Origin of the sequence: Lysobacter sp. Root690, assembly GCF_001427785.1 — a bacterium.
In the GTDB taxonomy this organism is placed as follows: domain Bacteria; phylum Pseudomonadota; class Gammaproteobacteria; order Xanthomonadales; family Xanthomonadaceae; genus Lysobacter.
The window spans coordinates 573,686-626,359 of the sequence record NZ_LMHM01000011.1 but is presented as its reverse complement, the minus strand read 5'-3'; the positions used below and the strand labels follow the sequence as shown (position 1 = coordinate 626,359).

At 63.3% G+C, this 52,674-nt stretch carries 45 protein-coding genes, 6 tRNA genes and 2 pseudogenes; 30 read left to right on the top strand and 23 right to left on the bottom strand.

Translation table 11 applies throughout. The features are described 5' to 3' along the window. Positions 1-105: 105 nt before the first annotated feature. The 6 genes from ASD86_RS07860 to trxA form a co-directional block, all read right to left on the bottom strand. Positions 106-918, bottom strand: a complete 813-nt coding sequence (locus ASD86_RS07860; protein WP_235567693.1) for a queuosine precursor transporter — start codon at positions 916-918, stop codon at positions 106-108. Further along, positions 915-2,120 (bottom strand): PQQ-dependent sugar dehydrogenase, encoded by a 1,206-nt coding sequence (locus ASD86_RS07855; protein WP_056109036.1) that lies wholly within the window; start codon positions 2,118-2,120, stop codon positions 915-917. Before ASD86_RS07855 ends, ASD86_RS07860 begins: the two co-directional genes overlap by 4 nt. Next, entirely contained in the window at positions 2,117-2,797 is a 681-nt protein-coding gene (locus ASD86_RS07850; RefSeq protein WP_056109034.1) for a DUF502 domain-containing protein, read from the bottom strand. Before ASD86_RS07850 ends, ASD86_RS07855 begins: the two co-directional genes overlap by 4 nt. A gap of 435 nt (positions 2,798-3,232) precedes the next feature. Beyond that, positions 3,233-5,212 carry a bifunctional serine/threonine-protein kinase/formylglycine-generating enzyme family protein gene (locus ASD86_RS07845; protein WP_056109033.1) on the bottom strand — a complete coding sequence of 660 codons (1,980 nt, stop codon included), beginning with the start codon at positions 5,210-5,212 and terminating at the stop codon, positions 3,233-3,235. Between the two features lie 207 nt (positions 5,213-5,419). Further along, positions 5,420-5,878, bottom strand: a complete 459-nt coding sequence (locus tag ASD86_RS07840; protein WP_056109031.1) for a DUF4442 domain-containing protein — start codon at positions 5,876-5,878, stop codon at positions 5,420-5,422. A 205-nt stretch (positions 5,879-6,083) separates the two neighbouring features. Continuing rightward, positions 6,084-6,953, bottom strand: a complete 870-nt coding sequence (gene trxA / locus ASD86_RS07835) for a thioredoxin (RefSeq protein WP_056109247.1) — start codon at positions 6,951-6,953, stop codon at positions 6,084-6,086. A 266-nt stretch (positions 6,954-7,219) separates the two neighbouring features. On the opposite strand from trxA, the gene ASD86_RS07830 reads away from it, so the two are divergent. After that, entirely contained in the window at positions 7,220-7,789 is a 570-nt protein-coding gene (locus tag ASD86_RS07830; RefSeq protein WP_056109028.1) for a DUF998 domain-containing protein, read from the top strand. 140 nt (positions 7,790-7,929) lie between these two features. On the opposite strand, the gene ASD86_RS07825 is transcribed toward ASD86_RS07830, so the two are convergent. The 3 genes from ASD86_RS07825 to ASD86_RS07815 form a co-directional block, all read right to left on the bottom strand. Further along, positions 7,930-8,151 (bottom strand): hypothetical protein, encoded by a 222-nt coding sequence (locus ASD86_RS07825; RefSeq protein ID WP_056109026.1) that lies wholly within the window; start codon positions 8,149-8,151, stop codon positions 7,930-7,932. A gap of 131 nt (positions 8,152-8,282) precedes the next feature. Next, positions 8,283-8,558, bottom strand: a complete 276-nt coding sequence (locus ASD86_RS07820; protein WP_157476310.1) for a hypothetical protein — start codon at positions 8,556-8,558, stop codon at positions 8,283-8,285. A 618-nt stretch (positions 8,559-9,176) separates the two neighbouring features. Then, positions 9,177-10,493, bottom strand: coding sequence for an amidohydrolase family protein (locus ASD86_RS07815; protein WP_056109245.1), 1,317 nt, complete (start codon positions 10,491-10,493; stop codon positions 9,177-9,179). 359 nt (positions 10,494-10,852) lie between these two features. Between ASD86_RS07815 and ASD86_RS07810 the strand changes: the two genes are divergently transcribed. Beyond that, the gene (locus ASD86_RS07810) at positions 10,853-11,161 is read left to right on the top strand and encodes a hypothetical protein (protein WP_157476308.1); all 309 of its coding nucleotides are present in this window, start codon (positions 10,853-10,855) and stop codon (positions 11,159-11,161) included. A gap of 206 nt (positions 11,162-11,367) precedes the next feature. On the opposite strand, the gene ASD86_RS07805 is transcribed toward ASD86_RS07810, so the two are convergent. Continuing rightward, positions 11,368-12,066, bottom strand: coding sequence for a hypothetical protein (locus tag ASD86_RS07805; RefSeq protein WP_056109017.1), 699 nt, complete (start codon positions 12,064-12,066; stop codon positions 11,368-11,370). Between the two features lie 381 nt (positions 12,067-12,447). On the opposite strand from ASD86_RS07805, the gene ASD86_RS07800 reads away from it, so the two are divergent. After that, positions 12,448-12,648 (top strand): hypothetical protein, encoded by a 201-nt coding sequence (locus tag ASD86_RS07800; protein ID WP_056109014.1) that lies wholly within the window; start codon positions 12,448-12,450, stop codon positions 12,646-12,648. A gap of 194 nt (positions 12,649-12,842) precedes the next feature. Here the strand turns inward: ASD86_RS07800 and ASD86_RS07795 are convergent, their stop codons facing one another. Next, entirely contained in the window at positions 12,843-14,567 is a 1,725-nt protein-coding gene (locus tag ASD86_RS07795) for a diguanylate cyclase (protein ID WP_056109010.1), read from the bottom strand. Between the two features lie 243 nt (positions 14,568-14,810). On the opposite strand from ASD86_RS07795, the gene leuS reads away from it, so the two are divergent. The 6 genes and pseudogenes from leuS to rsfS all read left to right on the top strand — a co-directional run bounded on the left by leuS (position 14,811) and on the right by rsfS (position 21,519). Continuing rightward, positions 14,811-17,576 (top strand): leucine--tRNA ligase, encoded by a 2,766-nt coding sequence (gene leuS, locus ASD86_RS07790; protein WP_056109007.1) that lies wholly within the window; start codon positions 14,811-14,813, stop codon positions 17,574-17,576. A gap of 413 nt (positions 17,577-17,989) precedes the next feature. Continuing rightward, positions 17,990-18,643: a glutathione S-transferase family protein gene (locus ASD86_RS07785; RefSeq protein ID WP_056109004.1), complete on the top strand. Its 654-nt coding sequence runs from the start codon at positions 17,990-17,992 to the stop codon at positions 18,641-18,643. 114 nt (positions 18,644-18,757) lie between these two features. Beyond that, positions 18,758-19,354: pseudogene (gene lptE, locus ASD86_RS07780) on the top strand (LPS assembly lipoprotein LptE); the annotation flags it as partial. After that, complete coding sequence (gene holA, locus ASD86_RS07775; protein WP_056108998.1) at positions 19,308-20,354, top strand: DNA polymerase III subunit delta; 1,047 nt, start codon at positions 19,308-19,310, stop codon at positions 20,352-20,354. The pseudogene lptE and the gene holA, both read left to right, overlap by 47 nt. 24 nt (positions 20,355-20,378) lie before the next feature. After that, positions 20,379-21,032 carry a nicotinate-nucleotide adenylyltransferase gene (nadD, locus tag ASD86_RS07770; protein ID WP_056108993.1) on the top strand — a complete coding sequence of 218 codons (654 nt, stop codon included), beginning with the start codon at positions 20,379-20,381 and terminating at the stop codon, positions 21,030-21,032. Between the two features lie 52 nt (positions 21,033-21,084). Beyond that, entirely contained in the window at positions 21,085-21,519 is a 435-nt protein-coding gene (gene rsfS, locus ASD86_RS07765) for a ribosome silencing factor (protein ID WP_036109887.1), read from the top strand. A gap of 209 nt (positions 21,520-21,728) precedes the next feature. Here the strand turns inward: rsfS and ASD86_RS07760 are convergent, their stop codons facing one another. Beyond that, positions 21,729-22,487, bottom strand: coding sequence for a Bax inhibitor-1/YccA family protein (locus tag ASD86_RS07760; RefSeq protein WP_056109243.1), 759 nt, complete (start codon positions 22,485-22,487; stop codon positions 21,729-21,731). A 226-nt stretch (positions 22,488-22,713) separates the two neighbouring features. Here ASD86_RS07760 and ASD86_RS07755 point away from each other — a divergent pair. The 4 genes from ASD86_RS07755 (at position 22,714) to ASD86_RS07740 (ending at position 23,155) form a co-directional block, all read left to right on the top strand. Continuing rightward, a tRNA-Pro gene (locus tag ASD86_RS07755) sits at positions 22,714-22,790 on the top strand. 41 nt (positions 22,791-22,831) lie between these two features. Further along, positions 22,832-22,908, top strand: a tRNA-Arg gene (locus ASD86_RS07750). A 39-nt stretch (positions 22,909-22,947) separates the two neighbouring features. Continuing rightward, positions 22,948-23,024, top strand: a tRNA-His gene (locus ASD86_RS07745). Between the two features lie 55 nt (positions 23,025-23,079). After that, positions 23,080-23,155 (top strand) — tRNA-Lys (locus ASD86_RS07740). 68 nt (positions 23,156-23,223) lie between these two features. Here the strand turns inward: ASD86_RS07740 and ASD86_RS07735 are convergent. After that, positions 23,224-23,523 carry a hypothetical protein gene (locus ASD86_RS07735; protein ID WP_056108990.1) on the bottom strand — a complete coding sequence of 100 codons (300 nt, stop codon included), beginning with the start codon at positions 23,521-23,523 and terminating at the stop codon, positions 23,224-23,226. 140 nt (positions 23,524-23,663) lie between these two features. Here ASD86_RS07735 and ASD86_RS07730 point away from each other — a divergent pair. Then, positions 23,664-24,554 (top strand): annotated as a pseudogene (locus ASD86_RS07730) (phage portal protein); the annotation flags it as partial. A 221-nt stretch (positions 24,555-24,775) separates the two neighbouring features. On the opposite strand, the gene ASD86_RS26525 reads toward ASD86_RS07730, so the two are convergent. From ASD86_RS26525 to ASD86_RS07720, 3 genes are all read right to left on the bottom strand, one after another. Beyond that, entirely contained in the window at positions 24,776-25,117 is a 342-nt protein-coding gene (locus ASD86_RS26525; RefSeq protein WP_157476304.1) for a hypothetical protein, read from the bottom strand. Positions 25,118-25,125: 8 nt separating this feature from the next. After that, on the bottom strand, positions 25,126-29,514 hold the full coding sequence (locus ASD86_RS07725; protein WP_056108984.1) for an RHS repeat-associated core domain-containing protein: 4,389 nt from the start codon (positions 29,512-29,514) through the stop codon (positions 25,126-25,128). A gap of 62 nt (positions 29,515-29,576) precedes the next feature. Then, on the bottom strand, positions 29,577-29,939 hold a 363-nt coding region (locus ASD86_RS07720; RefSeq protein ID WP_235567692.1), incomplete at its 3' end, for a hypothetical protein. Between the two features lie 848 nt (positions 29,940-30,787). On the opposite strand from ASD86_RS07720, the gene ASD86_RS07715 reads away from it, so the two are divergent. The 3 genes from ASD86_RS07715 to ASD86_RS07705 all read left to right on the top strand — a co-directional run bounded on the left by ASD86_RS07715 (position 30,788) and on the right by ASD86_RS07705 (position 34,922). Beyond that, positions 30,788-31,084: a hypothetical protein gene (locus ASD86_RS07715; protein ID WP_157476300.1), complete on the top strand. Its 297-nt coding sequence runs from the start codon at positions 30,788-30,790 to the stop codon at positions 31,082-31,084. A 139-nt stretch (positions 31,085-31,223) separates the two neighbouring features. Further along, on the top strand, positions 31,224-33,143 hold the full coding sequence (locus ASD86_RS07710) for a DUF4209 domain-containing protein (RefSeq protein ID WP_082578147.1): 1,920 nt from the start codon (positions 31,224-31,226) through the stop codon (positions 33,141-33,143). A 318-nt stretch (positions 33,144-33,461) separates the two neighbouring features. After that, entirely contained in the window at positions 33,462-34,922 is a 1,461-nt protein-coding gene (locus tag ASD86_RS07705; RefSeq protein WP_082578146.1) for a ParB N-terminal domain-containing protein, read from the top strand. Here ASD86_RS07705 and ASD86_RS07700 read toward each other — a convergent pair. Beyond that, entirely contained in the window at positions 34,909-35,811 is a 903-nt protein-coding gene (locus ASD86_RS07700) for a DNA adenine methylase (RefSeq protein WP_056108971.1), read from the bottom strand. The genes ASD86_RS07705 and ASD86_RS07700 overlap by 14 nt on opposite strands. 80 nt (positions 35,812-35,891) lie before the next feature. Continuing rightward, complete coding sequence (locus ASD86_RS07695) at positions 35,892-36,422, bottom strand: hypothetical protein (RefSeq protein ID WP_157476298.1); 531 nt, start codon at positions 36,420-36,422, stop codon at positions 35,892-35,894. Positions 36,423-36,846: 424 nt separating this feature from the next. On the opposite strand from ASD86_RS07695, the gene ASD86_RS07690 reads away from it, so the two are divergent. The 3 genes from ASD86_RS07690 to ASD86_RS07680 all read left to right on the top strand — a co-directional run bounded on the left by ASD86_RS07690 (position 36,847) and on the right by ASD86_RS07680 (position 39,681). Then, on the top strand, positions 36,847-37,083 hold the full coding sequence (locus tag ASD86_RS07690; RefSeq protein ID WP_056108965.1) for a hypothetical protein: 237 nt from the start codon (positions 36,847-36,849) through the stop codon (positions 37,081-37,083). Positions 37,084-38,159: 1,076 nt separating this feature from the next. After that, the gene (locus tag ASD86_RS07685; RefSeq protein ID WP_056108962.1) at positions 38,160-38,678 is read left to right on the top strand and encodes a hypothetical protein; all 519 of its coding nucleotides are present in this window, start codon (positions 38,160-38,162) and stop codon (positions 38,676-38,678) included. 331 nt (positions 38,679-39,009) lie between these two features. Continuing rightward, positions 39,010-39,681, top strand: coding sequence for a hypothetical protein (locus tag ASD86_RS07680; RefSeq protein ID WP_056108959.1), 672 nt, complete (start codon positions 39,010-39,012; stop codon positions 39,679-39,681). Between the two features lie 319 nt (positions 39,682-40,000). On the opposite strand, the gene ASD86_RS07670 is transcribed toward ASD86_RS07680, so the two are convergent. Then, positions 40,001-40,267: a hypothetical protein gene (locus ASD86_RS07670; protein WP_056108956.1), complete on the bottom strand. Its 267-nt coding sequence runs from the start codon at positions 40,265-40,267 to the stop codon at positions 40,001-40,003. A 229-nt stretch (positions 40,268-40,496) separates the two neighbouring features. Here ASD86_RS07670 and ASD86_RS07665 point away from each other — a divergent pair, with 229 nt between their 5' ends. After that, on the top strand, positions 40,497-40,940 hold the full coding sequence (locus ASD86_RS07665; RefSeq protein ID WP_056108953.1) for an SRPBCC family protein: 444 nt from the start codon (positions 40,497-40,499) through the stop codon (positions 40,938-40,940). A gap of 328 nt (positions 40,941-41,268) precedes the next feature. Here the strand turns inward: ASD86_RS07665 and ASD86_RS07660 are convergent, their stop codons facing one another. Then, the gene (locus ASD86_RS07660; RefSeq protein WP_157476296.1) at positions 41,269-41,499 is read right to left on the bottom strand and encodes a hypothetical protein; all 231 of its coding nucleotides are present in this window, start codon (positions 41,497-41,499) and stop codon (positions 41,269-41,271) included. 192 nt (positions 41,500-41,691) lie between these two features. Beyond that, on the bottom strand, positions 41,692-41,889 hold the full coding sequence (locus tag ASD86_RS27730; protein WP_235567691.1) for a hypothetical protein: 198 nt from the start codon (positions 41,887-41,889) through the stop codon (positions 41,692-41,694). 123 nt (positions 41,890-42,012) lie between these two features. Here ASD86_RS27730 and ASD86_RS07655 point away from each other — a divergent pair, with 123 nt between their 5' ends. Further along, complete coding sequence (locus ASD86_RS07655; protein ID WP_056108947.1) at positions 42,013-42,426, top strand: hypothetical protein; 414 nt, start codon at positions 42,013-42,015, stop codon at positions 42,424-42,426. Here ASD86_RS07655 and ASD86_RS26520 read toward each other — a convergent pair. Further along, the gene (locus tag ASD86_RS26520; RefSeq protein WP_157476294.1) at positions 42,423-42,773 is read right to left on the bottom strand and encodes a hypothetical protein; all 351 of its coding nucleotides are present in this window, start codon (positions 42,771-42,773) and stop codon (positions 42,423-42,425) included. The genes ASD86_RS07655 and ASD86_RS26520 overlap by 4 nt on opposite strands. An 80-nt stretch (positions 42,774-42,853) precedes the next feature. Between ASD86_RS26520 and ASD86_RS07650 the strand changes: the two genes are divergently transcribed. After that, entirely contained in the window at positions 42,854-43,081 is a 228-nt protein-coding gene (locus ASD86_RS07650) for a hypothetical protein (RefSeq protein WP_157476292.1), read from the top strand. A gap of 288 nt (positions 43,082-43,369) precedes the next feature. On the opposite strand, the gene pip is transcribed toward ASD86_RS07650, so the two are convergent. Further along, positions 43,370-44,335, bottom strand: a complete 966-nt coding sequence (gene pip, locus ASD86_RS07645; protein ID WP_056108941.1) for a prolyl aminopeptidase — start codon at positions 44,333-44,335, stop codon at positions 43,370-43,372. Between the two features lie 250 nt (positions 44,336-44,585). Here pip and ASD86_RS07640 point away from each other — a divergent pair. From ASD86_RS07640 to ASD86_RS07610, 7 genes are all read left to right on the top strand, one after another. Continuing rightward, a tRNA-Leu gene (locus ASD86_RS07640) sits at positions 44,586-44,671 on the top strand. A 410-nt stretch (positions 44,672-45,081) separates the two neighbouring features. Beyond that, positions 45,082-46,383 (top strand): trigger factor, encoded by a 1,302-nt coding sequence (tig, locus tag ASD86_RS07635; protein ID WP_056108938.1) that lies wholly within the window; start codon positions 45,082-45,084, stop codon positions 46,381-46,383. A 199-nt stretch (positions 46,384-46,582) separates the two neighbouring features. Next, complete coding sequence (gene clpP / locus ASD86_RS07630) at positions 46,583-47,209, top strand: ATP-dependent Clp endopeptidase proteolytic subunit ClpP (protein WP_056108935.1); 627 nt, start codon at positions 46,583-46,585, stop codon at positions 47,207-47,209. 202 nt (positions 47,210-47,411) lie between these two features. Next, the gene (gene clpX, locus ASD86_RS07625; RefSeq protein ID WP_056108932.1) at positions 47,412-48,701 is read left to right on the top strand and encodes an ATP-dependent Clp protease ATP-binding subunit ClpX; all 1,290 of its coding nucleotides are present in this window, start codon (positions 47,412-47,414) and stop codon (positions 48,699-48,701) included. Between the two features lie 618 nt (positions 48,702-49,319). Beyond that, a complete protein-coding gene (lon, locus tag ASD86_RS07620; protein ID WP_056108930.1) occupies positions 49,320-51,752 on the top strand; it encodes an endopeptidase La in 2,433 nt (810 codons plus the stop codon). A gap of 239 nt (positions 51,753-51,991) precedes the next feature. Further along, positions 51,992-52,264 (top strand): HU family DNA-binding protein, encoded by a 273-nt coding sequence (locus ASD86_RS07615; RefSeq protein WP_036110003.1) that lies wholly within the window; start codon positions 51,992-51,994, stop codon positions 52,262-52,264. Positions 52,265-52,325: 61 nt separating this feature from the next. Continuing rightward, positions 52,326-52,400: transfer RNA gene (locus ASD86_RS07610), tRNA-Val, on the top strand. The last annotated feature ends 274 nt before the right edge of the window (positions 52,401-52,674 follow it).

Below are 52,674 nucleotides of genomic sequence, written 5' to 3'. Positions count from 1 at the left end.
GCGGGGATGACGGCCTGGGTGGATTACGTTCTCGCTGGAACGTCGCGTGGTTAATTGCGAGGACGCTCTTGAAGACCGTCAACAGCAGCGACTCAATCCTGCCACTCAATCCGCCGCCGCCTCATCGCGCAGCTGATTGGCCCGCGCATGCCCCAGATAGCCGTGAATCCAGACCCGCAGCAGATAAATCAACGGGATCATCGCGAACGCCGCCAGCATCTTGTAGCCGTAGTTGACCGTGCTGATCGCCAGGAACTGCGGGATCGGCCAATGCTGCGGGCCGAGCACGAAGGCGATGTACAGCACCACGAAGCTGTCGACCAGTTGCGACACCGCGGTCGAACCGGTCGCGCGCAACCAGATGTGTTTGTCGCCGGTGGCGCTGCGGATGCGGTGGAACACCGCCACGTCGATCAACTGGCCCAGCATGAAGGCGACCAGCGAACCGCCGATGCTCCACATGCCCTGGCCGAAGATCGCCGCGAACGCGGCCTGATAGTCGGGCACGCCCTGCGCCTGCGCGGCCTTGACCCACCAGCCGGCCGGCGCCAGCGCGATCGCCGCGAACGCGAACACGAAGCCGTAGGCGATCAGGATCGCCGCCAGCCACGAGATCAGACGCACGCCGCGGCGGCCGAAGAACTCGTTGATGACGTCGGTCATCAGGAACACCACCGGCCACAGCAAGGTGCCGGCGGTGAAGTTCAACGAGCCGGTCTGGCCGAACAGATTCCATTGCAGCGGGGCGATGCCGAGGGTGTCTTCCAGCGCGAAGATCTTGACCCCGATGAACTCGGCCAGCGCCGCGTTGACGCAGAAAAACGCCGACAACACGATGAACAAGCGCAGCGAGCGATCCTGCAAGGTGCGCGTGCCTTCACCGCCGGCGAACGGAATGCTCGACTCGCCCGCGCTCACCGCTTGGGCCTCACCCGGTAGATCACGCCGCTCTTGTCGTCGGTGAACAGGAAGCTGTCGCGACCGGTGTGCAGCACGTCGCAGGGACGACCCAGTACCTTGCCGTCGGCGAGGAAACCGGTGATCAGATCGCCGCCGCTGCGGCCGTCGGCCTTGACCCGCACGAGGCGGTAGCCGTGGTTGAGCGCGAGCTTGCTGGCGCCGTGCAGCGCGACCACGAATTCGTCGCTCAACTGGCCTTTGTCGCTGGACGGAAACCAAGCCAGGCCCAGCGCGGAAGCGTGCGACGGGAAATACGAGAAGGTCTTCGGCGCGCTCGCGCAGCCGCTCTTGCGCGGGAATTTCGGATCGGCCGCGACCTTGCCGTTGTTGTAGTAGCAATACGGCCAGCCGTAATCGGCGCCGTCATTGACCACGAACATGGTTTCGTCGGGCTTCTGGTCGCCCAGATGATCGGAGCCCTGGTTGGTCGCGTACAACTTGCCGTCGCGGTACAGCAGGCCGACCGCGTTGCGCAGGCCGCGCGCGTAGATGCGGCGCTGGCTGCCGTCGGGATTCATCTGCAGGATCGCCGCGCGCACGTCTTCTTTTTCCACGCAGGCGTTGCAGCTGCTGCCGACCGAGACGTACAGCTTGCCGTTGCCGAAGGCCAAGGTGCGGGTCAGGTGCCAGCCGCCGTATTTGTAGCTCAAGCCGTAGTCGGGAAAGCTCGCCAGCACTTCGGGTTCGGACGAAGGCTTGAGGTCGCCGTTGCGGTAGCGATAACGCAGCAGCTTGTCGGTGTTGGCCAGATACAGCCACGACTGGCCGGCGGCGTCGGTGTGGAAGGCGACGCTGTTGGGGTTGCGCTGCTTGTCCAGGTACACCGAGACCTTGGTGTAGCGCTCGGTCTTTTCGTCCCAGCCGTCGAGCGCGTACACGCGGCCGAGCTTGTTGTCGCTCAGGTTCTGCATGTCGGTGACGAATATGCGGCCGTCCGGGCTGCGGGCGAAGAAGCGCACGCGCTTGAGCCCTTGCACCACCGGCACGATGTCGAGGTTCGCCGGCAGGTTGAGCGAGAAGCTGCGGCCGTCGTCGAGCTTGACCGGATGCGGCGTCAGCGGCGCGGCCGCGGCCTGGGCCGTGTCGGCGAACAAGGCAACGCCGCACAACAACGCGGTCGCGGCGACGGTGCGGGCCAGACAGGACAGAACTAAGGTCATGGAGTGCGCTCCGGATCGGGAGTGGCGCCCGCTGCGGGCGCGGAGAAGGGAATGGTCGACGGCGAGACCGCGCCGCCGGAGATGATGAAGCTCATCGCCTGGTCGACGGTCCAGTCGGTCGGGGTGATCAGTTCCACCGGCACGATTTCCAGATAACCCGAGGTCGGGTTGGGCGTGGTCGGCACGTACACCGCGGCGAGTTCGCGGCCGGTGCCTTGCTCGCGCATGACCTTGGTGACGAAGCCGATCGACTTCATCTGGTTGTGCGGGAAATCCACCAGCACCACGCGCTGGGTGCCGTCGGGCTTGGTCTGCAGGATGTCGAGCAGCTGACGCGCGCTGCCGTAGATGGTGCTGGCCAGCGGGATGCGCTTGATCATCGCCTCGAACCAGCGCAGCACGGTCTGGCCGACGACCCGGCGCGCCATCGCGCCCGACAGCAGGATCACGCCCACGGTGGCGATCAGGGCGATCGCGGTCTGCACCCACTGATCGTTCAACCAGCCCAGCGCCTGCGGCGAGGTGGTCGCCAGGTTCTCGAGCAGCGGGCCGATCAGCGGACGACTGGTGTCGGACAGCAGGACGAAGACGAACTTGACCACGACCCAGGTCAGCCAGATCGGCAGCAGGGTCAACAGGCCGGTGAGGAACAGGCGTTGCAGATTGGGCGGGCGCATGGCGCGGATTGTAGGGGAGGGCGGTGGTTGCGTGGGGTCGGGGCGGTGCCTGGTTTGGCGATGGTGGTAGGGAGGTGGTGCGTGGGTTGGTGGGATGGCGCGGTGGAGGCGCGGCGGGACTTAGGTGGTTACACGTCGTTGCGCGGGCTAGAAGCGAATCCCCCGCGCCGATCGATTCGGGGCTCCGGGGCGCGGCGTCGGGCGCTCGCCCCCTTTTGCAAAGTGGGCGATGGTTTTCGTGGCTTCGGTGGGTGCGGTGCTGTTAACGCGCGAATGATTGCGCATGATTTGGTGCTATACGCCTGCGATCAGGCGCGTCAACCCATCGCCCACTTTGCAAAAGGGGGCGAGCGCCTTGCGCAGGCACGAAGTCAGATCACTATCGCGGCGCGGGGGATTCGCTCTTGCGCGGCGACACCAAGACCAAAAGCAGCCTCAGCGCTCACGCACCAACCGGAACCCCACATCGTCATACCCACGCCCCGCGCTCAACGGACGCTGCGCGGTACCGCTGCGCCACGAGCCACCGCCGACCTGACGCTGCTGACAGTTGCGACCGCAATCGGCCGACCACATCGACAAGGCGCGGCCGCTGCTGCCCGGCATGCGCTGGGCTTCGTCGGCGGTCGGCAGGCGATAGCGGCGGCCGGTCTGCTGGCTGTACCACTGCGCATAGGCCTCGGCGTCGGCGATCGACACGCACACCACCGGTTCGGCCTCGGTCTGGTCGAAGCCCGGCGCGCGCCAGTCCTTCGGCGCGATCACCCGCAGCAGCGACACGCGTTCGCGGCACAGCGCCGGCGCGCGTTGATGGGCGCTGACGAAACGCGCGTATTCGCCGCGGCTGACCGGACGCGGATTGAAGCTGACCGCGACGCTGGCGGCCGGCGCGACCGCGCTGGTGGCGACCCCGCGCGCGACTGGCGTGTCGCCGGCGATGCCGCGCGCCTGCGCGACCAGTCGGGTCGACACTGCGCGCGGCAAACCGAATTCCTCGGCCAGGGCGATGACCTTGCCGGCATCGGCGCCATCGCCGCGGCGCGCGGCCTGTTCGAGCCGGGTCTGCAGCGCCAGCGCGGCTTTCTCGCGCAGGCCGCGCTGCGCCGGCGAATCGGCGGTGCCGGTCTGCTGGCCCAGGGCGGTGGCGTTGACCAGATGCTCGCGGGCGCGCTGGTCGCGGCCTTCGCGCAGATCGCGGGCCATTTCCTCGGAGAACGCCTGGGTCAGTTCGTCGACCACCACCGCGACTTCCGGATTGGTGCTGTCCAGATGCCAGGCGGTGAGCAGGCTGTTGTAAGCGTTGGCGTCGGCCGGCGACGCCAGCCGGCCTTGCGCGATGTAGCCGCGCGCGGCCTGCAGCGAATCCTGCAGCGGCGCCTGCGGCAGCGGCGCCATCATCGCCTGGGTCGGATCTTCGCTGGCGCTGGCCACGGCGGTCTTGTTGGTGGCGTCCGGCGCGACCCGGAAGAAACCGTCCTGCTCGACCCGGTTCAAGGCGAAGGCGATGGTCACCACCGCGATCGCCAGCACCGCCAACCCGGCCCAGGCCGGCGTGGCCCAGCGCTTGAGCGGACGCAGCCGGCTGGCCATGCGGCCGAAGCCGCTCATCTGCCCGCGGTGTTTGATTTCGGCCAGCGCAACGGCCATTTCGGCGGCGTCGTCGAAACGCTGATCGGGCTGCTTGGCCAGCGCGCGGTTCATGAAACGCTGCCAGTGCTTGAGCGGCGGCGGCAGTTTCGGAATCGGGTTCTGCGCGTGCATCACCGCCATCGACAGCGCGTCGGGCGCTTCGAACGGCAGCCGGCCGGTCAGCATTTCCCAGCACAGCACGCCGAGGCTGTAGAGGTCGGCGCGGCCATCGACTTCCTCGCCGCGCGCCTGCTCGGGCGCCATGTAGGCGGTGCTGCCCACGGCCAGACCGGTCGCGGTCATGCGCGCGCCGAAGCCGCGGCGCAGGGCGATCCCGAAATCGGCCAGCAGCGGCCGCTCGGTGATGTCGAACAATACGTTCTCGGCCTTGACGTCGCGATGCACGACGCCGCGCGCATGCGCGTACTCCAACGCCGACAGCAGCGGTTCGACGATCGCGATGACGTCGGTTTCGCCGCGCGCGAAGCCTTGCTCGATGCGCTTGCCCAGATGGCCGCGCGGCAGGAACGGCATGGCGTAGTAGGGCAGGCCGTCGCGGGTGCGGCCGACTTCGTGGATGCCGACCACGTGCGGATGTTCCAGCCGCGCGATCGTGCGCACTTCGTTCTCGAAGCGGCGCCGGCTGACCTCGTCGGCCAGGGCGTGCGGCAGCATGATCTTGATCGCCACTTCGCGCCCAAGCGCGATCTGCTCGCCCAGGTAGACCGTGGACAAGCCGCCGTGGTTGATGATCTCGCGCAACCGATAGCCCGGAATTTCCGGCATCGGAACGCTATTGGCATCGTTTTGTGGTGTGAAAGTCGACATTCGCGGCCCCGTGTCGCGACTGCACAGCATACGCTGCCGCAGTGCCCGCGTGAGGCTTAGTGTGTCTTTTCTGTGCCTTTACTTACAAGTAGCGGCGCGGTCGGAGTTGCGGTTTCGCGTCGGCCGCCATACGCGAAAGGCGTGCAACGAATGGCGACCGAGGTCTCATTGCGCGACGCGGTCGCGTTTGCGCCGTACGTACAACTGCTTGCGCACCTTCGCCACGACCTCGCCGGAGGCGTCGATCACGTCGGTGTCGAACCAGCGCAGGTATTTGTCGCCGCCGGCGGTGGCCGCGCGCAATTCCTCCAGCACCGTGTCGTCGAGATCGAATTGCGCATGCACCGTGCCGCGGCCGGGTTTGACGAATTCGATCGCGCCGGCGCGGTCCCAGACGATGTAATCGCGGCCCAGCGCATTCATCGCCAGCAGCATCCAGAACGGGTCGGTCATCGAGAACAGGCTGCCGCCGAAGTGGGTGCCGACGTAGTTGCGGTTCCACGGCCGCATCCGCAACTCGACCCGGGCATGGCGGTAGTCGTCGGCGATGCGGACGACCCGGACGCCGGAAAACAGGAACGGCGGCCACAGGTTCAGGCCGAGTCGCAGGGTGTTGGCTTTCATGGGCAGGGCAGTGGCTAGGGCGGGTCTAGCCTGCCATACGGATGCGTATAGTCAAGTCGCGAGTGCCGGGGCGGCCGGTTCAGGCGGCCTCGGCGCCTTGCGTCTCAAGCCGTCCGGCTCAGAGCAAGCCGGATCGAGCAAGCCCATTCAAAACGGGCCGGCTCAGACAAGCCGGCCCGGAGCAAGCCGGCTAAGCAGACCCGACTCAGAACAGCAGCGACGCCATCTTGCGGCGGTAGCGGCCGATCAGGTCTTCGTCGGCGACCACCCGGAACGCGTCGATCAGCGCCTTGCGCGGCAGGCCGTCCTGGTAAGCGCGGTCGCGCCGCAGCAGTTCGATGAACTGCTCCAGGCCGGCTTCGTCGCGGCCGGCGGCGATCTGGCGCGCGCCGAGCAGGTAGCGCGCCTGCAGGTCGTCGGGCTGGGCGGCGATGGTCGCTTCCAGGGTCTCGACCGGAGGCGCGTCGCGGGTCACGGCGAGGAAGTTCAGGCGCGAGCGGGCGCGCAGGGTGCGGTCGTCGGTGGCCAGGTTGGCGGGCAGGGCGTCGAGCAACTGCTCGGACTCGGTGGCCGCGCCGGTGGCGAGCAGGGCCAGGGCCAGGTCGAGCTTGAGTTCGGACTTGTCGGGGTGTTCGGCGACCTCGTGACGCAGGCGCACGACCTCGGCATGCAGGTCGACCGGCGGCGCTTCGACCGGCGCTTCTTCCTCGACCGCGGGCGCGGCCGGTTCGATGCCGTGATGCTTGAGGAATTCGCGCACCGCGCTTTCCGGCAGCGCTTCGGCGAAGCCGTCGACCAGCTGCCCGTCCTTGACCAGGAACACAGTCGGGATCGAGCGGATCTGGAACGCCGCGCCGAGCTGCTGTTCGGCCTCGACGTCGACCTTGGCCAGTTCGAACGCGCCGTTGTAGTCGGCGGCGAGTTTTTCCAGGATCGGGCCGAGCGTCTTGCACGGCTGGCACCACTCGGCCCAGAAGTCGATCAGGACCGGCACCTGCAGGGATTTCTGCAGCACCTCTTCCTGGAATCGCTCGGTGGTGGCGTCGAATACGTGGGGCTTGGCGGGTGCGGTCATCGGCGGGCTCATGGTTCGTACGCGGGGGTTGCTCCCCGAGGTGGGGACGGTGCGGGGCGCAGGCAAGCCAGTGCAGGCCAGGGTGTGCAGGCGAGAGTGGGCAGGCGAGCGCGCCGCGCGGCAGCGCACGCTAGCATGGCGCGATGAATCGCTCATCGACACCGCCTGCATCCAGATCGTCTGCGTCGGCCTCGCCTGCATCGGCATCGGGCTCATCGTCCGCAGATCCATCGTCGTCGCCCACGCGCGCCGCGCGCTGGATCGCCGTGGCCGCCGGGCTGTGCTGCCTTGCATCGCTGTACGGATTCGGCGCGGCCCTGGACGGCTATTCGCAGCGCCTGCATCCGCCGGGCCTGCTCGGTGCACGCGGCATCGACCACGCCGCAGCCTTCAATCTGCTCGGCTTCGCGCTGCCGGGGCTGGCGATGGCCTGGGTCGGCTGGCGCTTGCGCGAACGCCTCGATCAACGCAGCCGCGCGACCCGCATCGGTGCGTGGATGTGGAGCCTGTCGGCGCTGGCCTGGGCGGCGCAGGGCGCGTTCGTGCTCGATCCGGCCAATCTCGACGCGCAGTTCAGCCGCCTGCATGCGGCGATGTGGTTGTTGTGGGCGCTGGCCTTCGTCGCCGGCGCGCTGCTGGTGGGGCTGGATGCGGTCCGGCGTCCGGCCGAGCGCGGCCTCGCCCTGATCGCATGGCTGGCGGCCGCGGCGATGGTGATCGTGCTCAGGGACGGCCAGTTCGGCCTGATGAGCGGGCCGGTTGCGCAGCGCTTGGCGTTGTGTGCGTGGCTCGTGGCCTATGTCGCGATGATGTGGCGCGAACACAAACAACGGTAAGCGCGGGCAGATCATCGCGCGCGCGGCGGGCGATCTGTATCAGGCCGAGTGGTATCGATCGCCTGTCAGCCGACGCGCGCCGGATTGCCCGGCGTGCGTTCGAATCCTTATCGCGGAAATCTCGGATCGACGCGGCCGCTTCACTCCGGCCCGGGACAGAACCGGGTCATGCACCACTGACGTTCGCGCTGGCATAGGCTCACTTGCGCCGGCGTCTGCGCCGCGGCGCGACAGGCGCTGTATTCGGCGGCGCATTCCAGGCATTGCGGCGGCAGCGCGGCATAGGCCGGGGCGATCGTGGCCAGGGCGAAACCGCTAAGGCCGGCGAGCGCGGCGGTGAATACGAGGCTGGAGATCTTCATCGATTGCATTCCTTGCGGTGGGCGAACATCGCGGGGTCGCGACGGGATTTCAAGCGTGGGGCGGTGAACGCGGCATGGCCGGAATCGATCGCGATCGACACCCGTCGATCAGGCTTGATTCATGACGCGGGTCAATTGGCCGTGCAAGAGCGCCTGCATGCGTGATAGCGCGTGTCGCAGGCGACCTCTTGCTCCGGCGTCTCGGCCCGGGTTACGCAACGCTTGTAGTCCGAGTAGCAGGCCATGCAGGTGGTTTCATTGGCCTGCACCGGCGAGGTCAGTGCCACGGAAAATCCCAGTCCTGCGATGGCGATCAGCGCGAACAGCATCGAATGCTTCATGGCGAGTGCGTCCTTGTTGGTGGAAAGCCGCGATCTTGCGGCGGTGGCAGTGGCGATGCGTTGCATCGTGTCGGCGTGGCGCGGCCGGCATGGACCGATGCCGCAGCAAGGCAGATCGTTATCGGCGCCTGCCGCGGAGACTGCATCCGCGGCCTGCCTTGCTGCGACATCGGCGTTACCCTGATCGTTTGCGGCGCTTCGTTCGCCGCGCCGCGCGCATCACCGGCGCCTGTCGATGCGGTCGTGGCGGAACCAGGTGCGGCACCTGGCCTCTTGTGCCGGGGCCGTCGCGACGCGGGCGCGCCGCGGAGGCGATCGAAGCGTCGGATGTCGCGACGACTGCGTTGAATGGCCATGGAGTGCCGTGTGTCGAACTCCTTTTCGTTGGCGGTGACGAGCGGCTCCCGCCTCGCGGGCGGCGTGTGCGCATCGCGCTGGCTTGTCGCTATCGCGGCCGCGTCGTAACGATTCGATCCCGCGCCAGGTCAAGCCCAAGGCCCCGTTTATAGCACCGGCATCGCATCCGTGGCTGTGACCGATGCACGGGCAAAACCGGGCGTTCGCGGCTCGACCCATGAGCGTGGCGCGGTTGCGAGCGCGCCGCGAATGATCGCGGCGCGTGTGGATGTGTTCGCTAGAGTTTTGAAAGACCGGGTCCGACACGCCGGCCTCGCAATCGCCGACTCAGAACGTCTGCTTGTAGACCTTGCCGTCCTTCATCACGAACTCGACCTTCATCACCGCGTTGATGTCCTCGACCGGATTGCCCGGCACCGCGACGATGTCGGCGCGCTTGCCGGTTTCGATCACGCCCTGGTCGTCGACGCCAAGCACTTCGGCGGCGCGGATCGTCGCCGCCTGCAAGGCGACCGCGGCCGGAATGCCGGCTTCGACCATGTACAGGAACTCGCGCGCGTTATCGCCGTGCGGGCCCACGCCCATGTCGGTGCCGAAACCGATCTTGACCCCGTTCTTGTACGCCTTGGCCGCGGTGTCCTGGATCAGCGCGCCGATCCGCGCGGCCTTGGGACGCACCACGTCGGGGAAATAACCGTCGATCTTGGCCTTGTCGGCGACGAAACGGCCGGCGTAGACGGTCGGGATGTACCAGGTGCCTTTCTGTTTCATCAGCGACATGACCTCGTCGGTCATGTAGGTGCCGTGTTCGATCGAGGTGACTCCACCGAGCACCGCGCGCTTCATGCCCTCGGCGCCGTGCGCGTGCGCGGCGACGCGATAGCCGTAATCGCGCGCCGTATCCACGATCGCTTTCACTTCCTCCACCGTGAACTGCGGCGCGTCGCCGGACTTGGCGTACGACAGCACGCCGCCGGTGGCGGTGATCTTGATCACGTCGCTGCCCTCCTTGTAGCGCTGGCGCACAGCCTGGCGGGCGTCGTCGATCGAATTGATCACGCCGTCGGTCGGGCCGGGCGGGCCGATCAGATGCGACAGCGCGTCGTTGTAGCCGTTGGTGGGATCGGCGTGGCCGCCGGTGGTGGCGATCGACTTGCCGGCGGCCCAGATGCGCGGGCCTTCCACGAGACCTTGATTGATCGCATCGCGCAGATGTGGACTGACCTCGCCGCCGAGATCGCGCACGCTGGTGAAACCGGCCTGCAGGGTCTTGTTGGCGTAACCGACCGCGCGAAAGGCGAAGTCGACTTCGTCGAGGCGGAAGCCTTCGGAATAGCTCTGCGGACTCGACTGCGAACCCAGATGCACGTGCAGATCGGTCCAGCCCGGCGTGCAGGTGTGTTGCGACAGATCGATGCTGCGCGCGCCCGGCGCATCGGCGCGGCCGTCGAGCACCTGCTCGATCTTGCCGTCGCGCACGACCACGGTGCGCGCGCCGAGCACCTTGCCGCTGCGCGCGTCGAACAGTTTTCCGCATTGCAGCGCGAGCGGTTCGGCCGGCACGGCGGCGGCGAGGGCGGGCGCGGCGAACGCGCCGGTCGCGGCGGCGAGGGCGATCGAGACAGCGACAGATAAGCGGGTCATGAGCGATTCCGGCAGAAGGGCGGGATCGAACCCGCGGTGAAGATCCGCCGTTGTGCGCGCACGGCGAATCGCGATTTGCATCGGCCGGGGGAATCGCGCAACCATCCCCCGCGCGACAGTCGAAGCTCCCGGAGCATGCAATCGACGGTGGCGATGGGTCAACGTGACTAACGTACTAGGCGTCGGCGCGGGTGACGTGCGCGATGGGGCGGTTCGCCGCCGATGTGCATCGTCCCGGCGGGATTCCGCTAGGCGCGGCCTTGATCCGAATCCGTCGTGTAATCCGAGTCCTTCAATACGGCCCTGGGCGCGCTCACGGTCAAGACCGCAGCACCATTCCAATCCCAGGAGCGATACCCATGAAAAGAACGAGACCCGTAAAAAGATTCGGCATCGTGATCGCCGCCTTGTTCGCGCTGACCAGTGCCAGCGCATTCGCCGAAGGCGACGGCCAACATGGCGGCCAAGGCCAGGGCGGTACCGATCGCAGCAACTCGCAAGCGCCGTTGATCTGCCGCACGGGCGAAAGCGCGGTTCCGGTGCAGGGCGCGGACGGCAAGATCGCGTGGAAGTGTTCAAGCCCGTCCGAACTGGCCCGGGCGTACTTTCCGTTCAGTTGTCGGGCCAGCAACAACATCGACTGGACCTGCCGCAGCGGTAATGCTTGAGCCCGCGGCCGCAGCGCCGCGGATGCGGGGCTGCGGCCGTGTTGCGGCGCGGCATGCAACGAGACGCTGCACATTGCTAGCGAGTACTGCGGTCGAAACCTTCGCGGCATGCAAGCCGATCGGGCGAGCATCAACCTGGCCAGAGCGACTGACTGCTTGGGGCGCTCAGGCCGCAGTCGGCCGTTCGCCGACTCAAAGGTCGCGAGTTACAGCCAGTAACACCAGGCAGGAAAGGCTTCTATAGAACGCGGCCTGTATTGGTCGTCGCCGCGCGGCATTTCTCGACAGCGAAAGCGGCACCTCATGGCATCGGTCGAGGATTTCCAATAGACGGGCTGCCAATCGTCGAGAGCATCGAACTGTTCGGAGCCGACGGCGATCTCGTAGTCGGTGCGTACCGCGCACATGTATTGATCGAGGATGCTGGGGTGCGTCGTGATCACATACATCGAGCGCCATTGCTCCGGATCTTCGGGATGGCCAAGCATTCCGCTTGCGTCGATTTCGTAAACATCGTCGTATTCGTGCTCGATGAACCAATGCCATTGCGGTCGAGCGAATTGCTCCCACGCGTGGCCACCCGCGGCGGTGAGGCCATAGTAAGTGCCGCCGAAATTCGTCCGGGGCTCGCCCAGTTCGGCGCGGATCGTCGCCAGATCCCCAGGCAGCGCCTCGGTTTTTTCGTGGCAGCGCTGTAGCGCGATCCAGCCTCGCTCAGCGAGTTCGTGCAGGGTTTGCGCCAATTCATCGAATCCCATGCCATGGCCTTGGCAATTGAGCGCCATGTCGATCGTATTGACGTCCCAAGGCGGGCCTTCGGGCAGGGCGATGAGGGACAAGGGAAGTTTGAAACGGACTGCCTGGGTCAGCAGCCAGTATTCGCCACGAGTGAGGCGGAGAGACATGGGGTCGAGGGCCGATGGCGGCCGGGTTGCGAATGCAATGCTTCGAACGAAGCGAGCGGGACGCTACGCCGGCTGACCGGCGCGGTCAAGCGATGCGTGAACGGTCGACGGTGGCGGCACTGCGTCCTGTGACCATACGCCAGGCAATGGGAGGCAATCCTGTCGTTAACGTGGGCGCGACATGCGACATCCGTGCAAAACGGCACGGGCCGAGTGCGTTTTCGCGACGACGTTAGCCGAATCGGGCCGTTCATCCGATTTGCGACGCTTGTCGCGGGCGAAAGGCTCGTGCAAGGTAGCGCTCGCCTGAGGCCGTACGGACCGGGACTTCAGGCGGTCAACGCAGCGCGAATCCGGTTCGCCAGCGCGAGTCGAACCCCAATGAACAAACTCCTTCTCCAGATCGCCGCGGCCGCCGTGGTCGTCGTGTCGTTTTCCGCTTCGGCCGTCGATGTGCGGTCGGCGCCCGCGCCGAGCAGCGGCGGCGGGTTCCAGAACTTGCCCAAGAGCTGCCCGGCGGGCAAGACCGCACGCATCGTCTACGACCAGAAAGGCACGCCGATCGGCGTGGTCTGCGTTTAACGCCGCACGCATACCCGCGTTGGGCGAAACCCTGAGGTTCGCCTGTCTGCAAAGCGCTTGAAGACGAAGCCGCGGCCTGCCGCGGCTTCGTCGTATCGGCGCGGATGCGGCATCGATGCGTGGGTCGAGCGGGCTTATCGGTCCATGTCGGCGCGCACGACGCGCGCCGCACCGTATCGACTCAGGCCGTCGCCTCAGGCAGCAGTGAGCGCGCGATTGCCGTCGACCACGCGGTCGCGGCCTTCGCCCTTGGCGCGGTATAGCGCGGCGTCGGCGATCTGCAGCAACTGCTGCGGGGTTTCGCGGTCGTCCTGCGAGGTTGCCAGGCCGATCGAGCAGGTCGCCGGACCGAAGGTCTGGCGCAGGTGCAGGATCGTGGTCGAACCGATCGCGGCGCGGATCTGCTCGGCGCGCTTGAGCGCGGTGGCGGCGTCGGTTTCGGGCAGCACGATGGTGAATTCCTCGCCGCCATAGCGGCAGGCGATGTCTTCGTTGCGGACCAGGTCGTGCAGCACTTGCCCGACCCGCGCCAGCAGCGCGTCGCCGGCGGCGTGGCCGTGGGTGTCGTTGAAACGCTTGAAGTGGTCGATGTCGAGCATCAGCACCGACAGCGGCAGCTTGCGCCGCTGGCAGCGCAGCAGTTCGCGCTGCAGGTTCTCTTCCAGGTAGCGGCGGTTGAACAGGCCGGTCAGCGGATCGCGCAAGGACTGCACGCGCAGGGTTTCGCGTAGTTGCAGGTTGACGATGGCCTGGCTGAGTTGTTCGGCGATGGACTGAATCAGCAGCAGGTCGGCGTCCTGCGGCGGTTGCTCGCCGCTCAGGCACAGCAGGCCCAGCGAAGTGTTCTGCGCCATCAGCGGCACGCACAGGTTCCAGCGCGGGTCGTTGTCGCCGCGCGCCGGTTCCAGGTGATTGCAACGCACCGCGCCGCGGTCGCCCTGGACCCGCTGCGGCTGGCCGCGGCGCAGCGCCCAGCAATCGTTGGGGTGCAGCAGGTCGGCGCTGACGATCTTTTCCTCGCCGAAACGCGCGGCGGTTTCGGCGAGGTTCTGCGAGGCGCGCAGGATGTAGCAGCGCCCGCCGATGCTCGGGATCAGGTCGGCGATCAGGTGCGCGGTCATGTCCATCGCTTCCTGCAGGTTCTGGCAGCTCTGCAGCAGGCCGGCGTAATGGCTCAGGCTGCGGTGGCGCTCGGTCAGCAGGTTGCGCTCGGACGCGGAGGCTTCCAGGTCGATCAGGGCTTGGCGGGTCTCGCGTTCCAGCTCGCGGCTGCGCCGGTTCTCGCGCCACAGGCTGTACATCAGCAGCGCCAGCAGGATCATCGCCAGGCCGATGCCGAGCACCACAAGCGCGGTCAGCAGGCTGGCGCGGTATTCGCTGCGTGCGTGGCGCGCGGCCAGCAGCGCGCGCTCGCGCTCGCGCATGACCTCGGCGAGCGCGGTCAGTTCGCGCATCTGCTCGTAGCCCTTGCTGGTCTGGGCCTCGATCCGCGCCCGCGCCGGGTCGCGGCTGTGCAGTTCGACCAGGCGGTCGATCTCGGCCAGACGCGCGCGCACCCGCCGTTCGAGGTCGCGGGCGAAGCGGTTCTGCGCCGGGTTGTCGGCGGTCAGGGCGATCAGCCGGCTGGCGCCGCTCAGCGCGCCGGGGATGCTGGTCAGGTATTCGGCGCGCAGCGTCGATCGGTCGGTGAGGCGATAGCCGCGGGCGCTGGATTCGACCGTGCGGGTCGCGGCCACGGTCGCTTCGATCTCGCCGAGCACCTGATAGGAATGCTCGACCCACTGCGAACTGCTGGCGAACCCGCGCAGGCCCAATACCGTGGCCACGCCGACCGCGGCCAGCAGCATCGCCGCCAGCACGAAGGCGGGCAGGCGATAGGCGCGATAGGGGTTCGGGCGGGGCGGCTGAGACGGGAGCAAGGCGGGCTCGGGCGGCGTTTCGGCGCAGGCATCATCCCATACGGCGCCCTGGGTGCCGCGAATTCGGCCGAACGCTCACATCGATCTGCGCAGTTAATGCGCCAGTCGGAGCGGCTGCGCGGATTCCGCGAGCCGGCGGCCGCGCCGCCGCGATCGATCGATCCGGGCCGTCGAGGCCCGAATGGCGGGCTTTTGTGCGCTGCGGTAGGCTTGCCGGTCCTGTCCTCTCGCCATTGCCCACCCGTGTCCGACGCCGCCCCCGCCCCGCACGACCCCAAGAACGAACACCACGGCTTCGATCCCAGCGCCCTGGAAGCCGCCGCCCAACGCTATTGGGACGCCACCCGCGCGTTCGAGGTCGACGAGCGTTCCGACAAGCCCAAGTACTACTGCCTGTCGATGCTGCCGTATCCGTCCGGCGCGCTGCACATGGGTCACGTGCGCAACTACACCATCGGCGACGTGATCAGCCGCTACAAGCGCATGACCGGTTTCAACGTGCTGCAGCCGATGGGCTGGGACGCGTTCGGCCTGCCGGCGGAAAACGCCGCGATCAAGAACAAGACCGCGCCGGCCAAGTGGACCTACGCCAACATCGCCCACATGAAGGCGCAGCTCAAGACCATGGGCTACGCGATCGACTGGTCGCGCGAATTCGCCACCTGCACGCCGGACTACTACGTCCACGAGCAGCGCATGTTCGTGCGCCTGATGAAGCAGGGCCTGGCCTATCGCAAGAACTCGGTGGTCAACTGGGACCCGATCGATCAGACCGTGCTGGCCAACGAGCAGGTCATCGACGGTCGCGGCTGGCGCACCGGCGCGCTGGTCGAAAAGCGCGAAATTCCGCAGTGGTTCCTCAAGATCACCGACTACGCGCAGGAACTGCTCGATGGCCTGGACACGCTGCCGGGCTGGCCCGAAGCGGTCAAGACCATGCAGCGCAACTGGATCGGCCGCAGCGAGGGCCTGGAGATCCGTTTCGACGTGCGCGACGCAGATGGCAATGCGCTACAGCCGTTGACCGTGTTCACCACGCGTCCGGACACGCTGATGGGCGCGACCTTCGTGTCGATCGCCGCCGAGCATCCGCTGGCCGTGCACGCGGCGCAGTCCGATTCCGACTTGGCCGCGTTCATCGCCGAGCTGCGCCAGGGCGGCGTGTCCGAGGCCGAACTGGAAACCCAGGAAAAACGCGGCCGCGACACAGGCCTGCGCGCGATCCACCCCGTCACCGGCGAAGAAGTGCCGGTGTTCGTCGCCAACTTCGTGCTGATGAACTACGGCACCGGCGCGGTCATGGCCGTGCCCGGCCACGATCAGCGCGACTGGGAATTCGCCAAGCGCTACCACCTGCCGATCAAAACCGTGATCGTGCCCGACGCGGTGCGCGATGCGCTGGCCGAAATCGGCCGCGACGTCGCCAGCCATCCCGACGCGATGAGCAGCGCGCTCGGCGGCGGCCCGGCGATCGACGTGTACGACACCGGCGCGGCGGTGCAGGTGGTCGAACAGTTCCAAAGCGCGATCCAGGAACAGGGCCCGTGGACCGAGCGCGGCTGGCTGGTCAATTCCGGCGAGTACGACGGCATGGATTTCCAGCAGTCGCTCGACGCGCTGGCGACCCGCTTCGAAGCCGAGGGCCGTGGCAATCGCCGGGTCAACTACCGTCTGCGCGACTGGGGCGTGAGCCGCCAGCGCTATTGGGGTTGTCCGATCCCGGTGATCCTGTGCGCCAAGTGCGGCGACGTGCCGGTGCCGGAAGACCAGTTGCCGGTGGTGCTGCCGGAAGACGTCGAATTTAGCGGCGTCGCCTCGCCGATCAAGTCCGACCCGCAATGGCGCAAGACCACTTGCCCGAACTGCGGCGGCGACGCCGAGCGCGAGACCGACACCTTCGACACCTTCATGGAGTCGAGCTGGTACTACGCGCGTTACACCTCGCCGGGCGCGAGCCAGCAGGTCGACGAGCGCGCGAAGTACTGGACCCCGGTCGATCAGTACATCGGCGGCATCGAGCACGCGATCCTGCATCTGATGTATTTCCGCTTCTATCACAAGCTCATGCGCGATCAGGGCCTGGTCAACAGCGATGAGCCGGCGACCAACCTGATGACTCAGGGCATGGTGATCGCCGAGACCTTCTCGCGTGGCCCGAAGGGCGCGCAGGACTGGTTCAATCCGGCCGACGTGGACGTGATCCGCGACGAACGCGGCCGCATCACCGGCGCGACGCTCAAGGCCGACGGCCTGCCGGTGGACATCGGCGGCATCGAGAAAATGGCCAAATCGAAGAACAACGGCGTCGATCCGCAGTTGATGGTCGGCAAGTTCGGCGCCGACACGGTGCGCCTGTTCTCGATGTTCGCCGCGCCGCCGGACCAGTCTCTGGAATGGAACGAGGCCGGCGTCGAAGGCATGGCGCGGTTCCTGCGCCGGGTGTGGGTGTCGGTGCACAAGCACGTCGCCGACGGCATCGCGCCGGCGCTGGACCTGCTCTCGCTGGACGCCGCGCAGAAGACCCTGCGCCGGCAGCTGCACGAAGCGATCCAGAAGGTCGGCGACGATTACGGCCGCCGCCACAGCTTCAACACCGCGATCGCCGGGGTGATGGAACTGCACAACCACCTGTCCAAGTTCGACGACGCCAGCGACAACGGCCGCGCCTTGCGTCAGGAAGTCCTGACCGCGATCGTGCTGCTGCTCAACCCGATCACCCCGCACACCAGCCATGCCCTGTGGCAGGTGCTGGGCCATGCCGAGACCCTGCTCGAGGACCTGCCGTTCCCGCAGGCCGACCCGTCCGCGTTGACCCGCGACACGGTAACCCTGGCGGTGCAGGTCAACGGCAAGCTGCGCGGCACCATCGAGGTCGCGGTCGGCATCGCCAAGGAAGACGCCGAGCGTCTGGCCCTGGCAGAGCCGAACGTGGTCAAGTTCATGGAAGGCCTGACCGTGCGCAAGGTGATCGTGGTGCCGGGCAAGATCGTCAATATCGTCGCGTCGTAAGGTTCGCGGCGGGGCGGGGAAGCGAAAAGCGAAAAGCGAATCCCCCTCGATCCCCCTTTTGCAAAGGGGGAAGACGAGCACGGGCTTTGCCAGGATTCGAAGCGATTACGACAGTTGCGAAACGAGCGCCGCAATTGCGAAACGAACGCTGCAATTGTGAAGTGAGCGCGGCGCTTGCGAAGCGAATGCGGCAATTGCGAAGCGAGCGCGGCGGTTACGAAGCCAAGCGGGTTTTGCCGAGCAAGGCATCGCGAAACCAAGCAGCGTCTTACAGCAGGCACCGCTCCCTCGGACGTAAGTACCCGACGCCATCGCTCTTGCTTTTCCCCCCTTTGCAAAAGGGGGGCAGGGGGGATTCGCTTTTGCCCTTGCTTCTCCACGCTCCCGCCAGCGCCCAACATCCAAAGCCACCCATGACCCCCATCCTCTACTGCCACCCCGACTCCGGCTTCAGCTACAAAGTCGCCCTGGCCCTGCGCCTGCTCGGCATCGAGTTCGAACAACGCCAGGTCAACATCCGCATCCCGCGCGACCAGCGCTCGCAGGAATTCCGTGACCTCGCCGCCCACGGCGAAATCCCGGTGCTGCGCATCGATGGCCTGGTGCTGTGCCAATCGAATGTGATCCTCGACTATCTCGCCGTGCGCGAAAGCCGCCTCGACGGTGCCGATCTCGAACATCGCCTACACGTGCGCGAATGGCTGGCCTGGGAAGCCAACCGGATCAGCCTCAACCTCGCCCACTCGCGCTACGGTCGCCAGATTGGCCACTACGACCCGGCCGTGCTGGCCTGGTACGACCGCCGCTCGATCGCCGACCTCGACCGCCTGCAGGCGCAGCTGAGCCAGACCGCGTGGCTGGCCGGCGCCGAGCCGACCATCGCCGATGTCGCCTGCAGCGGCTATCTGCTGTACGCGATCGAGCCCTGGGCCGATGCGGCCGGTTTCCCATGGCGGCTGTGGAGCGAACGCTGGCCGGCGGTGCATGCCTGGCTCGAACGCCTGCTCGCGTTGCCGGGCGCGCAGACGCCGCAGGCGCTGTTCGCCGGGCACGAGATTCGCTACTGAGTCGAACCGGATCGATCGCGTCATGCGGCAAAACCGCATCGCGCGCACCACCCAGGCCCGCGCGGTTCAGCCTTGCTATTGATGCCCGCAGCCGCGTCGTCCAGACTTCGCCCCATGACGCCTCGCTCTCCCTTCCTGTTCAAAGCGGCCGCCCGCACGTCGCTGTTGGCCCTCGTGCTGGCTCTGTCGGCCTGCGGATTCCAGTTGCGCCAGGCCCTGACCCTGCCGCCCGACCTCGGTCCGGTGCGGGTGGTTTCGGCCGACCGCTACAGCCCCCTGGCCGAATCGCTGGCGCAGGCGCTGACCCGCGCCGGCGCGGTGCCCGCCGAGGCCGATTCCAGCGAGGTCGCGGTGCTCGACCTGATTTCCGAACGCTGGGGCGACAGCCCGGCCGCGCTCGACGAACTCGGCCGCGTGCAGGAATACAGCCTGCGCTACGCGGTGGTGTTCGAACTGCGCAAGGCCGACGGCAAGGCGCTGGTGCCGCGCCAGACCATCGAGCTGTCGCGCGACTACGTGTCCAACCCGACCAACGCCATCGGCACCGAGGGCGAGCGCGAAATCCTGATGCGCGAAATGCGCCGCGACATGAGCGCCGCGGTGCTGCGCCGGATCGGCGCGGTCAGCGAGCGGCGCTGAGCCGCCCGCGCCGCCGACCCTCGCGATGGAACTCACCCCCGAGCGCCTGCTCGGTCAACTCGACAACGAAGCGCTGCGGCCGGCCTATCTGATCGCCGGCCCCGAGCCGCTGCGCGTGCTCGAAGCCGCCGACGCGGTGCGCGCGAGCGCGCGCAAGCAGGGCATCGCCGAACGCGAAATCTTCGAAGCCGAAGGCAATCAGCGCGAACCCGACTGGAATGCGATGTCGGCCTCGTTCCGCGCGCCCAGCCTGTTCGCCAGCCGGCGCCTGCTGGAACTGCGCCTGCCCAGCGGCAAGCCGGGCAAGGAAGGCGCCGAGGTCATCAGCGACTTTTGCGCCGACCCGCCGCACGACGTCAGCCTGCTGATCACCGCCGGCGACTGGAGCAAGCAGCACGGCGGCAAGTGGAGCGAAGCGGTCGGCCGGATCGGCCACATCGCGGTCGCGTGGGCGATCAAGCCGCACGAACTGCCCGACTGGATCGAACGCCGCCTGCGCGCGCGCGGCCTGCGCGCCGACCGCGACGCGGTGCAGAGCCTGGCCGACCGGGTCGAGGGCAACCTGCTCGCGGCCGCGCAGGAAATCGACAAGCTCGCCCTGCTGTCCGACGGCGAAACCCTCGACCTCGAACGCATGCAGGCGCTGGTCGCCGACGCCGCGCGCTTCGACGTGTTCCGCGTGCTCGACGCGGCCATGAACGGGCAGGGCGCGCAGGTTTCGCGCATGCTCGCCGGCCTGCGCGCCGAGGGCGAGGCCGTGCCGGCCCTGCTCGGCATGGTGGTGATGGAATTGCAGCGCACCGCCGCGCTGGCGCGGGTCAGCGCGCGCGGCGGCAATATCGCTTCGGAATTCAAGGCGCAGCGGATCTGGGATTCGAAGCAGCCGATGTACCGCCGCGCCTTGCAGCGTCACGACGCGCGGCGCTGGGAACTGCTGCTCGCCCAGGCCGGCCGGGTCGACCGCATGGCCAAGGGCCGTGAGGCCGGCGACGCCTGGGTCGCGCTGGAACGCCTGCTGCTGGCCGTCGCCGAGCCGCGCGCGCTGCGCCTGCTCAGCGTCTCGGCCGGCTAGCCGGGTTTCGAACGGAACTCGCGCATGAGCCTGCTCGTCTTCTACGGCGGCACCTTCGATCCGATCCACGACGGCCATCTGGCGATCGCCTGCGCTGCCCGCGACGCCCTGCGGGCGCGGGTGCGGCTGATGCCGGCCGCCGACCCGCCGCACCGCGCACCGCCCGGCGCCAGCGCCGAACACCGCGCGCGCATGCTCGATCTGGCCGTGGCCGGCGAGCGCGACCTCGTAGTCGACCGGCGCGAGCTGCGCCGCGAGGGCCGCTCCTACACAGTCGAGACCCTGCGCGAGGTCCGCGCCGAGGTCGGCCCGGCGCAGCCGCTGGCCTTGCTGGTCGGCGCCGACAGCTTTCTCGACCTGCCGCAGTGGCGCGAATGGCAGGCGCTGTTCGACCTGGCCCATTTCGTCGTCGCCGAGCGCCCGGGCAGCCCGCTCGACCCGGCCCGCATCGAATTCGCAGCAGGACGTGAGACGGTCGATGTCGAGGCCCTGCGCGGGACCCCGGCCGGCCGGGTTTATCGCCTGCACCAGCCGCTGCATGCCGAATCGGCCAGCCAGGTGCGTTCGCTGATCGCCGCCGGCGAGGCCTGGCGCCAGTACGTCCCGGCGCCGGTGGCCGCCTACATCGAGCGCCACGGCCTGTACGGCGTCCCGGCCGTGCGCGGCGCGCCGGTATAGGCCTCCGGTATAATCCCGGCACACATTCCCGATAACGCAGAGCCGCATTCTCTTGACCAGCCAAGCCCAAGTCATCAAGACCCAGTTGCCGAACCCGCCGCCGCCGACCGAGCTGATCCTCAAGACGGTCCACGCCGCGGTCGAAGAACTCAAGGCCAAGGATGTCGTCGAGATCGACGTACGCGGCAAGAGCAGCGTTACCGACTACATGATCGTCGCGTCCGGCACCTCCACCCGCCACGTCAAGTCGATCGCCGACGAAGTGGTCAAGTTCGCCAAGAACCTCGACGTCATGCCGCTCGGCGTGGAAGGCGAGCGCGAAGCCGAATGGGTGCTGGTCGACCTCGGCGACGTCGTCGTCCACGTCATGTTGCCGCGCGTGCGCGAGTTCTACGCGCTCGAGCGCCTGTGGACGGTCGGCGACCAGCCGCCGCCGCCGGAAGGCTACGAAGGCAAGTTCGAGACCGACGACGAAGATCGCTTCTGATTCGCGGTTCGTTTTCGAGCGGAACCGCTTCGTAACGAGTAACAACGGCGCCCAAGGGCGCCGTTGTCGTTTTCGGCTCATGAAATCCTGCGCAACCGAGCCCCTCTCCCGCAAGCGGGAGAGGGGTTGGGGTGAGGGACCTCACGATCGCCAGACAAAGAAAAAGGGCGCCCAAGGCGCCCTTTTTCGTCAACCGCGAACCGACCGAATCAGTTACGCGACTGAATCTTCGACAGCAAGCGCAGGAACTCGATATACAGCCACACCAGCGTGACCATCAGCCCGAACGCGCCATACCACTCCATGTACTTCGGCGCGCCTTGTTCGACGCCGGTCTCGATGAAGTCGAAGTCCAGCACCAGGTTGAGCGCGGCGATCACCACCACGAACAGGCTGAAACCGATCCCGATGATCCCCGACTGGTGGATATACGGCACCTGGATGTTGAAGAAGCTCAGCGCGAAGCTGGCCAGGTAGAGCAGGGCGATGCCGCCGGTGGCCGCGACCACGCCGAGCTTGAAGTTCTCGGTCGCCTTGATCAGGCCCGAACGGTAGGCGAACAGCAGCGCGAACAGGGTGCCAAAGGTCAGCATCACCGCCTGAATCACGATGCCCGGGAAGCGCGCCTCGAACATCGAGGAGATCGCGCCGAGGAAGAAGCCCTCGACCAGCGCGTACAGCGGCGCCGTCACCGGCGACCAGGTCTTCTTGAAGGTGGTGACCAGGGCCAGGACCAGGCCGCCGATCGCGCCGCCCCAGATGTACGGACCGGCGCCGATCACGCCCTGCTCGGTGATCTGCACCTGGCTCCAGGCGAAGGCCGCGGTGAGCACGGTCAGCAGCAGCAGGAAACCGGTCTTGTTGACCGTGCCGTTCAGGGTCATCACCTGATCGCCGCCGCGCACGACCGCGCCGCTGCCCAGGTCGAGGAAAGTCGATTCCTTCAATGCGGGATTGCCGCTGCGGATCATGGTCTTGCTCCTTGAAAACGTACCGCGCACAGGCCGCGATACTTGAGAATGTTGTGTACTTGGGGCCGAAGCATACACGGCGCAAGCGCCGCCGCGCCTTGGCTGAAGCGCCGGCGCGCGAAGCCGCCCGAATCGATCGCTTCGACCTCATTGACAGCGGCGAAAGCGCCCACCACACTATGCGGCCTTTCGCGGGGTTGGCGTGCCGCGGAAGTCCCGGCTTCGGGGTATAGCTCAGCCTGGTAGAGCGCCAGCTTTGGGAGCTGGATGTCGTGGGTTCGAATCCCTCTGCCCCGACCATCCGTCGAACAGGCCGAGCGTCAGTTAAGATTCTCCGACTGGCGCCCGTAGCTCAACCGGATAGAGCACCGGCCTTCTAAGCCGGTGGTTGCAGGTTCGATTCCTGCCGGGCGCGCCACGTTGTAAAGCTTTAAGATGTACCTTGTAGATGCATATGGTGGATGTAGCTCAGTTGGTTAGAGCACCGGATTGTGATTCCGGGGGTCGCGGGTTCAAATCCCGTCTTCCACCCCAAATTTTAGTTGTGCGGCACCGCGTAGTTCGGTTATAGTGTCGCTCCGGTTTTATCGGGCTGTTAGCTCAGTTGGTAGAGCAGTTGACTCTTAATCAATAGGTCCAAGGTTCGAATCCTTGACAGCCCACCAATAAAAAGAGGGACTTAGCATCGCTGCTAAGTCCCTTTTTCTTTGCGGTGGAAAAAATCGTGGAAAAATTAGCGCGGGGTGGCTGGTTCCACGATGGTCAGTTCATGGTCGTAGTGATCTTGCATCGCCTTCGTCTTGTGGCCGGCCGCTCCTTTGTCCCGTGAGTCGGTGATGCTTCGATGCTTGAGGCCGTGGAGCGTGAACCAGTCCCTTTGATGGATGACCTTCGCCTTGATCGCGGCTCGCATGAGTTGCTGCCAAGCGGTATCCAGGCTGGATTTGGCTGGGGGCGTTCCGGATTGGTTCACGATCAAAACCGCTCCGATGGGCGCGTCGGCGGTGTGAGCGTCTTTCGCTTTCTGGCCCACGCCGCTGCTCGAATGATGACCAGTTCCGCCCAGGCCGCCCGTAGTTCTGGGTTCCACCCCGTGATGTTGTCTTTGCTCCCCTTGGTTCGGTCGCACTGGATGCCCTCGGTCAGATTGTGTGCGTCCGTAAGCGTGTTGTCCGCGCTGGCAAGTGGTACGAACCCCCGGTGTCGCTCGATGGCTTAGCGCGGGCGTTTCGGTCGAGCCCGCACCACGCGTCCGCCATGTATACGAAGTGCAACATCTTAGTGTCCACCTTCGTACCGCATCGTTTGCTTAGTGGCGACCAGTTCGAAAAGCTTGCGCTTGACACAATTGCTCTCGGCAATGGCTACCTAGAGCGGCGGGACGCCCGGAGCCGCAAGCCCCTTGCGCTCAAACATGCACTGGCAAAGTTCGTTCGGCGGGGCGTTGACGATGGCCGATACTTCTTCGTGCGCGGCTGGGAAGATGAGCACGAATTCGCGGCCGACAGCGTTTTTCACGTCATGGAACCGGATATCAATCAAGAGATTTACGGCGTTCCGCAGTACGTGAGCGCGCTGCAATCGGCGCTGCTGAACGAATCGGCGACGCTGTTCAGGCGTAAGTATTACCTCAACGGCAGCCATGCCGGATTTATCATGTACGTCAACGACGCGGCGCAGGATCAGGCCGACATTGACGCCATGCGCGACGCATTGCGCGATGCAAAGGGCGTCGGAAACTTCCGAAATCTGTTCCTGTACTCTCCGAATGGTAAGAAAGACGGTGTTCAGGTCATCCCGATTAGCGAAGTCGCGGCGAAGGATGAATTTTTAGGGATCAAGGGCGCGACGCGCGATGACGTTCTCGCAGCGCATCGTGTGCCGCCGCAACTGCTAGGAATCGTGCCTAACAACACGGGTGGTTTTGGCGACGTAGAGAAGGCTGCCCGTGTGTTCGCAAGAAACGAACTGTTGCCACTGCAAGCTCGATTTCGACGTATTAATAATTGGGTCGGTGAGGAAGTGGTGCGATTCTTACCGTATGACCTTGATGATAGCGTTTAGCTAGGATGATCATTTTTGAACAAAGGCCCTTGAGGGCCCTTGTTCGTTCTACCAAAACAGTCACAAAGACTTAGACGATTCATCAAAAATATACTGGAAAAACTAGCGGCCTCAGATGCTTTAAGTCACAAAGAACCTGTGCTCAAGTCAGAAACCCCAGAAGCCGGCTTGATCTTCGGCCTCTGGGGCGACTACTCAGGAGCAATTCATTAGCGGCTCCTCTAGAATGCCACGTTCTTTTCGCCCGATTTTGCGTCCTTCTTCAATATGAACTCGCCAGTGCCCATGGCTCTTGGCTCATAAGGCGGGGTCCATTTTCCAATCACATCCAGCTCGTCTTTGGAAACACAGTATCTTTTGTCGACGAATCGGCGGACATGTCTAAAGCAAAGATTGTTTCCGGCACTTTCATAGAGATACCAAGCGGATGCCGAAGTCTGGTTCGCATTATGCACCAATCCTTTAAACTCCTCGCCAGTAACCTGTGAGGGTCTATACAGTGCCCATGCCCCAACCGCAAAGAGTACCACCGCTACAGCAGCTATTTTCAGCAAAGTCTTCATAGGCCCCCCTATTTGATATTAACAGGATTACTCACTGAGTTAGTGGGGTGAGTGCTTCTCCACAGCTCAATCTGAATGGTCAAGGTTTTTGGGGTTTCAGTTCCAAATGTGGTCCAAGAACTCCAGTCATTCATGTCCAAAGGATCTTGATTCGGAAACGTTTTATTGAAGACTTCCTGGGCCCAAGATGCGCAATTATTATCGTAATTCCACTTCCAAGGCTTGTTTAGGAAATCCTTCAGGCGTGCGAGTTGATCCGGGGTGAGCTTAATATAGAAATTTGATTTGAACTTGTAATCCATCGGGTAATCAAGTTCAATATTCATGTACAGGTCATTGCCTCCCTGTTTCGGCCTCTCCCGGGTATTGGTGTGATCGTATTGCCACGGACTCCAGGTACTGATTATTTGCCCGGTATCGTTATAGAGAGCGATCCAAGAGTGTCCATCGGTGGCGTGACTGTTAGAAGTCGCAAGATTTGTATGAAATCCAAGAATTTCCAAGCCAAACGGGTCTTTGAACGATACCGGACTTAAGCCAGAGTAAGAGTAGGTCGTGACTCCTCCGTTTAGGCCAATGGGGTCGCTTTGAATATAACGCCCAGTGGCCGAATCGTAGTCGCGATAGTAGTTGTAGATCAATCCACTGGCAGCATCCAGTCGCTGCCCGGGGAACCGCATATTGAATACGAACATGGTGCCATCCAGGTCCGGGTCCTGGTTTGGCGAGCTACTACCAAACGCTTCGCTCTTGGCGTCCCACGTCCAAACGGCGATATTACGAGCAGGGTCGATGACAGCCCGGGGCGTGCCCAAATGGTCCGGCTGGACGTAAGCCAGCGTCTGAGCGGCACCATTGGCAATCACCAAGCCGACCGGCGCACTACCAAACCAAATGGCCTGCTGCTTAGCCGCGCCCGTGGTGTCGTAATCACCAATCCAGTTGCCGGTTTCATCGTACAAGGTGTACGTATCAACTGTACTTGTCGTGGTTCCGGTCGTGGCGACGCGCTCGCCGCGGGTGTTGTAGCGATAGCTCGCCCTGATGACAGCGGCCTGCTTGAACTGGCTCAATCGATCGCCCGGGCTGTAAACGAACTCCTTCGTGGTGCCGCCGATGCTGGTGGTGTTGCCGGCCGCGTCGTAGCCACGTGCCACGCCGGCCACGTCGGTCAAACGATGGGTCCCGGGACTGTTGTAGCCGTAGGCTTGCAGGCCGCCGCCGTCCATCAGGGTCTTTCGGTTCCCGGTCTTGTCGTAGGTGTAGGTTTCTAGCGGATTGGAGTTGTGATCCTGGGTGACGGTCAACCGGCCCAGCGTGTCGTAGACGTATTTCGCCTGAAAAGCACTTTGCAGCCCGTCCTTCAACTCCGTCAGCTCGCCAACGCTGTTGTAGCCATAGCCGAGCGACAAGCCACCACTGGCGCTGTCCAGGATCGTCTTGGGGCGGTAGTCCAGATCGTACGTGCGGGCTAGCGTCCGGCCATTGCCGTAGGTCCATCCTTTCACCGGACCAAACGGCTCGTAGGTCGCGTTGTTCAGCAGCACCGTGCGGCTGCCACCGTTCGGACGAACGCCAACTTCCGTGATTCGCGCTCGCGAATCGCGGACGTAGTCCACGGTGGTGCCGTCGGGATAGGTCAGGGCGTCAAGGTTGCCCGCGAGGGTGTAGGCATAGCTTAGGGTGAAGCTTTTGCCCGCAACGATCTGCACCTTGCGCACAACTTGACCGAAACGGTCGTAGCAATACTTCAGCTCATTGCCTTCGGTCCGTGTCGCCGTGAGACGCCCCGTCGCAAAGCCCTGGCCCCCGGTGCATTCGGCGTTGACGATGTCGTAATCGTACTCAACATCCGCCGGGCCTGCGGTCGTATAGAAAACCGCTTTCGGCCGACCCAACGCATCGTAGGTGAAGCGATGCGCCACGGCGTCGTTGGCATCCTTCTTCGTCGCCAACAGGCCCGCGCTGTTGTAGGTGTAATCGGTGACTCCAGTGTCTGGACTCGTCAGCTTAGTCCGGTCTCCGAAGCCGTTGTAAGCGTAGGTCGTGTTGAGCGTGTTGGGATCGGTGATCTGGGTGATCTGATCGAACGCGTTGTACTTGAACTTGGTTTCAGCGGCCAAGTTGCCGACTCCGGCATCCTGCACGCTGATGCTCAACCGGTTAAGAGGGTCGACGGTCCGGGTGCTGCTGCGCAGCAGGGCGTCGGTGACTTGGTCGGGGTTGCCATTAACGTCATAGTGAAAGCCGGTGGCGTTCTGCGATGCATCCTTGAGCGTCGCCAACTGTCCCAGCGTATTAAACACGCGCGACAGAGTTTGCCGCAGCGCTCCGCCTGCGGTCTTGGTGTCCTCCTGCTTGCGGTTGCCGGCTAGGTCGAGCGTGTAATGGATCGTATTACCCGCGTTGTCCATGACATCGGTCAGGCGGTGGGCCGCGTCGTAGATATACCGGGTGTAGACGCCGTCCGGCAGGGTCACCTTCTTGACCAAGCCCGTGGGCTCGTGCTCGATGCGGGTGATGCGGTCGTCGGTCTCCACCGCGTTGTTGGCCCCACGCACCTTCGTGGCCGTCAGCCAGCCGCGTGCGTTGTACTCGTAGTCGGTGACCACGCCGTTGGGATCGAGTACGGACAGCGGTCGGCCTTGCGGATCGTAGCCCAGCACCTCGGTGGCACGGCCGAGCGCATCGATCGTCTTGCGCACGTCGCCCTTGCGGTAGGTGCATAGTTCCGGCGTGGTGGCGCAGGTGCTGTCGTCGCTGCCGTAATACTCAAACGCCGTGATGTCGCTGACGTCGGTTCGCGGACCGTCCACCGATTTCAGCGAGCCCAGCGTCGGGCAGGTGCTGCTAGGTGCCGACACATCCCCAGATTCACAATAGGCGTAGGTGGTGGTGCGGACATCGTTGGTGGTGGTGTCGCGCACGGCTACGGTGACAGGCTGCAGCCGAGCGTTACGGGTGATCCGGGTTTCACGGTTCCCAACCACCGTCAGCAGCACGCGATTGCTGGCGATATCGGTACGCACTTGGCGGGTGCGCTCCTCATCCAGGCCCACCGCTTCTGTGACCGTGTGGGTGCGCGCCGGCTGGCCCGTCACAGCGTCGTTCGCTTCGGTGTAGATGTGCTGGGCGTTCACTCCCTTCCGATCCTCGACCGTGCTCAAGCGACGCCGGAAATCGGAGACCGCGTCCAAGTACGTGCGGGTGACGCTTCCGCGCGTGTCGGTGAACGTGGTGGGCTTGCGCGACAATCCGTCGTTTCCAGCCGGCAGCACGCCGTACGTGGTGGCCTGGCCCAGCGCGTCGGTCACGATCGATCCGCCCGTAGCAGGGTAGGTCAAGGTTACGGCGTCCGCGCCGCCGGCATGCGTGCTCGACACCACCCGCGCCTTGTCGTCGTAGGCGAAGGTGCTGTAGCGCTGCCCATCCTCGCGGGTCACGCCAGTTAGGAAGCGTGGAAAGCGCGTGTCCTCGTAATGGTAGGTACGGGTTCCACCGCCTGCGTAGGTGACGGTTTCGACCTGGCCACCGGCGGTGTAGGTGTAGCTGGCGAGCGCAACACCGGCAGAGCGGATCGCCACGATGGGCGCGTTGTCCCCCCCGGCGGTGTACTCAAATCCCAAGTTTCGACCGCTGCTGTGGGTGACCGCGGTCAAGCGACGCGACGCGTCGTACGTGTAGACCAACGAGGTGCCATCTTCGAACCGTTGCTCAATCACGCGGCCGTTGGCGTTGAAGCGCAGCACCCTGCCAGGACGGTACAACAGCCAATCCGTGCCGTCGGCGACGACTAGGTCGCCGCTACCGTCGTCGGCCTCATATGCTGAACCAACGGCGGTGAACGAGATCTGCGACCCGTCAGCTTCGATCAATCCCATTTGCAGGGTTTGGTTCGGGTCCATAGGGTCGGTGCCCATGGCCAACTGGATGTTGTGCGAATGGGTCCAGCCATCGCCGAAACCACTTCGCCCGGCCGAGGCCATCGAGTGGTAATGCCGGTCGAACGCGATCCAGCCCAGATCGAAATCAGGCGCCGGCTCGGACTTGTCGCCGGTGGTGGGATCGCATGGGTTGCCGACCGGGCACTCGTTCTTGGGCAGGGGCGCGGTTTCGTAACTGATCTGGAACGGCGGCCCGCCGCACGCTTGCAGATCCGCCCGCCAGTCCAGTAAAGAGTCGTTCGGGCAAGCGACGTTGCGCGCACGCTCCAAGGAACCGCCTACGTTGACGGTGTCGCACTGACTTCCGGTCCAGGCCGATTGCGTACCGGAGTACTCACCGAATCCTAATTGAGAGGTCTGGCCGTCATCCCAAGGACTTTGCTCGCTCCAGTCCGGAGCGATTTGAATCGTGGTGGCGGCCGGACACCCCTCGTTGACGCTCTCCTGGTTCAAGCGCTGAATGAGTTGCGCCTTGAGCGCTTCGATCGAACCGACCTCGGGACCAGCAGAACTGNCGGCAGTGGCTCGAAATCGTAGTTGTAGACCGCTTTGTTGCCGAAGACGACGTTGCCGGTGACATGCAGCTTGGCTGCCGCCCCACCGGGAAAGTTGGAAAAGAAGGTCTTGATTTCTTGCTGGATGCCGGCCTCGGTAAGTTGAGGCTGGGCCGGAATGGCGTTGCTGATCCAGAGTTTTCCGGCCTCTTGGGCCTGGGCACTGGTGCAGAGCACTGCGCCAATAGAGAGTGCCAGCGCAACTGCGAGGGGGCGTCGGTCGAAACCTGTGGGTGGAACTCCTTTTCTTCTAGACATCGCGATCTCCTTGGGTGGGCAATCAGGTGCCCGGATGTCGGACGCGTCGCCGTCGTCGTCGCGCACGGCAACGCCCCCGTTCGGTACAAACAGGTTCGATCAATACAAGTGGGGGGGCGGCAATTCCATTGCGTGCCTTGTGGTTAGGTCAGTCCACTGAATGCTGAGGATGTGTTGTCTCAGCTACCGCGACGTTACGTCGGCGTGCGCCCGTTGGCTAGTGGGGCTTGGATGCGCCGAAGCGGAGAGGCTGCGGCCGGCGCCGGGATTGCTCCGATCAAGGCGTCGGCGCGCGGTCGAGACCCCGCCACGCCTTCCCGCTACTTGTGCGCCTTTCGACTCAAATCGTAAGGCCGGCCGGGAGCCCCGCCCGCAATAGCGATAGCTGCGATCAACTGGAGCACTTTTTCGACGCGAATAGACGCACGCAAGGCGTTTTTTTTGGGCTGCGGCGGGTGCTGGTTTCGCACGCTCGATCGGTCGATGAAATGAGCGGAAATCGCGGCGCTTTCCCAGGCGAGGGGAGGGGGCATCGGGAAACGGTAATCTCATCGGAAAGCCGCGTTTTTCGCTCATAAGCATCTGATTTTAAACGGGTTTTTAGGTTACCGCAGAGCGGTAATTTTCGGTAACCCGGCCGGTAACTGATGCGTAAGTAATTGATTTTAAAGGGGGAGCTAAGCCCAAGAGATTACCTATATATAGAGGTAATTAATTACCTTCTAGTTACCCTAATGGTTACCGCCGCCCATCGTCGTAAGCCATTGTCAACGTTAGGGAAAGTGGCCGGTGCAAGACCACGTTACCGATGTTACCGATTTCCGACGCCCCCCCCAAATGTTCTGGACCCCTATAGCTCCGGCCAAAGTCTGCACAATCTCAGGCTGTAAGACGCTGGTGGCTACGATGGCGCCATGCCTTCCTGTCTTGTTCGATACCGGGTCGTGATCGCGTCGCGCGGCCCTCTTGGCGCCGATCCTGCGCATGGCGTCGTCGGCACTGCCGTGGTCGATGAGGAATGGGAGCCCGACGAATGGGGCGACCCTGGCCGCTGCGTGCGGCGCCGTGCCCTGGTCGAGCTGCGCGGGGACGGCGGCGGGTGCTACCTCGACCGCGTGCGGGGCCGGTCGGGCTTCTGGCGCATCACAGGGGCGAAGATTGACGGGCCGGTGCTTTGGGCGCATCTCGACTGCGAGGCAGACTGTCCATAAGCCCAAATGCCCAGCGTCCATGCTGTGAGCGGCGATGCAGCAAAGAGCGGTATTAGGGAACGGGGCCGTAAATCGTGCTGAAATCCGTTATCGGATTAGCTGAGCTTGGCGATTTGTTGTCACATACAGGGAGATTCGAATGCTTGAGTTACCGGAGGGAACCGTAGCGACGGTTGCTGACTTCGATGCCGTGAAACTCCAAACAGTTCTTGATGGAGCGGATCAAGGCTATTACTTCTACCATGCGGCACTTAATGCGGCCGCTACCGCCGCGGCCGCCGCGGAAGAGTATCGATGGGCGAAGACTATTGATCTAGTCGCTAGCGCGTGTTCTATGTCGCTTGTTCCGGGAAGCGCGTCGCAACCATTCCGACCGTATATGGAGATGGGTAACAGACGGTCCATTATGCCGGAGGATTTCTCCCAGGCTGATATTGCCCTGATTGCAGAATTGGCGCCATTGGTGGTCAATAAAATGGTGGCTGCGAGACTTCACGATATCGCATGGCATTGTTTGCGCCCGCGAGTACCTCAACACGCAAGCGATGCGATTGATTGCTATCGGTCGATAGAGCTGACCGAAAACTCGTGGATCGCTGATGGCCGGGAATGTTGGCTGCGAGCTATAACGCTTGTCCGCATGCATCGTGACCAACAGCGGCTTGCAGAGATAGTTGCGGCAATCGAGGCTGCACTTTTCATGGGTTCGCATGAGAACGGATATTTGTCGCTATGGCTCGCGGACACGCTTAAAGAACATCGTTTCGCAAAAGACTCGGCGCCGCAGATTGCTGCTCATCTGCGCGGGATTGCGGACGCTATAAAAAATGCCGGCGCCGACTCTTGGCGCGCGCGCGATTACTACGGCGCCGCGGGCGAGTGGTACAAAGTAGGTCGAGACGATTTGAATGAAAGCGCGATGACCGTAGCTGTTGCCGAAAGCTTCTACGACGAGGCTAAATCTCGCATAGAGGGGGCGCATCCAAGTTACATGGCCGCTGCTTCGTTTCTCGAAGATGCCATCCTTGTGTTCAGACGTGTGCCGGGTAGCCACCGCGCTGCGCACGGTGTAGACGAGCGAATCGAACAACTCCAACGGGAGTTGAGGGAGGCGGGAGAGAAATCGCATGCGGAGATGGCGACGATATCCAGCGGCCCGATCGATGTGTTAGATCTCGTTGCTCATGCGGAGCAGTCTGTTACCGGGAAATCATTTGTCGAAGCTCTTGGCGGACTCGCGTCCTTGTTTAATATCAGTGATTATCAAAAATCTAAGGACCAGGCGAAGGCCGCACTGTGCGCGCATCCATTAATGTCGTCAATGCACGCAAGCGTTCTCGGGCGAGATGGAAATGTTGTTGCAAAGAGACCGGGCTTTAATATGGCCGAGCCGGATTCAGAGGCCAACGAGGCGGCGATTCGCGCGCAGATGATACAAACGCAGGCTCAGGCTATGGGTTTGCGTGTTCAAGCCCTAATATTGCCGGCTCTCGAAATTGTGCAGTTGGAGCATGGCGTTAAGCTACAGGCATTAATTCAGTTTGCTAGTCAAACCTCAATCGTCCCGCCTGGAAGGGAGCGTTTAGTTGCGCAGGGGCTACATTATGGATTTGAAGGAAACTGGGCGGCCGCGGTTCATTTACTTGTCCCGCAGCTCGAACACTTGGTTAGGTATCATATTAAACAAAACGGAGCCATCACCACCGTAATGAGTAAAGAGGGTGTCGTCAACGAAGTCGGTCTTAGTGGCTTAATGACACTGCCGGAAGTTGAGAGCTTCTTTGGTCCTAATTATTCTTTTGAAATTAGAGCGCTCTTCTGCGACCACTATGGCCCAAATTTGCGAAACGAACTTGCTCATGGGCTGCTGAGTGACAGAGAAGCTTTCTCGGCTGAATCCGTCTATGCGTGGTGGTTCATGTTCATGCTCGTCATGACGGGATGGCGTCACGAGTTGAGGGGGCGCATTGCTCAGGCCAAGGCAGGCGACCCGCAAGCGGGCCCCGTTGCGGCGGGTGGCGAGGGCGCCGCCGCCCCTGCTGAAGCGTTAGCCCCCTAGGTGCCTTGCCCGTTCTGGGGCCGGTAAAATTAGTGCCCCTTGTAGCGGAAACTGGTGTCCTATCCGTGCGCCTTCGGTAAAATTGAAGTGTCTAAGTTGTTGAAATGAAAGCTAAGTAGGTCAAACTCTTAATCAATAGGTCCAAGGTTCGAATCCTTGACAGCCCACCAAATAAAGAAGGACTTAGCGGAAACGCTAGGTCCTTTTTTATTGCCCCCTAAAATTCCCCCTAAAATTCCTGCCTATAATCGCTCTAAGCGATGCCTCAGACTGGACAGAGGTGGCCGTCGCGCTCGTAGTACTCCGCAGGCTCAGGGGATGCGAAAAATGACAAGGACTGCCTTTAAGGTCGTGCCGGCGGTGCCGCTCGAGAAGCTGCTGCTGGACACAAAAAATCCTCGTATCAGATCTGGAGAGGATCAGAGCGACTGCATTGAACGGCTGTTGCGGAAGCCGAAGCAGTTCCTGGCGTTGGCCAAGGACATCGCCACAAACGGGCTGTCGACCGCGCCGATACTCGTAGAACCGGTGAAGGGTAAGAAGTTCGTCGTGTGGGACGGCAATCGCCGCATCACGGCACTCAAGCTGTTGAACGATCCGGCCCTGTGTCGGGATAGAGCATTACGGACTCAGTTGGCCGCCGTCGCTGCGAAGGCGGTCTTCCCAATTCCTGCCGTGGTCGATGTGCTTTCCTCCTCCGATCACAATGCGTTGCTTCAGGAAGTGCTCGCGCGGCACGCGGGTGCGATGGATGGCGCAGGCCAGCTGAACTGGGATGCACTGCTTCGGACCATGTTCCTTCTTGGGCACCAAGCGGCACCCAAGGACTATCGGCTCACTGGGCTTCTCCTGATGTGGGCAGAAGAGCACGGGATTGCCGTCGATGATGATTTCCCAATCACGACAGTCCATCGCTTCCTCAACAAGCAGAATTTGGAGCGCCTTGGGTTTCGGGAGAAAGATGGAGTCGTCGAGTCAACTAGTGCAGAGGATTCAGCTGTTCGCGTCGCTGAACGAATCGTTCAAGATTTTGGTAGTGGAAAGGTCACGGTCGACAATGTTTTCACCGTTGGACAGCAAGGCGCTTACATCACCTCATTGCTGACTGATCTAGGGCTGCTCGCTGCTCCGACCGAAGGTAAATCGTCAAGCGGTGCGCGCGAACCTGCCGGTGGCTCTGGTGCTGGCGGCGGCGATAGCGCTGCCGATCGAGCCGGGCGCGGCGGTCGAGGATCTAGCGACCCTCAAGCTCCTGACGATGAGCCAAGTAGTGATGGGGGAGGTGGAGCGAAAAAGCCCGTCTCGAAACGCAGCCCGGTGAAGCCCGACTGGGATCGCAAGTATGTGCCCCGGACGCGTTTTAAGCCCGCAATTCCGGACGCAATGTGGAAGCCGTGGGAGGTTCTGAAAGAACTCCGCAGGACCGAAACGGAGGATCACGCGATCGCGGCGGCGTCGTTGTTTCGTATCTTCTTTGAGTTGAGCACGCGCGCATATATGAAGCGGCACCGCCTCGCCGATAAGGGCGAAATGCACAAGAGCGCACAGGCCGTCGCGACCGACATGCGGGCCCATGGGCGCCTTGATGAGGGTGAGCTGACCGCGGCTAACCGACGATTCAAGGATAAATCGCAGGCTGAAGCCCTGCTCCAGTACGCAACGCTCAACGACTTTATGCACTCGTTCAAGCACCTGCCGGACAGGCAGTCACTGCACGTGTTGTGGACCGAGGTGGAGGCTTATCTTGAAGCCTGTTGGGACGACACTAGGCGGCCTTAACAACAGGCTGCATCGAGCCTGTGAGTGCAGGGATACGCATGCCACGGCTAAAGAAGATCAGTTCTTGGCCACGAGTACGTTCCTGGGCTGTGTAGTTGAGCGTGTAAGTCAGCCCGGGGAATTTACGGTACAGGGCCGCGATCTGTGGATGTGAGTCGTATGACAGCATCCAGCGCACGCGGGAAGGCAGATCACGCAGCGTGCTGGCCAGTATTGCGTGATCGTCCGCTTCGTAGAAATTCAGATACAAATCTTGCCCTTTCTGGAAGTAGGGAGGATCAAGGTAGATCAGATTGAGTTTGGCCAGACGTGGCGCCAGGCGCTTTATCAGCCGCCTAGCGTCCTCACAATGCAGGTGAATCGAAGCGCGACGTGCGGCGATCGTCTCGATGCGGCGCGCTAAGTCCTGTTTGTTGAACCTTGCATCGAGCTTCCAAGGGCCAGTTTGATCCTTGCCCCCGATCACGCCGGCCTTGAGAATTCCGGAGCGGTTTGTCCGATTCAGGAAGAATGTCGCGAAACCGAGTTCAAGCGGCGACGCGTCAGTATCCGTCAGCACCTCGCGCATTCGGTGCCACGTGTCCATCTTGACGGGAGTGTCCCTGATAAGTCTTAAAAGCCTATCCGTGTCGTCGAGAACGGCAAGCCAAAACGCATGTATTTCAGGGCTGAGGTCGTTGATGTGGACTCGCGACGCGTGCCCCGAGAGTAGTAAGGAAATGGCAACTGCAGCGCCTCCTGCGTACGGCTCAACGTAAGTGCCGCCGCACACGCCGTTTTCTTCCATCACGCTGGCGACATACCGCGCGAGTTTGCCTTTCCCGCCGGGATATCGGAGAGGAGTGTGGAAGTTGTGGCCGAAGTACTTTTTCTCGCTGCGGGTGTCCATTATTCCCCCTCCCCCGAATCATTCGCCAGTATAGAGTCGTTGCTCAGTTCGACAAAGCGTATCGACATGCGCCAACCTCATCAGCGACCTACTGCGTAGGACTCAGCTCCAAAATTGGAAGTCTTGGCTGCACGCCAAAATAAACGAGGATTTAGCCGAAATGCTACGTCCTTTTTCATTGTCTGCTTCCAATTACAGATTTTTTTGGCGGTTCGCGCCAGCTTGCCGATCGGGTGGGCCGGCGCCGGGACCACCTTGATCTCGTCGTCGTAGATCGCAAACGCCTGCTCCCTGGCATGACGTGAGGCGTCCTTTTTCTCCGCGCGCGTGCCTTCGGTGTTGCTGATGCCCCGGCGCTTGAGACCATGCATCGCGAACGTGTCTTCCTGTGCGATCACGCCGGCGCCGATCGCCGCGGCCACTAGCTGCTTCCAAGCCGAGTGCTGACTCGATCTCGCCAGGGGCGCGCCATCTTCTCCGCACAGTAGCGGTCGATTCTCCGCGCGCATCGGAGTGACGCGCTTCTTGGCGCTGATCAGCGCGCTGCGGCGCGCCTGCAGTTCGGCAACGGCCGCTTGCAAGCGAGCGTTCCACGCAGTGATGTTGGTCAAGCTGCCCTTCCGGCGTCTGTTCTGGAGCCCCTCCTCGAGGATGTCGGCGTCGTTGAGATCGCAGACCTCGACGCCTCGCAGGCGGCAGCTGAAGGCGATTTCGGCCACCGCTACCAGATAGGGCGGTTGCTGCCCTTGGAGTGGGGCTTGAGCTGGCCGCGCTCGCGCGCGAATTTGACCAGGGAGACGTACGCCTGATCTTTCGCGAACTGCCGCTTCTTCCGCTCCGTGGTTTGCTTCACGCCGCGGCCGAGATTGTTTTGGCAGTGACCGTGGCGTACGCCCCAGGCGCATAAGCGCCGCAGGTACCGCAGCAAGTGGTTCGCCTTGGGCGGATACCCTGCTGCAGCTTAACGGGTTCACGTCGGCCAAGGTTTCTCAGGGGTACGAGCGCAACAACGCGCTGAAGAACTATGAGAAGGCCTTGCTCGACCGCCGCGCTCACCTGATGGACAGCCTGGCCACGGCGATTCGTACGGGTGCCGACGTCAAGGCAGTTCAGGCGAAGATCCGCGCGTTCAATCAGACCAACAATCCCGAAATCACCATCACCGCCAAATCGATCGAGCGGAGCCTTAGGGGGCCGGGCGCGGTACAGCTCGCGGGCGTGGTGCTCAATTCCCGATTGTCTGCGCGTGTCCGCGAGGCCGTCGGGCACTGAGTAGGTGGCGCCGACTTGACGATTTGATCAAATCGTCAAGTCGGTAGGACACAGATTGCTGTCGCCGTTTACGGTTCCACTTCGAACAGCTTCGAGACGGTCTCCGTCGGTTTACCTGCTACCGTTAGTTCGGCAGTCCACCGGTCGAAATACGGATGCCGATCGGTATCATTCTGTACGTCGGTGACGTCTTTTCCCCAAATGTCGAAGGCCACGAGCCGGGTTCCGACAACGCTCCAGAATGCGGGGCCATTCGTACCAACATAAAGCGCAGCAGGCGAGTAATGATGTCCCGGCCCAGGCACGGTGCCCGGCAGCCCGTCTATATACGGCCGCCATTCGAATTCGTCAGTTAGGACGTAAGCCTCGCTAACCCCTCTTGGCCCTTGCGATCGAAGCTGGCCCTTGCCGCTTCCGCTGAGGCATAGCGCTGCGGCAGTGACGGAGCTCGGATTTTGCACAGCCACGCTAAGGAACCATAGCTCGCCTTGGTAGATGAGGCGTCCTGGTACCACGATGCCCTCTTCATGCCATCGGACAGCAGTTGCCGGAATTGCCATTGTGTTCCCCCTGTTAAGTCAACTTGAAACGACAGAACTGGGCGCCGCCGGCCACAGCTGAACTATTCAGAGCCGGATTCCGGCGGCTGCGTCTCTTCGGCCGCGCTGGAATCTTGGAGGGATTGAAGTCAGGGGGAGAGGGGGGGCTGTCCCATGCCGAGCCCCCAAGTCGAAACAACGATGCTCCTGCATTCAGATTCGATCATGGCAAGGTTGACGGTCGACCAGCGGCCGACGAAGTACTGCCTTATCGCAGGCTCGCCGCCGGCGCGCGCAGACGCCCGGGCTCGTCCCGGTGCAGGCCGACGATCGTTTCCTAGGGCTCACCCCAGGTCCGTCGGACCTAGCCGACAAAGACCCCCTTCGGCACGAGCTCAAGCACGAAGTATTCCCTAGCGAACTGGCGCCAGACCAAAGGCTCGGGCAGGGTGAAGGGCATGCGCCGATGGTAGCGCTGTGCGTCTCAATTAGTAAGAATACTCACGAAGCCGGACTGGCCGGTGGACAGGAAATGGTATGGAAGCTGAAGCGTTCAAAGCATGGCTCGCTAATCCGCTGAGCTTGCTGTCGATTGGCTCGCTGGTAACTGCACTTGTATGGGTGGTCTTTGGGGTCCTGCGGGCCGGCGCTGCTGCCTATGCCGGCAAGAAGGGCGAGAACCTCGCCACCAAGGAAGATTTGGCTAATGCAGTCAGGCAGATGAAAGAGTTCGAGGAGGCTCGAACTTCTGTGGCGCACCGAGATTGGATTGCTCGGGAATGGAAAGGAGTCCGAGCGCGCAATCTAGAACCATTGCTCGCGGCGCTGCATGAGAGCTACGACTACATTCAAGCGGTCGTTTTGTTCTATTTTCACGAAGTCGGGGAGCGTGTACCCAACGATTTCCGGGCACCGAGAGTCCGAGTCCTAACGTTGCAGCAGCTCTACTACCCCGAACTTTCCGAACAGGTTAACAAGTACCTGGATCGGTGCGACGACCTTCGTGTCTTGGCGATCAATTACTGGTACATGCAGCAGTCGCCTGCCCCCCCCTAGATCCGCCGAACGGGCCGAGCAGTATCTTGCCAAATTCGATGTAACCGACGCGGAATTGGATGTCGCTCTTGAGGCAACATCGCAAGCAATTGCGGCTGTAGGTATGAGGGTGTTCAACGCTGTGCCTGATAAGGCGATGACACCCGAGCCATAGTGGAACGGGTGTGATCGAACTGGCATCGGTAGGGGTGTAAGTGATTGATCCGCTTGACGCGCGCTGTCGCGCTGTGTCCCTGAAAGGCACTGGTTACGGGGCCTTGACATGGTAGTGGCTGAGCTTTTGAGCAAGGGCCCAATTAGCGTTTGATGTCGAAGACCAATAGGGGGTGGCATGGAAGCGGTACTAACCAACTTGCTTGCTGGCGGATCAGTGCTCGGCGTGATCGCTTTGGTCGGCTGGTGGCTGGCCAAAAAGGCCGTCGAAGTCTTTACGGCCGCTGGTGAGGGGTATGCGAAGCGCAAAGGCGAGAACTTGGCGACCAAAGAGGATTTTGATGAACTTCTTGACCAACTGCGCAAGAACACGAAAGCGACGGAGCAAATCAGAACAGAAATAGCTCATCAGGACTGGGCTGCGCGGGAATGGAAGGCCCTTCGAGCTAAAAAGCTTGAAGAGCTACTCATCGAGCTCAATTCCATTAGCGATCACCTAGAGCAATATAGAAACCACGTGATGACGGGCGCGGCCTTGACAAGCGAGAGTGACGCCTTCGCTAAATTCACGACATTGCAGGCGATGTATTTTCCCGAACTGCAACTGCTATGCAGCGGGTTCCTCGTAGCAGCGAGAGCCGCAAAAATTAATCTCCAAAATTACGCCCTAAAAAAATTGCGGATCAACGACCCTGAGGGTCGTGTTCAGCACATGCTTGGAGAAGAGGCCGAAATTACGCGTTTGGCGAAGGAGGTTATCTTGCGCAAGTACGATATTCACAGCGAAATACATGAAGTCACTAAAGCGATCTTGGGACTCAAGGCAGCGGAATTGCCTCCTGAAAATTGATGCCCACGCCCTCTTCGCACAAGGACGGTATGGTCGCAGCTCCTGAAAAATATCAGGGCTAACCTATTGATTTTTAATTTGCAGCGAGTTGACTCTTAATCAATAGGTCCAAGGTTCGAATCCTTGAAAGCCCACCAAATAAGAAAGGGACTTGGCCGCGATGCCAAGTCCCTTTTTCTTTGTCCGGAGTTTTCTTTGCCCGAAAACCTCGCGGCCTGAAAATTCCCGCTGAATTTATGTCTCTCTCCGGGCCGCAGCGGACTGCGCGCCGTGCGATGCGGAGGCCGCATTCCCGCCGGCCCCCTATCCAGCGCATCGCTCAATCGAAAACCTGTTCCTTGGCGAGCGCGATCAGACGGTCGTATTGCTCGAGGAAACCCGCGGGCGCTTTTCCGCCCTGGGTGAACGCCGCCCGCATGCTGTCGGCCACGGCGGTGTATTCGCCGGCGATGCGGCGGCGATAGTCGGTATCGGCGGTTCTGATCATGGCCTTGAGCAAGACGTCGTGGGCCGCCAAGGTGGCGAAAATCTTGTCCATGAGGTTGATCTCATGGGCCGAGGGGGCGTTGCGGTCGTTGCCGGACATGGGGACTCCAATTGCCGTGATGGGGAAAGCGCCGCGATAAGGCGAGCCTGAAAGATGCCGCGGGTTGCCTTCAGTTTACGGTTCCCGCGCCACGCCCGGCCATGCCCGGCTTGTGGCCGCGTCCGACCACGCCGCGCCAACCTTCGATCGTGTAAGAACGCGATGTCGATTCGCGCCCTGCTGGTTCGTCGGACTCAGTGAGGGCTTCACCTCGCTTAGGAGATATCCCATGAGTGGCACCGTCCGCCTGCATCGCGTCTTCACCGCCCCGGCCGAGCGCGTCTACCGCGCCTTCCTCGACGCCGCCGCCCTGTCCAAGTGGCTGCCGCCGGACGGTTTCACCTGCACCGTGCATGAGCTGGAGGCGCGGGTCGGCGGCCGATACCGCATGAGCTTCACCAATCTTTCGACCGGCAATGGCCACAGCTTCGGCGGCACGTATCTGGAACTCGTGCCGAACGAGCGCATAGTCCACGACGATCGCTTCGACGATCCGAATCTGCCGGGCACCATGGTCACCACGATCACCTTGCGCGCGGTCTCGTGCGGCACCGAAGTGCAGATCGTGCAGGAGGGCATTCCGGACGTGATTCCTGTCGAACAGTGTTATCTGGGCTGGCAGGAATCGCTGACTTTGCTCGAGCGCCTGGTCGAGCCGACGATTCCGGATTGATCCTCGCTGCGGCATCGCGCGGCTCGGGATTCGGGTTCTGAGTTGCGCATCCAGTCGAACGGCATCTGCGCGAGCCGCGACGAACTTGTCGTGGCGAAGATCGAGAACATCGCGATCGTCAGTCCAATCACGACAACGGATCCGGCGCCGAAACCCGATCAGCCTGGCGCGCATCCCGATGCCGCTTATCGATCAACTGCCGCGACGCATCGTCGGATGCGGCGCAACAAAAAGGCCCGGCATGTCTGCCGGGCCTTTTCCGTTCAGCGGGCCGTCCTGGTCTTCGGCGACGTGCCATCGCCACGGCACGGGCTGAACGCTTGCAGGATCAGGGGGTGTAGCAGGGGCCGCCGCCAATCGGGCACGACTTCACGAACACCCATTTGTAGTTGGTGCAGGTGTAGTAGTTGCGCCGTCCGTTCTGCACGACGGTCGTCGAGGCGCCGTTGGGACTGCACGACTGTCCGGCCACCTGCGCGCTCGCGGTGCCGCCAGCGCCGATCATCAATCCCGCCGCGAACACCGCGGCCGCCACTTTCTTCGTCATCGTCGAATTCATCACTTGCTCCATGTGCTTAACAATGTCGCTGGATTGGTTCGCGGGCATTGGCGGGACATGCGGCATGCAACCTGGGTCCGCGTATGCCGGCACGGGCAGCCAGCGCTTCTGTCCGTTGTCGGGTATCGCGCTTCGCGCATCGAATGCGATCTGCGAAGCGCGAGCCTGGACACGTGACGAGTCAGGGATAACCTATTTTTCGCTGGATGTCAGACGTTCGCGTGCATGGCGCAAAATCAAAGCGTGATCTTCATCGGCACTTCGCGGCTGTGAATAGATCGCTTGCATATTCATCGCAATCGCTTGCGCGCGATGCGCGTGGTTTGAAAGACCATCGGCTTCTTCTGCTATCGCGGAATCGCCAGTCGCGGCAATGGATGGGCCGATCAATCCGCGAATTGCTTAAGATGTTCGGCGCGATGTTCATCGTTATGCAGTCGCGGACAGCCGCGCCGCGATAGCATGCTCACGCCTAGTCAACGCACATTCGCAAGCACAACGAGGCGAAAACAAATGCCAGTCATCGTCAGAACCATTCCGATCGTCTTGTTGTTGTGGCTCGCCGGCGATGCGGCGGCCGCGGAGCATTGGGGTTCGTTCAACGGCCATACGCCATCGGGCGATGCGGTCTCGTTGGTCGTGTCGAGCCGTTCCGCCAGCGCAACCCAAGCCGGTGTCGAGGATCTCGCGGGGCAGGTTCTGACCGTGAGCGGGGGCGAATGGCTGCCCGAGGTCTGTCATCGCCGCACGACGGCGCCCGAGCTGATCTGGTGCGATGGCAATGCGCGGTCGGTGCTGCATGGCGCCACTTACCGGCAGATCGAGTCGGAAGGCGGCCCGCGCACCGAGGATAGTACGCGTCAGCGCTGGAAATGCATCAAGGGCTGCGACGGGCAAGCGCCCGCGTCGCTTCTGTACGAGCGCTAGCGGTTGCTCATTGGCCGCGCTTCGCGGCCGAGTGTTCGCTCGACAGACTCGCGTGCCGTCGCATCGTTGCGGTCATGCAGCGGCGACTCGGCGTCGAAAACAGAGACGCCTGACGCGCTCCGGGCGTCTTTTTCGCCGGTGCTCGACCGATGTGTAGATAAAGTGCCAATGGGCATCACGCTTTTTGTGTGATCTGCGCGCTTGAGCGTCGCACAGCAGCGCAAAAATCGGCTATCCCTATCAAGGCGTGTCCAGGTCTGAAATCCGCCGATTCCATTCGTCGCCCCCACGACAGCACCGGTACCCGACAACGGACAGAATCGCTGGCTGTCCGTGCTGTCATTCATGGCGCAAGTTTCATTTGCATGCCGCCGCGAATGCCCGCGAATCGTTCCAGCGACATCATGTTATGCAAAGGGAGCAACGAATGAATCGGACTATGATGAAGAAGATGGCGGCCGTGGTGTTCGCGGCGGGTATGGCGATCGGCGTCGGCGGCACCGCGAGCGCGCAGGTCGGCGGCCAGTACTGCAATCCCAACGGCGCCACCACGACCATCGTGCAGGGCACTTGGCGGTACTACTACACCTGCAGCAGCCACAAGTGGGTGTTCGTCAAGGCATGCCCGATCGGCGGCGGACGCTGCGTCTTCTGATCGTGCTCATGCGGGACATTGCGGCCGGTGCCGTGGCGACAGTCATGTCGCGATGAATCCTGGACGGCCCCATGGATGAAAAAGCCCGGCAGACATGCCGGGCTTTTTTTTGTCCGTGTCAATTCAGCGTGCTGTCGAAGCAGGCGTGCGCCGGCTGCGCAGGGCAAAACGCGTTGCTTCGATCGAGCCTCGACACCGCGATTCGGTTCGATCGATCGCGACACCTTCGAACATCGCGCAGGTACCGAGGTCAGGCTTCATCGCGCGCCAGGCCCGATCACACCGTGCCTATCGCGCTGATGAAGCGAAGCGATCCGCGAGCGCATCGGTCGCCGTAACCAGCGCATCCACGATCGCCGGATCCGCCGCGCTGTGCCCGGCCAGTACGATCTTGAGCTCCGCTTCCGGCCACGCCGCGGCCAGATCGATCGCGCTTTTCGCCGGACAGATGATGTCGTAGCGCCCCTGCACGATCGTCGCCGGAATCTGGCGGATGCGATCGACGTCGCGCAGCAGTTGATCGGGCTGCAGGAATACCTGGTTGCGGAAGTAATGCGCCTCGGCGCGCGCGACGCTGATCGCCACCCGCGGTTCTTCGAAATTGCCAGCTTCGTTCGGATCGTGGATCAAGGTGGTGCTGCCGCCTTCCCAATACCCCCACGCCTGCGCCGCGGCCAGGCGTACGTCCGGATCGTCGCTGTCGAGCCGGCGCCAATAGGCTTCGGTCAGATTGTCGTGTTCGGCTTCGGGGATGTGGGCGAGGTAACGCGCCCAGCGCTCGGGGAAAATCCAGCGCGCGCCGCCGTCGAGTTCCTGGAACCAGCGCAGTTCGCCCGGCCGTCCCAGGAAAATGCCGCGCAGCACCAGGCCGAGCGTGCGTTCGGGATGCGCCTGGCTGTAGGCGAGGGCGAGGGTGGAGCCCCACGAGCCGCCGAACACCACCCAGCGTTCGATGCCGAAGTGCTCGCGGATCGTCTCGATGTCCGCGACCAGATGTTGGGTGGTGTTGTTGCGCAATTCCGCGTGCGGCGTCGACTTGCCCGCGCCGCGTTGATCGAACAGGACGATTCGATAGCGCTTGGGATCGAAGAAGCGGCGGTGATACGGCGACACCCCCGCGCCCGGCCCGCCGTGCAGGAACACGACCGGCAGGCCGTCGGGATTGCCGCATTCTTCGATATGCAGCTCGTGCAGGTCGTCCACGGCGAGGCGGTGAGTGCGGTAGGGCTCGATCTCGGGAAACAGTTCGCGCACGGGAGGGCTTCCGTTGGGTTTCGCCGAGCATAGCCGCGCGGTCGCGCGGGTGTCTTTGCGGGCTCGGTGGCGATGATGGGCGAGCGCTTGGCGGTGTCGGGCGGGTGCGCGACCGGCGGGCACGGCGTTTGTGGTCGCACCAAAGGCCGGCGGTGCGCCTGGATCGTCCCGCCGATCGCGGCCGCGGGGCGATTTTTCGCCGCGCCCCGGCTAGAATGCGCCGGCCGCTTCGTTTCGATGCCGGCGCTGCGCGAAAGTGGCGGAATTGGTAGACGCACTGGATTTAGGTTCCAGCGGGTAACCCCCGTGCGGGTTCGAGTCCCGCCTTTCGCACCACCTCGGCTGGCCTGGCGGCCATCCGCCGTGAATGCCCCATTGGCGGGCGATTCCGGCCGGGCTTTATCCCTTTTTGGCGCCAGCGTCACCGTAGCGGCAAGCTCTGCGGCCGGTCGCCGCCGCCGGCATGCCAGCGGGACAGGATTCGCCCCGCCGGGCCTGGCACGGCCGCGCCACCTGTCTTCAGGCCGTTCAAGTGCCCCGGGCCCCATCTGGATCGCCAAAACGCGACCGATCGCCCGCAAAACCCCGCCCAAGGCCGATTCGGCGGCCCTTGACGCTGGCAGCGGCGGCCTTTATCGGCCAAACTAGTAAGTTCCGCTGCCCGGGACTGCTGCCGCCCAGGCCAGCGGCCGGACAGGATCATCAACATCGTCGCCGCGGCAGGTGCCGCGGTCGCAGGAGTGGATATGCAAGTTTCGCTCGAATCGCTGGGCTCGCTGGAACGCCGTCTGACCTTCAGCCTCCCCGCCGAAAATCTGGAAACCCAGGTCGGTGGCCGCCTGCGCGAAATCGCGCGCGACGCCAAGATCAAGGGCTTCCGTCCCGGCAAAGTGCCGACCAAGGTGATCGAGCAGCGCTTCGGCGCCCAGGTCCGCGCCGAAATCCTCGACGGCATGCTGCGCGAGAGCTTCAGCAACGCCGTGCGCGAGGAAAAGCTGCAGATCGCCGGTAACCCGCGCATCGAGCCGGCCGCCGAAGGCGGCGAAACGCTGTCGTACATCGCCACCTTCGAAGTCGTGCCGGATTTCGGCGACATCGACGTGAGCAAGCTGCAGGTCCTGCGCCACACCGCGGACGTGACCGACACCGACATCGACGCGATGATCGAGAACCTGCGCCTGCAGCGCCGCACCCTCACCACGGTCGAGCGTCCGGCCCAGGCCGGCGACGTGGTCGAGCTGGAAACCTGGAGCCAGGTCGGCGACGAACGCCTGCCGGCCGAGGGCGCCGAGTACGGCAGCACTCAGATCGGCTCGGAATCGATGTTCAAGCCGCTCGAAGACGCCATGATCGGGGTCAAGGCCGGCGACGAAACCGTCGCCGAGGTCGAATTCCCGGCCGACTGGCGCGCGCCGCAACTGGCCGGCCAGAAGGCCAGCGTGCATCTCAAGCTCAACCACGTGTCCGAGCCGGTGCTGCCGGAGGTCGACGCGGCCTTCATCAAGAGCTTCGGTGTGAAGAGCGGCGATGCCGAGCAGTTCCGCAACGACATCCGCACCAACCTGGAGCGCGAGCTCAAGGGCGCGCTGATGACCCGTCTGCGCCGCGAAGTCGGCGAGCAGCTCATCGCCGCCTACGAGTCGGTCGAAATGCCGCCCAAGCTGGTCGAGAACGAAGCCCGCGACATGGTCTGGCAGACCGTCGAGCAGGCCCGTCGACAGGGCCGCCAGATCGAAGCCCCGGCCGATGCGCACCTGAACTACATGGACGCGGCCCGCAAGCGCGTCCTGGTCGGCCTGCTGGTCGGCGAGATCGCGCGTCGCAACGAGCTGCGCCTGGAGCCCAAGCGCGTCAACGAGACCCTGCGCCTGATCGCCTCGACCTACGAGGAGCCGCAGCAGGTGATCGACCTGTACCGCAACGACCAGCAGCTGATGGCCGGCCTGCAGAACCGGGTGATGGAGGAGCAGGTGATCGACTGGATCGCCGAGCGCGCCCAGCACACCGAGCAGCCGCTGTCGTTCAGCGAGGCGATCCGCCCGAACTGAGCGGACGCCCAGCCGGCGCGATCGCTCGCGCCAGCGCTCCAGCCCCCGTTGCGGACACTGTCCGCAACGGGCGGCTAGAACCGCCAAAACGCTTTTAGCAATCGCGCCTCTTGCGCTGCGGTCCGGCCGGCCCCAAGTTGGCCGGACCGCGCTGCGTTTATCAGCGCACTTCTACGTCAGCCAATAGGTGCCGTTGAACATGGACAACCGAACCAAAGCCTTGAACCTGGTGCCGATGGTGGTCGAACAGACCAGCCGCGGCGAGCGCGCCTACGACATCTACTCGCGCCTGCTCAAGGAACGCATCATCTTCCTCGTCGGCGGGGTCGACGACCACGTCGCCAACGTGATCGTGGCGCAGATGCTGTTCCTGGAGGCCGAAAATCCCGAAAAGGACATCAGCCTCTACATCAACTCGCCCGGTGGCGTGGTCACCGCCGGCATGGCGATCTACGACACCATGCAGTACATCAAGCCCGACGTGAGCACGATCTGCATCGGCCAGGCCGCCAGCATGGGCGCCTTGCTGCTGGCGTCGGGCGCGAAGGGCAAGCGTCTGGCGCTGCCGAACTCGCGCGTGATGATCCATCAGCCGCTCGGCGGCTTCCAGGGTCAGGCGACCGATATCGACATCCACGCCCGCGAGATCCTGACCCTGCGTCAGCGCCTCAACGAGATTCTGGCCAAGCACACCGGCCAGGACCTGGACACGATCGCCCGCGACACCGAACGCGACAACTTCAAGAGCGCCCAAGCCGCACTCGAATACGGCCTGATCGATCAGGTCGTGGATCGCCGCCCCGAAGAGTCGGTGCAGCCGTCCTGAGTCAGGCCGCGACCCGATAATGACGCAAATCCTTGATCGCGCTGGGAATCCAGGGCGAGGCCCACGCTACGGGGTGGCCGGGGACGCTGTGTTATTCTCGGGTCGGCATAACTGAATCAGCGTTGGCGGCGCTTGCCGCCAAGGCTTTTTGGGCATATTAAGAATCAGGCTTCACACTGAGCAGCAACGGACCCCACCAAGCATGACCGACGATCGACAAGGACGCAGCACGGGCGAAAGCAACAAGATCCTGTATTGCTCGTTCTGCGGTAAAAGCCAGCACGAAGTCCGCAAGCTGATTGCGGGTCCGAGCGTCTTCATCTGCGATGAATGCGTCGAGCTTTGCAACGACATCATCCGTGAGGAACTCGAGGAGAAGGCGCAGTCGGCACGCAGTCATCTGCCCAAGCCGCGCGAGATCCTCGAGGTGCTGGACCAATACGTGATCGGCCAGCTGCGCGCCAAGCGCACCCTGGCCGTGGCCGTGTACAACCACTACAAGCGCATCGAGAGCCGGCAGAGGAACGACGACGTCGAATTGTCGAAGTCGAACATCCTGCTGGTCGGCCCGACCGGTTCGGGCAAGACGCTGCTGGCCGAAACGCTGGCGCGGCTGCTCAATGTGCCGTTCACGATCGCCGACGCCACCACTTTGACCGAAGCCGGTTATGTGGGCGAAGACGTCGAGAACATCATCCAGAAGCTGTTGCAGAAGTGCGATTACGATGTCGAGAAGGCCCAGCAGGGCATCGTCTACATCGACGAAATCGACAAGATCTCGCGCAAGAGCGACAACCCCTCGATCACCCGCGACGTGTCCGGCGAAGGCGTGCAGCAGGCGCTGCTCAAGCTGATCGAAGGCACCGTCGCGAGCGTGCCGCCGCAGGGCGGGCGTAAGCATCCGCAGCAGGAATTCCTGCAGGTCGACACGCGCAATATCTTGTTCGTGGTCGGCGGTGCGTTCGCGGGTCTGGACAAGATCATCCAGCAGCGCAGCACCGAAGCCGGCGGCATCGGGTTCGGCGCCAAGGTCAAGAGCAGCGAGCGCAAGGTCGAGATCGGCAAGATCCTGGCCGAAGTCGAGCCCGAGGACCTGATCAAGTTCGGTCTGATCCCCGAGTTCGTCGGCCGCCTGCCGGTGGTCGCCACGCTCGAGGAACTCGACGAAGCGGCGCTGATCTCGATCCTGACCGAGCCCAAGAACGCGATCACCAAGCAGTTCCGCAAGCTGTTCGAGATGGAGAGCGTCGAGCTCGAGTTCCGTCCCGACGCGCTCGCGGCGATCGCGCGTAAGGCGCTCAAGCGCAAGACCGGCGCGCGCGGCCTGCGCACCATCGTCGAATCGGTGCTGCTGGACACGATGTACGAACTGCCGTCGCTGGAAAACGTCAGCAAGGTGGTCGTCGACGAGTCGGTGATCGAGCACAAGTCCGAGCCGTATCTGATCTATCAGACGCCGCCGGCGCAGCCGAAGGTCGCCGCGGCCGAGTAAGCCGCGGCATCGCGAGGCCGCGACCATCGCGGGGCTATCGAAAAGACCAGGCGCTCGCGTCTGGTCTTTTTCGTTGTAGAGCTGGTGATTCATCACCCAGGCCGCGGCAAGGACTCGGCGTTTTGTTTCAGCTCGCGGTGGCCTGAGCCGAAGGCTTCGGGGGCGAGGCGCTTCGCGGAGCTTCGAACGCCGCGATTCATAGCGAGATGCTGGCCCCGTCGGCGTGGGCGGCGCGACCGGCATGGGCAAGCAGAGAAGGCCGCGAAACCAGTCCCGGCGCCGCCCCGCACAGACCGCCAAGCCCCGGAATGAATGCTCGCTTGCGGCACCCGGCCAACCTGTCCGATTCGCGCCCGGATCGGCGTGTGTTCAGTCAATAACGGCGTAAGGTGCGAATCAGGCCCGCGCGTCGCCGGCTGCCTGCCGGACCGCCAAGGCCGACTGTCGACAAGGCTGGAACTTTGCATGCTGAAAACGCTTCAATCCACTGATTAACAACGGTTTTCAAGGACAACGGACCGCCGCTGCACACGCCGCGCTTGCATCGCTCAGGCGGCAACCCCATAAATCGGTCATGGCGGCCGTAGTGGCCGCAGATCGTATTCATCTGGAGTCCGCATGTCAGACCATACCGAACACGAAATCCTGCAATTGCCGGTGCTGCCGCTGCGCGACGTGGTCGTGTTCCCGCACATGGTGATCCCGCTGTTCGTCGGACGCGACAAATCCATTCGCGCGCTCGATCAGGCGATGGAATCCGACAAGCGCATCCTGCTGGTCGCGCAGAAGTCCGCCGAAACCGACGACCCGGCCGCCGAGGATCTGTACGAGATCGGCACGCTCGCGCAGGTGCTGCAATTGCTCAAGTTGCCCGACGGCACGATCAAGGTGCTGGTCGAAGGCGTCTCGCGCGTCGCCGTCAGCGACGTGATCGAGCGCGACGGCGCGTTGTCCGGCCAGGCCGTCATCGTCGAGCCGAATCTCGATCGCGAAGAACGCGAGATCGAGGCGATCGCGCGTTCGCTGATGGGCTTGTTCGAACAGTACGTCAAGACCAATCGCAAGCTGCCGCCGGAGCTGATGCAGACGCTCGCCGGCATCGACGAGCCCGGCCGCCTGGCCGACACCGTCGCCGCCCATCTGGGCGTGCGCATCGGCGACAAGCAGAAGCTGCTGGAGACCCACGCCATTGGCGCGCGCCTGGAGCAACTGGTCGGCCTGGTCGACGGCGAGATCGACGTGCAGCAGTTGGAAAAGCGCATCCGCGGCCGCGTGAAGTCGCAGATGGAGAAGAGCCAGCGCGAGTACTACCTCAACGAGCAGATGAAGGCGATCCAGAAGGAGCTCGGCGAGATCGACGATGCGCCCAACGACATCGACGAACTCACGCGCAAGATCGCCGAAGCCGGCATGCCCAAGCCGGTCGAGACCAAGGCCAAGGCCGAACTCAACAAGCTCAAGCAGATGTCGCCGATGTCGGCCGAAGCCGCGGTCGTGCGCAACTATCTGGACTGGCTGCTCGGCGTGCCGTGGAAGAAGCGCAGCAAGATCCGCAAGGACCTCAAGGCCGCGCAGGACGTGCTCGACGCGGATCACTTCGGCCTGGAGAAGGTCAAGGAGCGCATCCTCGAATACCTCGCGGTGCAGACGCGGGTGAAAAACATGAAGGGCGCGATCCTGTGCCTGGTCGGCCCGCCCGGCGTGGGCAAGACCTCGCTGGGTCAGTCGATCGCCAAGGCGACCAATCGCAAGTTCGTGCGCATGTCGCTCGGCGGCGTGCGCGACGAGGCCGAAATCCGCGGCCATCGCCGTACTTACGTGGGTTCGATGCCGGGCCGCATCGTCCAGAACCTCAACAAGATCGGCACCAAGAACCCGCTATTCGTGCTCGACGAAATCGACAAGATGTCGATGGACTTCCGCGGCGATCCGTCTTCGGCTCTGCTGGAAGTGCTCGATCCCGAGCAGAACCATTCGTTCAACGACCACTACCTCGAAGTCGATCTGGACTTGAGCGAAGTGATGTTCGTGGCGACCTCCAACTCGCTCAACATTCCCGGTCCCTTGCTCGACCGCATGGAAGTGATCCGCATCCCGGGTTACACCGAGGAAGAGAAGCTCAGCATCGCGATGCGCTATCTGCTGCCCAAGCAGATCAAGGCCAATGGTTTAAAGGTCGAGGAAATCAAGATCGCCGAGTCGGCGGTGCGCGACATCGTGCGCTACTACACGCGCGAATCGGGCGTGCGCAATCTCGAGCGCGAGATCTCCAAGATCTGCCGCAAGGTGGTCAAGGAAATCGCGCTGGCCGGTCCGAAGCCGAAGAAGGGCAAGGACGGCGTGCATACGATCAGCTCGAAGAACCTCGAGAAGTATCTGGGCGTGCGTCGCTTCGATTTCGGCCGCGCCGAGGAGCAGAACGAAATCGGCCTGGTCACCGGCCTGGCCTGGACCGAAGTCGGCGGCGACTTGTTGCAGGTCGAAGCCACGCTGGTGCCGGGCAAGGGTCAGTTGATCCTCACCGGACAGCTCGGCGATGTGATGAAGGAATCGGCGTCGGCGGCGTTGTCGGTGGTGCGTTCGCGCGCCGAACATCTCGGCATCGACGTCGAGTTCCTGCAGAAGCACGACGTGCATGTGCATGTGCCCGAAGGCGCGACGCCGAAGGACGGCCCGAGCGCGGGCATCGGCATGGCGACGGCGCTGGTGTCGATGCTGACCAAGAATCCGGTCAAGGCCGACGTGGCGATGACCGGCGAAATCACCTTGCGCGGTCGCGTGCTGCCGATCGGCGGCCTCAAGGAAAAATTGCTGGCGGCGCTGCGCGGCGGCATCCGCACCGTGATCATTCCCGAAGAGAACCGCAAGGATCTGGTCGACCTGCCCAAGAGTGTGACCCAGGGCTTGAACATCGTGCCTGCGCGCTGGATCGACGAGGTGCTCGGTCTCGCGCTCGAGCGTCCGATCACGCCGACGCCGCCCGCCGGCGAAGGCGAACTTCCGGTTCGCGAAAACAACAAGAGCAATCCGCAGCCCGACGTCAAGCACTGACTCGGGCCGCTGGTCGGAATCCATCGTCAAGGGGCAATAAAAATCGCTGAAAGCCGCGCCACAGCTAGCTTTCAAGCTTGCGCCCCCAAAATGCCGCTGGTATAACGACCGCAACCGCGCTGCAGCATCCCCACAACAAATCTGCAGAACGGCACACTTGATCGGAACGTTCGCCTCCTGCGGCGTTCGTTCCGATTCTCAGAACACGCGGTCACACCGCACAGGGAGTCAAGAAACTAATGAACAAGGCCGAACTCGTAGGCGCCGTTGCCGAAACCGCCGAGCTGTCGAAGACCGACGCTACCGCCGCCGTCGACGCACTGATCGACGTCGTCACCAAGGCGCTCAAGAAGGGCGACACTGTCACGCTCGTAGGCTTCGGCACCTTCCAGGTGCGCCAGCGCGCCGCGCGCCAGGGCCGCAACCCGAAGACCGGCGAGACCATCAAGATCGCGGCTTCGCAGAATCCTTCCTTCAAGGCTGGCAAGGCGCTGAAGGATGCTGTAAACTAAGCAGCTCGCCGACGATGCCAACGCATCGAAGGCAGAATCGAAGCAACGAACCCAGATGCTCGGGTGCTTAGCTCAGCGGTAGAGCGTCTCCTTTACACGGAGAGGGTCGGGGGTTCGAAACCCTCAGCACCCACCAGACTCTGGTCTTTCTGCCGCGGAATCCGCCTGAACACGGATGCCCAGCAAGACGCGAGTCGGGTTCGTACTTCGAAAGTTGTATTCGAAAGTTTCAAAGCANGTTAGAATGCTGGCCTGTCACGCCGGAGGTCGCGGGTTCGAGTCCCGTCCACTCCGCCAGTTTTGCCAGAGGCGCCGGGAACGGCGCCTTTGTTTTTATATAAGTGAGAGCCCTGTTTTTTCGGTCGCGACCCGGCCGGCGGATTCGGGGTCTGCTGCAAAAGTTTCAAAGC

Coding starts and splice junctions, on each gene's coding strand:
- ASD86_RS07855 (WP_056109036.1), bottom strand. CDS start 2,120: ATGACCTTAGTTCTGTCCTGTCTGGCCCGCACCGTCGCCGCGACCGCG.
- ASD86_RS07850 (WP_056109034.1), bottom strand. CDS start 2,797: ATGCGCCCGCCCAATCTGCAACGCCTGTTCCTCACCGGCCTGTTGACC.
- ASD86_RS07845 (WP_056109033.1), bottom strand. CDS start 5,212: ATGCCGGAAATTCCGGGCTATCGGTTGCGCGAGATCATCAACCACGGC.
- ASD86_RS07840 (WP_056109031.1), bottom strand. CDS start 5,878: ATGAAAGCCAACACCCTGCGACTCGGCCTGAACCTGTGGCCGCCGTTC.
- trxA (WP_056109247.1), bottom strand. CDS start 6,953: ATGACCGCACCCGCCAAGCCCCACGTATTCGACGCCACCACCGAGCGA.
- ASD86_RS07825 (WP_056109026.1), bottom strand. CDS start 8,151: ATGAAGATCTCCAGCCTCGTATTCACCGCCGCGCTCGCCGGCCTTAGC.
- ASD86_RS07820 (WP_157476310.1), bottom strand. CDS start 8,558: ATGCAACGCATCGCCACTGCCACCGCCGCAAGATCGCGGCTTTCCACC.
- ASD86_RS07815 (WP_056109245.1), bottom strand. CDS start 10,493: ATGACCCGCTTATCTGTCGCTGTCTCGATCGCCCTCGCCGCCGCGACC.
- ASD86_RS07810 (WP_157476308.1), top strand. CDS start 10,853: ATGAAAAGAACGAGACCCGTAAAAAGATTCGGCATCGTGATCGCCGCC.
- ASD86_RS07805 (WP_056109017.1), bottom strand. CDS start 12,066: ATGTCTCTCCGCCTCACTCGTGGCGAATACTGGCTGCTGACCCAGGCA.
- ASD86_RS07800 (WP_056109014.1), top strand. CDS start 12,448: ATGAACAAACTCCTTCTCCAGATCGCCGCGGCCGCCGTGGTCGTCGTG.
- ASD86_RS07785 (WP_056109004.1), top strand. CDS start 17,990: ATGACCCCCATCCTCTACTGCCACCCCGACTCCGGCTTCAGCTACAAA.
- holA (WP_056108998.1), top strand. CDS start 19,308: ATGGAACTCACCCCCGAGCGCCTGCTCGGTCAACTCGACAACGAAGCG.
- nadD (WP_056108993.1), top strand. CDS start 20,379: ATGAGCCTGCTCGTCTTCTACGGCGGCACCTTCGATCCGATCCACGAC.
- ASD86_RS26525 (WP_157476304.1), bottom strand. CDS start 25,117: ATGAAGACTTTGCTGAAAATAGCTGCTGTAGCGGTGGTACTCTTTGCG.
- ASD86_RS07715 (WP_157476300.1), top strand. CDS start 30,788: ATGCCTTCCTGTCTTGTTCGATACCGGGTCGTGATCGCGTCGCGCGGC.
- ASD86_RS07710 (WP_082578147.1), top strand. CDS start 31,224: ATGCTTGAGTTACCGGAGGGAACCGTAGCGACGGTTGCTGACTTCGAT.
- ASD86_RS07705 (WP_082578146.1), top strand. CDS start 33,462: ATGCGAAAAATGACAAGGACTGCCTTTAAGGTCGTGCCGGCGGTGCCG.
- ASD86_RS07700 (WP_056108971.1), bottom strand. CDS start 35,811: ATGGACACCCGCAGCGAGAAAAAGTACTTCGGCCACAACTTCCACACT.
- ASD86_RS07685 (WP_056108962.1), top strand. CDS start 38,160: ATGGAAGCTGAAGCGTTCAAAGCATGGCTCGCTAATCCGCTGAGCTTG.
- ASD86_RS07680 (WP_056108959.1), top strand. CDS start 39,010: ATGGAAGCGGTACTAACCAACTTGCTTGCTGGCGGATCAGTGCTCGGC.
- ASD86_RS07670 (WP_056108956.1), bottom strand. CDS start 40,267: ATGTCCGGCAACGACCGCAACGCCCCCTCGGCCCATGAGATCAACCTC.
- ASD86_RS07665 (WP_056108953.1), top strand. CDS start 40,497: ATGAGTGGCACCGTCCGCCTGCATCGCGTCTTCACCGCCCCGGCCGAG.
- ASD86_RS07660 (WP_157476296.1), bottom strand. CDS start 41,499: ATGAATTCGACGATGACGAAGAAAGTGGCGGCCGCGGTGTTCGCGGCG.
- ASD86_RS07655 (WP_056108947.1), top strand. CDS start 42,013: ATGCCAGTCATCGTCAGAACCATTCCGATCGTCTTGTTGTTGTGGCTC.
- ASD86_RS26520 (WP_157476294.1), bottom strand. CDS start 42,773: ATGAATGACAGCACGGACAGCCAGCGATTCTGTCCGTTGTCGGGTACC.
- ASD86_RS07650 (WP_157476292.1), top strand. CDS start 42,854: ATGAATCGGACTATGATGAAGAAGATGGCGGCCGTGGTGTTCGCGGCG.
- tig (WP_056108938.1), top strand. CDS start 45,082: ATGCAAGTTTCGCTCGAATCGCTGGGCTCGCTGGAACGCCGTCTGACC.
- clpP (WP_056108935.1), top strand. CDS start 46,583: ATGGACAACCGAACCAAAGCCTTGAACCTGGTGCCGATGGTGGTCGAA.
- clpX (WP_056108932.1), top strand. CDS start 47,412: ATGACCGACGATCGACAAGGACGCAGCACGGGCGAAAGCAACAAGATC.
- lon (WP_056108930.1), top strand. CDS start 49,320: ATGTCAGACCATACCGAACACGAAATCCTGCAATTGCCGGTGCTGCCG.
- ASD86_RS07615 (WP_036110003.1), top strand. CDS start 51,992: ATGAACAAGGCCGAACTCGTAGGCGCCGTTGCCGAAACCGCCGAGCTG.